Genomic DNA, 44350 nt, shown 5'->3' with positions numbered 1-44350 from the left:
CATCGGGGTTGGCCGTAGTGCTACCACCCTTCGGCCGCTATACCCGCGCGCCGGTTTGGAAAAAACCCCTGCGGCGGCGTACATGGGGGGGGGGTCGGGACCAGTTGGTCCCGACCCCCCGGCAATGCGAACGGGCCGCCACCCCGAAGCGGGGATGGCGGCCCGTCAGGGACCTATCAGGTCAGTCCTCCGACTCGACCTTCATGCGTTCGGCGACCAGGTTCAGCAGCTCGTCGTTCTCGGTCAGCAGGTCGAGCAGGTTGTCGACCAGCTCCCGGCGCTGGATCTTCTTGGTGCGCCCGGACAGCTCCATCAGCTTCTCGGTGCGCTTCTCCAGGCGTTCGTTGCGGGGCCTCGGTGCCGGGGGGCGCCGCTCGATCGACTTCCGGGAGCGCGGCGCCTCGCCTTCCTGCTTGCCGTAGCCGAGTTCGTCACGGATCTCGGTGAGCAGCACCGCGGTGACCTTGCCGTCGCCGCGCTTCTCGGCCTCGTCCCACACCTCGCGGACGGCGTCTTCGCCGTTGACCTCCAGGACGTCGCCGAGCGGCCGGGCATGCGACTCGATCAATGAGTACTCCTTGCCCTCCTCGATGGGCCCTTCCAGGACCTCGGCGACGTCGAGGCCGACGATGTACCTGTTGATGGTGCGCAGGGAGATCCCGAGGTGGCCGAGGTGGGCCGGGACGTACTCCTCCCAGCTCAGCTTCTCGACGAGATTGAGGTTGCCCCCCTTGATCGCGCGGGCGGAGGCGGCGATCACCCAGAACGCGCGGCGTCCGAGGTTGGAGCCCTCGCGGATGTTCCGCTCGCAGGTGCGCAGCGCCTCGACGGCTTCCTTGGTGATCTTGCCGTCCTTGCCGACGCTCGCGGTCGGGATGGCGGAGAGCTGTGGCAGTACGTCGACCTTGAACGTCTCGGGAGCCGCGGGGGCGCCGTTGTGCTGCGCCGGCACCGGGGCGCCGTTCATGAGTGCGCCGAGAACGGGCCCGGTTCCTGCCGGGGCGACGCTGCTCTGGACGACGGGACGCGGGTTCTTGGTCATCGGCGGCTCTTCTGGCGCGGGAGGTTGGCGAGGAGGATCTGGGCGAGCTGGTCGAAGTCGGAGGCGGTCTGCCCCTCCGGGTCGTACACCCGGGTGGGGGTGTTGGTGAGGGGGGCTTCGGCGGTGCGGACGCTCTTGCGCGCGGGGAGGATCACGGCGTCCGGGTAGTCCAGGGAGAGCTGCTCTCCTATGTCGCGGGCAAGCTTGTTCTTCTCCCAGGCGGTGAGCACGATGCCGCGCACGCGCAGGTCCGGGTTGTGGATGGTCTGGACCAGGGAAATGGTGCGGTTCAGGCTCGCCATGGCCTTGCTGTCCAGGCCGCCGATCGACAGCGGGACGATGGCCGTGTTCGCGGCGGTGAGGCCGGCGATCAGGAGGTTCCCGAGGGCCGGCGGGGTGTCGATGATGTTGACGTGGACGGGCAGCTTGGACTGCTTGGTGGCCATCGCTAGGACGGTCTCGCGGCCGACGAGGGTGTTGTCCGTCTCGACCATGCCCAGGTTGAGCAGCGACGGGACGATGTACAGGCCCTGGACGCTGGTCGGGTAGGTGGCCTCGTCGAGGGTGGCGGTGCGCTTAAAGACGTCGAAGAGGCTCTTCATCGTCTCCAGGGTGGTTCCCTCGGGCAGCACCGGGTTCATCCAGTCGCCGAGCGACCCTTCGAGCTGCGGGTCGCCGTCGATGATGCGCACCGTCAGGCCTGCGGCGACGAAGGCGGCGGCCAGCTCGACGACGGTCGTCGTCTTCCCCGCACCGCCCTTCTGATTCGCCACCACGATGACGATCTGCTCGGTACCCGGCGTCGGGATGGGCAGGAACGTCCGGGGCAGCCGGATGGTGGGACGCCAGTCCTGAAATACGATCTCTGTGTCCAACTCCCCTACGATTTCGAGGAGTTGACGATTGGTCGGCAGTGGGCCGAGAAGGGTCGCGGTCATCGGTTACTCTTCCTGTGTCGCGGCCCCGGGCGTCTATCTCACGTTCGGGGCCGCCAGCACGTTACCGCGACTGGCCGATTTTGATCACGACTTCGGACATACCACGCCGGATGATCATCAAATTCGCTTACGCGCCCACGCCTCGCACGTCACCGCGGCCTCGGGTACCAGACCGTTGCCGGATCCTCACCGGCACGCAGGTAGCGCCCCAGCCGAGGAAGATAGGCAACCGGCTGCCCAGGCTGCGCCACGGCCGAGTAGGTGATCTTCCTGCCCTCGATCCGGTCCGCCACGTAACCGAGCAGCCCGCACCCGGCCACCCACGGCGCACGGTCGCCCGGGTGGAACACCACCTCGATGTCCTTCTCCCGTGTACGCATCCGGGCATTGACGACGGCTTCCAAGACGGCCTTGCCCAGCCGCCCGTACGCCTGGTAGACGGCCTGCTGCTCGTCGCTCCACACCACGGGGACCCGCTTCTCCCTGGTGGCCCGCCTGCCCGGCCCGTTAACCAGCGGCTCGGCGGGGCGCCCCCGAGGGACGCTGTACCGGATGCTAGCAGCGAAGACCGCTGCGAGAGACCTAAGCGCCCCGATGGGGGCTCAGGAGGCTTCGCAGCTCGATCTGGCGCTCCCGCTTCGGGCGTCGCCCCGCAGGCGCCACACGGGCCCCTCCAGGGTCCTGCTGCCACTGCTGTGCGGCGAGGACACCGGCCAGATCGACACGATCCGCGCGCACGGGTTCCGCCGGGGCCTGCGGCAGGGCCGGCTCCTGGGCGTCGTCGTGGCCTGCGGCACCCGGCCTCGGCGTCTTCGGGTCCAGCAGTGCCGTCAGGCGCCGCATCGGGTCGAAGGTCTGCTGGCGCGTCGGGGGAGCCCAGGCCGACGTGATGCCCCGCAGCCGGTTCCACTCGCTCAGCCCCGACTCGTACACCTCCAGCACCCGGGCCGTGTACGCACCGGCCGGCACCACCCGGGCGTCGGCCACGTCGAAGAACTCGGCGCGCAGCGCCGCCGGGATCTGGTAGGCGCCGTCCCGGTCGGCGTCGCGCCACAGCGCGGCGAACACCGACAGTGTCCCGAGCGGTGCGGGGAGCTGGTCGAGCTGGAACAGCTCCACGACGTCGGTCGGCTCGACGGTGGTGAGCGCGGCGTCGCCGACGACGCGCACCGCGGCCTGGAGGACGCTCTCGTGGCCGAAGACCCTGCTGGCGTGCACCGCCCAGCGCCGCGCGGAGTTCCCGGCGCGCACGGGCTCGTGCAGGAGCACCTGGCCGGCGCGGTTGGTGACGATGACCGCGACCCCGTGAGCCAGGGGCGGCGGCGTGGGTCGCTTCATGTCCATGCTGTTCAGAGTAGGTCGCCGGTCGGTACGTCGTCGGTCGGCACGGCGAAGCGGTACCGCCGCTCGGGCGCGCGCTCTTCGAGGACGCGGCGCGAATGCCGGGCCCGGTCCACCATGGTGCGCAGGACGGCGAGCTGCCGGGAGCAGCAGGCGGTGGCCTGGGGTGAGGGGTCGTCGGCGAGGCGGACGGCGACCTGGTAGAAGCGGGTGGCGCTCAGGCCGGTGCGGCGCCGGATCAGGCGGTCGCGGTCGGCGGCCGGGGTCGTGGCCACGGTGTTGGCGCAGGAGATCACCGCGCGGTCTACCTGGGGGAGCTGGCTGAACGCTTCGTAGTCTTCGCCGTCGTCCATCAGTCGTCATCCTCTTCCTCGCCCGCGGCCTGCATGCGGGCCATCTGGGCGGCGAAGTCGTCCACGGACATCATCGGGGCGGCCTGTGTTCCCCGGGCGGAGGCCGGCGGGGTGAAGATCTTCGCCTCCATGCGTGACCAGTCCTCCTTCTGCTCGCAGGTGTCGGCCAGCCAGGCGAGGACGGAGGCGCAGATCATGGTGGCGCTGGAGTTCTCTGGGCCGAACGCCTTGGCGGTGCACCAGGGGGCGTAGGCCCTCCAATGGCTGACGGCGGTCGAGCAGAGCCTGACGGCCGCCCACCAGGGCACGCCGTAGATCTCTTCGGCCAGGCCGACTGCGATGCGGTGGCACTGGGCGAGGTTGAACGGGTCGTCGGGGTCGGACAGCCACTGCGAGACGGCGTCGAGGGAGTCGGGGTCGAGGGCCTTGGGGATGATCTCGGCCCACGCTCCGGAGGACGCCCAGCCCACCGCCTGCCAGCCAGTGAACGGTTCCAGGCACAGCAACACGTCGTCGACGGTGAAGCACAGCCCGGAGCCGTCCACTGGCCGGCCGAACATCAGCGGGTCCTGCGGGTTCCGGCGACGGCCTTGCGCGGGGTGCCGCGGCCGGTGGTGGGGATGCTGGTGGTGCCGGCCTGCTGCTGGTCGCGGCGCTGGCGCCGGTTGAGGCTCGGGCCGTCGAGGGCGGCGAAGTGCTGGCTGATGATGTCGCCGTAGCGCTGGCCGATCAGGGTGGTCGCGCGGATGACCTTGAAGACGTCGACAGCGGCGTCCTCGGGGTCCTTGACGCGCTCGCGCAGCTCGGCGAAGTCGGCGTGGCTCATGGTCGCCTGGAGGAACGTCAGGGCGGTTTCCTCCGACGCCTCGTCCTCCATGCCGACCACGGCCGCCCACACGGACGGCTCGGGGGAGGAGAGCTTGTAGGTGCGGCCTCCGATGGTGAGGTTCGCGTCGGGGATGTCCGGGGCGACGTAGCCTTCGTCGGCGTCGATCGAGAAGTGGTCCATGCTGGCGACGGTAGGAAGGCCCGGGGACAGGTGCGGGGTGGTGTGATCACGTCCCGGTTGGCTGTCCCCCGGGTGGCCCATTCCCCTGGTGACCGTTCGGTCCTGCTCGGGAGGGTGGTGCCCTGGCCATGGCGTGGTCACCCCCTGGACCGGGCACCGTCCGGTTCGAGATGCGGAGGCGGCTCGTCCCAGCCACGTGCCGGCCTTCGCCCCGGTTGCCGTTCCCGTCGTCAAGGAGCGCCCCCGGGCGCGACTGGCTGAATGCCGCCAGCGCCCCCCGGGCGCGTCCGGCGGCGTTCAGGGCGAACGGGCGCCAGGGGTCTGGGGACTGCTGTCCCCAGCGCGCTCCCGGGCGCGGTCCCGGGCGGGGATGTCGGGGCTGGCCCCGGCTGCGGCGCTCGCGCCGCTGGGCCTGGCACCCTGGTGGTGCACGCTGCGCCGGGCGCCCGGCGCAGCAGCCTGCCGTGCCGAGCTTGCTCGGCGGTCGTGACCTGTGCTATCACGCGTGCGCGTTCTTAAATACTTTGATTCATGCCCCTGACCAGCGCTTTTGCTGGCGTAAGGGTGCGCTTGCGCACCCGTATCGGTGCGGAAGCGCACCCTTAGCCCCAAAGTCACCATGGCCATGCCAAATGTGGCGGGCGTCCTGTTGCCTTCGCATGCTCAAGCGAGGGTAGTGTTGGCGATACGGCAACCACGGAATTTGCCGCCGTAAGGGTGTGTAGTCAGATAAGAAGGGTGCGGAAACGCACCCTAAAGGCGACGGAGGGGAGTGCATGCCGCGCAAGGCGCAGCAGGGCCAGCTCGCACTGGTGGACATGGGCACCGGCGAGCAGGTCAAACAGGTCAAGGTGATGCCCAGGACGCCGCCGAGCTTCGACGGCAAGGCGTTCACCATGCAGTCGAAGGGCGCCGACACCCCGCTCTACTCGCTCGGGCTGACGGCCAACGAGTGGGCGATCCTCGACTGGTTGAAGGAACACGGCGCGTCCTCGGGGCCGATCGCGGTGAAGAACGCGGTCATCGCCACCGAGATCGGGTGCTCCGAGCACAACGTGAAGATCTCCCTCGCCCGCCTGGTGAAGATGGCGATCGTCCTGCGCACCGCTCCGCGCAGCGCCACCTACTGCCTCACGCCGCGGCGGTTCTGGGAGGGGGAGGGGGCGCAGCAGGTGCGCACGGTGGCCCGGCTCGATCCGCCGTCCGTGAGCGCGGCTCCCACTCCGCCGGCCAAGTCCCGGCGTACGTCCAAGCGCACCGCGAACCCGAGCACCACGGGAGGAGAAGACCGATGACCATTCAGTTCGATCCCGCCATGGTCAGCGCGCCGCCGCTGTACAGCCTGAACCTCTCCGCCGCTGAGCGCAGCCTGCTCGACTGGATGGAGCGCAACGGCTTCCTGCTGGACGTGAAGCACCTGGATGCGAAGGTCGCCGCCGAGGCGATCGGTGTCGTACCGAACACGGTGTACGTTGCGGCGCGCCGGTTGGCCGGGCTCAAACTGCTGCTCGGCGGCGGTGGCGCCTACCAGATCAACGCGCGGTACTTCTTCGCGACGAATCCCCTGGTCCGGGACCTGCTGGCCAAGGCGATAGAGGCTCCGGAGATCCAGCCGGACGCGCGGGCCGCAGGACCGCGCAAGATGGGCAACATCGCGGCGCGTCGTCGCCGTCTCATCCGGCCCGTGAAGGACACGGCCTGACACCCGGCGTTCAAGCCGACGAACATGGCGAGGGGCCCCGGCTGGTGCCGGGGTCCCTCGTCATGAACGCGCCTGTCCAGCGGGCGGACAGCCGTGTCGCTAGGCGCGGACGGCCCAGAAACGATCGGCGGCCTTGTCCTGGGCAACGGTGCGCGACATGCTCTGTGGTTCCTCACGCCACAACAACATCCACTTGCCGCTTCCGGCATCTTTGTCGACGACGATGGCCAGGCCGCTCGTGGTGTTGACCCAGGCCGAAGTCTGCTTACGGAAGCCGTAGTCGTTGAAATCGACCGGCTTGTCCTCGTGGGCGAAATTGAACTGGAGGCGCCGGCCGCCCCAGTCCTTTTCGGAGTAGAAGCAGTAGTACGAAGGCTCACTGCCGCTGGGTGTCGGGCAGTTGTGCCAGTCAGGATCCGTGGTGATGCGCAGGTCACGGTGGTCGCCACTCCAACGGGGCGCCACATCGGAGCCGGGCAGCGGCAGCACCACGACTGCGCCGTCCGGATAGGTGATCTCGTTCTGCGCGGTCTGCCGGCCGCCCTTACCTGCCGCGAGCTGCGCGTTGACGGCCTGCTGGAGGTCGTCTCGGTCTCGGCCGCTGAGGGAGCTGATGGCTGCCTGTGTCCGGGCCGCGGCGTGATCGGTCGTGGCTTCGACCGTCAGCGGCGCGACGACGAGTGCGAGGGCGATGCCCGCGCGGACGACGCGGGATCGGAAGGTCGGGATCTGTGCCATGGGCGACACCGTAGCGGTGCGCACACGGTGAGTGATGCGAGGTTCACGAACGGGGGACAACTCCCGTGCCGTACAAGGCGCACAGCACCGTTTCGGGGGATCCCCGAGAGATCCGATTCGTGGGAGGAGCGTCCTGGTCAGTGGTTGTGGTGTGCGCCCCTCGCTGGGTGCGGCGCAGGCGCACTGGGGGCTCTGGCAGCAGCCAGAGCCCCGCTTCGAGATTCCCGCGCGCTGCGGGCTCGTTGAGGCGCGACTCCTCGAACAGGCCGAGGAGCTGGTCCACTTGAGGCGATCCCGGTACTGCCGGGGGTCGGGACCAGTTGGTCCCGGGCGCTTGGCCCGGAACCGGTGCGTCTCCGGAGGAGGATCCGGCGTCCAGGACGGGACCAGGGTGCCGGCGGCGGTAGCCGGACGTCGGAGTCCGGGTGATCGCGTGCGATGCCCGCGAGGTGCGGGCCGGCCGGTAGTCCACCGGCGTGGATGGTGCCCGAGATCGGACGATGCCGCTCTGCGGCGCCTCAACGATCACCGAGGTGCACGCTCACTCGTGATGGACGTGCGATGCCCGCGCGGTGCGAGGCTCCGGTACCCCGACGAGGGCCACCGTTCCTGGTGATGGACGTGCGATGCCCGCGCTGTGCGGGCCGGCTCCCTGCCGAAGCCTGGTTGGTGTGCCATCAGGGCCGATTCCCGCGCGTGCGGGCCGTGGTGCTGTCTCGTGACTCCAGCTAGTCGAGGACGAGACGATCACCCGGGTGACGGGTGAGGCACCACGGTAGCGGTGGCCCCTTCGTCAACGGTGCGGTACGGACGATTCCGGCGCGGTGCCGGTCACTTGACCGTTCCGGGGACGAGTTCCCGAAGACGGCTCAACGTACGTTCGGCGACCCGGCGGTGGGGGATCTTCCCGACCCAGATCCCGATGGGGAAGTCGACACCGTCGCTGGTCGGGAAGCGCGTCCAGCGGTGGATCTCGGCGCCGGGGTACTTGGCCAGGTAGCGGCCGATGGCGTCGAGGGCCTGCTCGTCCTCGCTCGGCCGCGACTTCGGGATCGCGATCGTCCACTCCCACCACGGGCCCAGGCCCTCGAACGCCCGCACCACCCGGCGGTCCAGGCGCCCCGACGCATGCTGGCGGCGCAGGGACCGCAGCCGCTGGCCGATCTGGAAGCCGCCGAAGGTCTGGGTGGCACGCGGGTGGACGTGGCCGTGCTGCCGGAAGAACTCGCGGGTCTTCGCGAGCAGGGTGAACCAGCTGCTGGTGGTGCGCTCGACCACGTGCGTCGTGATGTGCCGGGCCATCATGGCGGGAATCGAATCCGGCAGCATGATCCGCACCAGCCCGCCGCTGGCCTCCTCCATGTCCTGCGGCGACATCGGTCCCATCTGCCGCATCCGCGCCAGGCACTCGTACATCAGGTCGTCGGACTCGGCGAGCGCGGTGAGCACCTGGTAGACCGGCGCGAACGCGGACGCCGTGATCGCCGTCTCCGCGCTGACCATGCTGGTCTCCGGATCCGGCACGACCACCGCCAGCAGGATGTACGCCTTGCGGCCGTTGGGGCGCATCACCCGGCCGGCCGCCTGGGTGATGGGCCCGTGGCCGCTGCGGTGCTGCACGAACATCGCCGCGTCGATCGCCGGGCTGTCGATTCCCTCGTTGAACACCTGGCAGTTCGACACCACCACCCACTTCCCCTCAGGGGGGTTGCCCAGCAGCGACAGCGCCGCCGACCGCTGCTCGTGGCTCTTCGTCCCGTCGACGTGCAGGCACAGCACGTCCTCCTCGGGGCGTTGCGACGGGTCGAGGAGGTCCATCACCCGGCTGAACTGCGCTGTGAACTCGACGGACTGCTCGATCCGGTTGTGGAACGCGAGGACCGAGCGAATGCCCTTCTCCCGGGCGGCGCGGGCGAGCGCGATCTGAGCCGCGGCCATCTCCACGTCCAGGTACGTGCCGTCCTCCAGCTCACCCTGCGGCGTCTGCTCGATGAAGGCCTGAACCTCGCTGCTCGTCACCGCGTACACCAGCACCTCGTACGGCGACAGGTAGCCGTCACGAATCGCGTCACGCCAGGAGTACTCGCTGATCGACGGCCCGTACGCCTCATGGCTGTCCATGGAGAACACCGGTACCGGGTCGCCGCCGTTGGGGTCGGCCTGGACCATCTTCGGCGTCGCGGTCGCGCTGATCCGGAAGTCGGCCGGGATGCGCTCCTGGTCGAGCGCCATCGACCACGCCTTGTCCTTCACGCCGGCCGTGCCGTGGGCCTCGTCCAGCACGAACACGTTCAGCCTGCCGACGAGGACCAGGACCTCCTCAAGGACCGGCAGGCTCGCGTACGTCGTGAGCACGAGCACCGGGCCGCGGGCCTGCCCGGCACAGATCGCCTCCGCGGCCTCCTCGGGATCGGTCGTCACCGTGACCTGGTCGGCCAGCTCGGCCAGCGCGTCCGGAACGTCGTCGTCGCTGATCCTCTTGTCCGAGCAGATCGCCACCGCCGTGAACGGCCGCCGCGTCTCGCGCCGCCACGCCTTCAACGTCTGCGCGATCAGCTGGATCCTCGGCTCCGCGACGCACCACAGCGGCGCCTCGACCAGCTCGGTGACCTCCTCGGTCAGGCGCTGCGTGGTGAACGTCTTGCCGGTCCCGCAGGGCAGCGGAAGGAGCACGCGGGAATGGCCGGTGCGGTGCGCCGCGACCCCGTTCCCGACAGCAGTCTCCTGGTAGTGGCGCAGCTGTGCCACGGGCTTCTCCCCGGGTCGATCATCGAGGCGCCCTCGCGGCGCCGGGCGGACAGGAGTAGTTGACGGAAAGTGTCCCCCCGAGGGACCGCACGCGCACGGCTGGCGCCTGGCGCGGGCCGTGCGGGACGCGTCCAGGCACGGCGTGAACACGGTGCCCGGACGCGGGAGATGCCCGCGACTGCGGGAGAGTGGGTTCTACCGAACGGAAAGACGAATGATCTCCGCCGCTGCGGAACCGACGCTCGATTTCCCCTGATGAGTAGGGGAATCGGCGTTGTCGGTGACCATCGCCGTAACGCTGAGGCCAGATCACGCTACGCACGATAGCAGTCCGCTCGTGAAAGTTTTTAACTCATTCCGTTCTTTTGATACCACAGCCCAAAAGGCTGTATGGTTCCGGTCACTGGCAGTAGCCAATGTGCTCAACAGGACAGGATGTGAGGGGACTTGAGCGCCAATCTGGCCACGGATCCGTGGCTCAGGACGATCGACACCGAGGGGCGCCGCCAGGTGCTCTCACTGGCCGACGCCTTCGAACACGCCCACCGCGTCGGCGCCCTGGGCGACCCGCACCCGCTCCAGCGCGGCGCCACCCTGCGCCTGATGCTCGCCATCGCCTACACCGCGCTCGGATCGCCCGCCGGCCACGGGGCCTACGTGCAGCAGCACGCCGCCGGCCTCGACGGCCCCAAGGTCGCCGAGTGGCTGCGCCTGAACGCCGACCGTTTCGACCTGCACCACCCCAGCCACCCCTTCGCGCAGAACGCCGCGATGCGCGGTGTCGTCGACGAGCCCGGCGTCGTCAAGCCCGCGACGATCCTGCTGCCGCACGCCGCCGGCGAGGGCCCCACGCTCTTCGACCACCGCCACTCCCACAGCGGCGTCGCCCTCACCTGGCAGGAAGCCGCCGTCGCGCTCCTCGCGCGCCAGATGTACAGCGTCGGCGGAATCCAGCCCTTCACGGCCAAGCCCTTCGGCGCCGTCGCCCGCACCGGCAAGCTCGCCGTCTGCACCCGGCGCCCGCTGTGCTACGCCGAAGGCCGCACCCTCGCCGAGACGATCGCGCTGAACCTGGTGCCCGTGCCGAACCTCGGCGCGTTCAACTACAGCTGGACGAGCCGCGAGAAGCGCACGATCGGCGCGCAGCGCACCCCGGACGGCACCGTGGACGCCCTGACGTTCCTGTGCCGCTCGATGATCCTGCTGCCCGATGAGGACGGCCTGATCCGCCGCGCCATGATGTGCGAAGGCGAGCGGTACGGCGCCGGCGGCGGCGACGACGCGGCCACCAAGGAGCCGACCGACCCCGCGCTCGTGCCCCACACCCTCCTCGACGACAGCGACATCCCGCTCAACGTCTCCACCAAGCGCCCCGTGTGGCGGATGGTCCTCTCCGCCGCCGCGACCCCCGAACGCAAGGGCCTCCTCGGCGCACTCGAGGACCTCCCCGAGGCGCAGCGCGGCCACGTCCGGCTCACCGTCATCGGGCAGGCCACCCAGAAGTCGCGCATCGACGGCCACGTGGTCGGCACCGTCCCGCTGCCCGTCAAGGCGTTCTACGGCGAGCAGGCCACGGCCGTGGACAAGGCGATCCTCGACCAGCGCTCCACGATCTACAAGGGCGCCCTCGCCGTGGGCGCGGCCGTCCACGCCTCGACGAACTCCGCTGGCGACGTCGCCAAGCGCGTCAGCGAGACCACCGGCGTCGCGTTCACCCGGGTCCTCGCCCGCGACGTGCCCCAGCTGTTCACCGGCACGCTCACCATCGACGCGTTCTGCAAGAACCTCGCCGACGAAGGCGACGCCGCCCTGGAGGTCGGGGCGGCCCCGTGGGAACCGGCCGCCCGCTACCAGGCCGGCGCCTCCGCCGCGGCCGCCGTCACCGGCACCCGCGACCGCGCCGAGAAGCGCCGCCAGCGCGAGGCCACGAAGGCCGAGAAGGCCACCCCCGCCCCCGAATCCGAGGAAGCAGCGTGACCACCACAGCGCCCACCCCCCTCGTCACCCTCGAAGACCGCGCAGCCGCCTTCGCCCGTGACCTGGCCCGTGTCGTCCACTCCCGCGACATCTCGACCCTCAACGCCCTCACCCAGTGGGGCCGCATCCCGACGTGGACCCCCCGAACGGTCAACGTCGTGCGCCACGCCACCGCGGACGAGTTCGAGGCGTTCTCCCTCGCCGCGATGTGCTTCGCCCAGTTCCACCGCAGCGCCGACAGCATGCACCCCGGGCGCCCCGGAACCTCGATCGGGCGCGCCGCGCGCCAGATCGGCAGCAAGAAGACCGGCTACGGGCCCCAGTTCGGACCCGCCGTCGACGCGTTCACCCGCTGCCTCACCGCGCCCACGCTCACCGACCTCGTCGAGCCGCTGCGCGCCCTGATGGCGCGGATCCCCTCCGACGGCCACCCGCCGCACTGGATCACCCTCGCGATCGACCTCACCAACCTCGGGGGCGCCGGCGCCGACACCGTTCGGCTCGCCTGGTCCCGCGACTTCCACACCAACCGCTCCACTCAGGACAAGGACACCCAGTCGTGAAGTTCTCCCTGCACGCCCTGCACGCCCTGCCCGCCAACCTCCTCAACCGCGGCGACGACGGCGAGCCCAAGACCATCAAGATCGGTGGCACCCTGCGGCTGCGCAACTCCTCCCAGTCGTGGAAGCGCGACATGCGCAGCTACAACCGCGCGAACGGCGCCGGCGACCTGACCCACGCCATGCGCACCCAGGAGCTGCCCAAGCTCATCATCGACGCCCTGGTGGAGCTCGGCCACGACCGTGACGAAGCCGTCGCCAAGGTCTACGAGGTCATGAAGTCCCGCGGCCTCAAGGTCAACGACAGCGGCAAGACCGCCGTCATGCTGTTCCTCCCCGAAGGCGCCGAGGAGCGCGTCGCCAAGGTCATCTCCGAGGACTGGGACGAGATCCAGATCGGCAAGGGCGCCCCCGAGGCCACCGTCGAGCGCGTCACCAACCAGTTCGACGAGAACCGCAACCTCGACCTCGCGCTCTACGGCCGCTTCCTCGCCGAGGTCTCCGGCAGCACCATCGACGGCGCGCTGTGCCTGGCCCACCCGATGGGCGTCGACGAACTGAACGTCGTCTCGGACTTCTTCACCGCCGTCGAGGACCGCGGCGACAGCGAGCGCACCACCAGCGGCATGATGGGCAGCGTCCCCCTCACCAGCGGAATCTTCTACCGCTACGCCGCCCTCGACCTCGACATGCTCGCCAAGCGCTACGAAGGCGACATGGACGCCGTGCGCACGACCGTCCAGGCCGTCACCGACGCGTTCACGAACGCCATGCCGCAGGCCAAGCGCACCAGCACCGCCGCGTTCACCTCCCCCTCCATCGTCATGTCCGTCCTCGGCCGGCGCCCCGTCTACCTCGCCGACGCCTTCACCAAGGCCGTGCGCTACAACCCGGCCGAGCCCGAGCGCGACACCATGACCATCGCCATCGAGCGCCTCCTGCACGCCCACGACCGCTCGGTGCGCCGCAACCCCCGCGTCTACGAGGGCAACGGCCTGCTGCTGCCCCTCGGTGTCGACGAGACCTCCCTGCCGAGCACCGTCGCCGACGTCGTGGAGACCGTCGAAGACCTCGCCGGGAGCGTGAAGTGACCTCGTCCCTCCTGCTGAGCCTTACAGGCCCCATGCAGAGCTGGGGCGTGTACGGGCGCGGCCACGCCTGGCGGGACACCCATACCCACCCCACCAAGAGCGGCGTCACCGGCATGTGCGCCGCCGCGCTCGGCATCGAACGCGGCGACGACATCAGCCACCTCGCCGCACTGGACTTCGCCGTCCGCGTCGACCGCCCCGGCGGCCTGCTGCGCGACTACCAGACCGCCGGAAGCGGCGAGATGCCCCTGCTGGCCGGCGACATGTTCGCCGACCCGCAGCTGGCCAAGGCCACCCCCAAGGGCGAGACCGTCCCGACGAACTGGTCCTACGGCGCGCCGCGCCAGATCCAGGACAAGGGCACCCACCTGAGCGCCGCGTACCCGCCCAAGGGGCGCCAGGTCGTCCCGATCGAGCGGTTCTACCTCTCCGATGCCGTGTTCACCGTGGCGCTCGGCGGCGACCGCGAACTCCTCCAGACGATCGCCGACGCCTTCGACGAGCCGGTCTACGTTCCCGTCCTCGGCCGGCGAAACTGCCCGCCGACCGGGGACGTGGTGATCGGCATCGTGGACAGCACCCCGGTGGACGCCCTCGCGGACGCCGAACGCCACCCGCGCGCCGACCGCGGCCTCCTGACAGTCTGGACCACCTGCGCGCCCGGCGAGCCCGGCGCGCAGGCCGTCGCGGACGACCCGGAGGTGTTCCGCTCCGGCTACGTGGACCACCTCCTGCGCTACGAGAACCAGCGTCCCGTCGACCCGCCGGCCTCGACCGACGAGTACGAGATCGACGAAGCGCAGCCGACCACCGAGGCCGACCCCATCGACAGCCTGTGGGAGGCACCGTGAACACCCCGCTCCTGCGGCGCAACATCGTCACCCTCGACATGTGGGATCCCGGCGTCCGGGCCGCGTACGCCGACATTGACCTTCTCCACAAGGCCGTCGTCGCGCCGTTCACCGCCGACGTCGAAGGACTTCACCCGGCCGAGATCCCCGACCTGTGGGGAGTCGGAGCCACCGAGCTGCGGACGCTGCCGGTGCGTGCCAACAACCGGGTGCTGTTCATCGCCCGCGTCTACAACCGCACCATGCAGGTGATGGTCCAGCAGTACTTCCCGGCCGGCACCGAGGTGACCGATGCCGACTGGGACCGCTTCCCGCTGCCGGTCGTCTCGAACCAGGTGATCAACCTGAGCGGCGACCAGGTGCAGCTGGAGAAGGGCACCCGGGTGGCCTTCGAAGTCCTGCTGAACCCGGTCAGCAACGTCCTGTCGCGAGAGAAGCGGGACGACGGCCGCTTCAAGCGCGGCGCCAAGCAGATCGCACGGCACCGCGAGGTACCCGGATGGCTCGCCTCACGCGCGGACCGTACCGGTCTCGACATCGACATGGACAGGCTCATCGTCGGGAACCCGTCCCGGATGGAGTCCCAGTCGAAGGCGCAGCCCTCCACGGAGCAGGACGGCAAGAAGCAGGTATTCCGGGCGACGGTCTACCGGGTGAAGGGCTACGCGACGGTCACCGACCCCGATGCCCTCGTCGCCGTCCAGGGAACGGGCCTGGGCAGCTCCCGCACCTGGGGGTGCGGTCTCCTGCTGGTCAAGCCTTTCTGACCTGCGGGGAGACACAGCACGGTGGCGCACCGCTCGTCAGCGGTGCGCCACCGCTGTCTTCTGGCCGCACAGCGCGGCGATCGGCAGCTCCGTAACGTCATCGCCCACGACGTGGGCCTGACGCCCCGGCACGCGCCGGGATCTCAGCCGTTCGGGAGGCTCGTCCCGAGCTCGGGCGGCAGCCCCCTCGCCGTGTTCCACTGCCGAAGGCCCATGCGGTAGCGCCACACCACCGGCGCCAGGTGCTCCGTGAACCGCAGCACCGTCGCGTCGTTCGGCGTGACGAACCGGGCCTCCACCGCTCCGGGGAACTCGGGGCGCTCCAGGCTGTCGTCCCAGTAGGCCCCGAAGACGTCGAGCCGCGCCACGGGCGCGCCGGCCGGGCAGTCCACGCTGAACAGCTGCATCACGTCGGAGAGCGCCGCCGACGAAAGCCGCGCCTCCTGGACGAGCCGCACCGCGGCCTGCAAGCCGTTCTCGGCGCCGCGCGGCGGGCTCCACAGCACCGACCACGGATGCAGCTGCCCGCGAGGGGGAGCCGTGGCGCGGCTCTTGTGCACCAGCAGACGCCCGTGCCGGTCCGTCACCAGCACCGCGGTCCCGGCGCTCATGAGGCACGCTCGATGCGCCGCGGCCCCTGCCAGGCCGGCGCGGCGCCCAGGTGCGCCCCCAGGCGGCGCAGTGGTGCCCGAGCGGGCGCCGCCGAGGCCGCCGCCGGGGCGGTGGCCTCGGCAGCGGGCGGGGGAGTCTCGAGGACGGGGTCGCTCCACGGCGTCGTGATGCCGCGCACCCGGTCCCACTGCGGGAGGCCTTCGCGGTAGCGGACCAGGACCGCCGCCGCGGTGAAGCTGGCCACCAGGTGCAGGGCGGCGTTCGGCCCGACCCACTTCGTCTCGGTGCTGCCCGACATCCGTACGGCCGCGTGCGGTGCACCGCTCCACCCGGCCGCGAAGACGGCCAGGCGCCGGGAGGGCTCCTCCAGCCCTTCGAGGTCGAAGAGGTAGACGAGGTCGGACGGGTCGACACCGGCGTTCAGGCGCAGCTCGGCCAGGAGCCGGACGGCACCCTGGAGGGGATTCTCGCGGCCGTGCAGCGGCGCGCACGGCACGCGCCACAGGTGGACCTGCTGGCCGGGGGCGTGGAAGTCCTTGTGGACCAGGATCTGGCCCAGCCTGTTGGTGACGACCAGAGCGACGCCCTGGTCGGCGAGGATCCGGGGCGGTGCCTTCGGCGTGCTGCTGGGGGTCACACAACCAGCGTAGGCCGCGCGGGGGCGGCTCAGGGGGACGGCACGGCGTCGCGCGCCCGGGTCGGGAGCGTCCAGATCCGGGCGCGGGGGAACGTGCCGCCGTACGGCAGCAGGAGGATCCCGTGGATACGCCACTGGCTGACCACGGTGTACACGGTCGGATCGTCATCGTCGTCCGCGACCGGCACGATGGCACGGGCCGTCACGACGTCGTCGAGCTGGAGCGCGGCGGGCACGCCGCCGTGCGCGTGCAGCCAGGCCGTCTCGGCGAGGAAGCGGCCATGGCCGGTGTCGTGGAAGTGGCCGGCGGCGTGGATCGTCGTCTGCTGGAGGGTGATCTCGGTGACGGCGCCGGCCTCGACGAGTCCGCCTTCGTCCGGGTCGAACGCCATCAGCGGCAGCGGCAGCGGGCGCGCGAGCAGCGATCCGCTCGGCGTGAGGAGGACCGTGCGGGAGCGGTCGGTGGACGGGGTGTCGGTCTGGCCGACGATGCCGGCCCAGGCCGAGCCGGGCGCCGGGGCGGTGAAGGTGTCGGTGCTCACGCCCGGAAGCTACCAACGGGGGGCATCGGGGTGGGGTTGCGCCGGACGATGAAGCGGCCCTGGAGCGGCAGCAGCGACCTGAACGCCCAGTCCTGCGCGTGCTGGCCCCGCACGTACTTCTTTCGGAGGAGCTTGCCGTCGCGCTTGCCCCGGAATACCAGGTGGCTCGCCCGCTTGGGCCGGATCAGGTCGTGCCGCGGCCCGTACAGACCGGTGCCCTGATCCGTCCACCAGGCCCGCAGCCGGTCCGAACCGACCGACATCCGCACCTCCCGGCCCGGGATGATCTCCTCCGACACGTCGATCGACGCGACGAGCTGCCCCGTCGACTTCGGCGCGAGGGCGTGCATGTTCGCGAACACCTCGGCCGCCGCTGCCGCGACGTACCGGTAGACGGGCCCGTCGCGGCCCGTCAGAAGACGGTCGATCTCGACCTCGTTGAGCTGCAACCGGAACGTGCTCACCATCCCAGTGTCCGCTACCCGAAGGCGCCTGTCCCGCAGGTCAGGCCGCCGCGGCCGAGGCCACCAGACAGGTCATCACCAGGTCGCGGTCCTGCTCGCCGATGGCGTCGATGAGCAGGTCGACGGCGGCAAGGTCCTCCCTGTACAGCTCGTAGGAGATCCGGGTGCACACGTCGAGGGCGGCCTGCGCGGCCGCGGGGTCCGCACCAGGGGGGAAGGAGACCGCGTGCAGGGAACGCAGCTCGCGGACGGTCGTCCGGCGCGTGCCGTAGTTGCCGCCGATCCGTTCTTCGGCGAGGCCGGCCAGGTGCACGATCTGGGCGCTCCACCAGTACGCTTCGCTGCCTCCGGGGGGAACGGCGAGGGCCTGGAGCGCCTGCTGGTGGTCGCCCTCGCGTGCGTGCTCCATCGCGGCGAGCGCGGCGGCTTCGATGACATCATCGGTCGGGAACTGGCTCATGGCGCGCACACTCTCATGCCCCCGGCGCGGACGGCCAGTTGCTGCGCCAGGACGTCCAGCACAGCCCTCGCACCGCGCGAGGATCCGCCGGTGGACACCCCCAGCGCGGTGTCCTTCCGTCACCGGGCCGCAGCAGCGGCATCCCCCTTCCGAGGAGAACCCCTCGATCTCCGGGCGTTCCCCCGACCCGCACCGCGCGGGCCCGCACGACCGAGGGCCGGCGCTGGAAGACAGCGTCGGCCCCGGCGCGGCCCCGGAACCGGAGGACACCACATCCACATCGGGGGCGCCAGAACCGCGTCCCCGATGGTAGAGCACCGACGTACCGCCCTGCGGGGAGTGCGCCAACTCTCGCCACCGGAAACACAGTTGGCTGTATGAACTGGAGGGTGACCATGGACACCACATCGCAGCGCGACACCCGCGCCATCACCACCACCCCCACCCCGGCAGACCTCGACCTCCTGCGCCGCATCTGCGCCCACACCGGCCTCGACGCCGACGCCGCGCAGCCGATCCGCCTGGCCGCCAACCACCTCTGGTCCGCCGGCGACGTCGTCATCCGGATCGGGCGCCCCGGCCTACAGGAGGTCGCCGCCAAGGAAATCGCCGTCGCCCGCTGGCTCACCGCCAACCGGATCCGCACCGCACGCCCCTACCCCGGCCTCCCGCAGGCCGTCGCCATCGAAGACCGCGCGGTCACCTTCTGGCACAAGATCGACGCCCAGCGCCCCGGCACCCCCGCCGAACTCGCCGCGGCCCTCGCCCAGATCCACGCCCTGCCCGTCCCGCACTTCCTCCACCAGCACCACTTCAACCCCCTCGACCGGCACCTGCGGCGCCTGGAGCGCCTCACGATCCTCGGCCCCTCCGATCACGCCTGGATCAGCCGCCACCTCCACCGCCTCCACGCCGCCTGGAACGCCGTCCCCGCCCACCTCTCCCACGTCCCCCTCCACGGCGACGCCAGCACCAGCAACCTCGTCGTCGACACCGCCGGGCGCCCCCACCTCATCGACTTCGAGAGCAGCACCAGCGGCCACATCGGATGGGACCTCATCCCCCTCCTGTCCTCCCTCCTCACCTACAACGACAGCCGCCGCGCCGACTACGACGCCTTCACCACCGCCTACGGCCTGGACATCACCACGCTGCCCCACTGGGAACTCATGCTCGACGTCTACGACTCCAAGGCCGCCACCTGGGCACTCGACATCGCCTCACGCAATCCCGCGCTCGCGCCGCTCGCCCTCCACCGGCTCCACTGCCTCCAGGGCCACTACGGACTGCGCCCGTGGAACTGGGAACCGGTCCGCTGACCCCCCGTTGTCAGACCCCTCTGAGAGGATCCGCCCCATGACCGACAGCCCCGACTTCGCCCCGTCCCGGGGATCCATCACCTGGGAGACCGCCGTGTCACCCGAGACGGACACCGACGTGCCGGCCCTCATCAGCTGGTGGCACCACCCCGACCCGGACGACCCGGCCGTCCAGGAGCAGATCGACTTCGGACGCCGCTTCATCCGCGCCACGCGCATGCACCAGCAGATGCAGCACTTCCTGACCGACCGCGACGGCAACGAAACCGTCCTCGAACTGGCCGGCACCACCGCACGCGTCCTCAACCACCCCATGGTCGACGCCATGGAGGGCAACCCCGAGATCCCGGTGCACGACCCGTTCCCCCACCGCCTCGGCCACGCCCTCGTCCACTCGGACATGGCCATGTTCGTGTTCGTCGCGCGCCCGCTGCCCCACGCCCCCACCCTGGAGAGCCTGTACGGGATGCCGGACCTCGGCATGGCCCGCATCCGCACCCGCCACGACCAGGCCGCCCGCGACCACTACGCCGAACCCGCCGTCGACATCGAGCAGATGCTGCTCGACGAGCCGGACACCGCCAAGCGCAACGCCCTCAGCTTCCTGCTCGGCTACAGCCCCTTCTGAACCCGGCGCTCAGCTCGCCCGGCGCACGGCCACCTGCTGCGCCGTTCGATGGGTGTGCGAGCGGCTGCGGAAGATCGCCTCCCGGGCCTCCCGGATCGCAGCCGCCGCCACCGGCGACATCTGCCGCACGACACCCGGCAGCGGCACGCTCAGCCGCTCCATCCACTGCTCCTCGCACCGGCCGGTGCAGCGCCACACCCGGAACGTCGCGTTCTCCTCCACCGCGCGGGCCTCCACCCGGCACCGCGGGCACTTCGGAGCCCCGGCCGCGCTCACCGCGGCTCTCCCGGATCCGCCGGCACCCCCGCGAACCGCGCGTGTGCCTCCCCGAACTCGGCCAACGCCGCCGAGGCAGCCGCGCACGCCGCCGTCAGCGCCGGCACCACGGTCTCGTGGAACGCGCGCAGCACCGCGAGCGCGTGCCCGAAGGAGTCCATCGCCGCCTGGTACTCCTGCGGGGTCAGCGACCGCGCCCCGGTGCCCCGTGGCACGAGGCTGTCCGGGCCGCACGGCACCTCGCAGTCCGCAGGCGTGATCGTCGTATCGGTCATGGCCACATGGTGGACCGCGCCGTTACTCCCCGTCGTCGTCCTTCACCCGTACGGCGCAGCAAATGCGCTCACCTGGGCCGCGATTCACCGCATGTCGAGGCCGGCCGGCCACCCGAGCCAGCCGGTGTCCGGGCTGGCGCACAGGAACGTCAGCACGTCCACGCCGCCGGGCGTCGCGGTGAGCACCGGCGCGACGCCGCGCGGCCACGCCAGCGCGGGCGGCCACGTCACCGCGCGGGCACCCTGCTGGTCCTGGCGCAGCACCAGCGTGAACGCGCCGCCCATCACCGGGGCCGGGAGCGTCAGCGCGCAGTCGGCGGTGAGGGTGAGGTCGTGCAGGGTCGCCGAGCGCAGCGACACCAGGCGCCGCGAGGCGCCAGCCGACGACACGGTGCTGACGGACTGGACGGTGGAGGCGGTCTTCGGGGGGTCCCAGTGGGCGCGGCCGTCGCCCTGGTGGTAGGTCAGGACGGTGCCGTCCGCCGGGGTCGCCGGATCGACGGTGATGCCGTTGATCCGGCGTACGGACGGGTTCGGGTACTGGTCGTCGAGGTCGCCGCTGGCAGCGGAGCCCTTGGCGATGTAGGAGGCGTCCGCGCGTGCCCGCTCCACGGCGAGGCCCTGGTCGGTATAGACCTTCGCGTCCGAGGCCAGGTTCGCGGCGGTGCCGGCCGGGTCCGCGCCGACGTTGAAGGCCGTCAGGTTGATGACCGGGCCGGGGATGCCGTTGACGACGACGTTCGCGGCGTCGCCGCGGTCGCCCTTCGGCCCGGGGGGTCCGGCGGGACCAACTGGTCCCGGCGGCCCGGCAGGGCCCGGGACGAGGACGTAGTTCCCCGCCGAGGGGTCGACGGGTGCGATATCCGTCAGGTCCACGACGGGCGTGAGCTGGGAGAGCTTGACGCCGTAGGAGCGCTTCACCCCGCAGATGTTCTCGGTGAACGTGTAGGTCCAGTCCGAGGGGTTCATGCCGGCCAGGTCGTTGGGGACGAGCTTGACCGCGAACTCGCCGCACGGCCCGAGCGGCACCGTCAGCGTGCAGGCGAGGAACACCTTCTTACCCGCGATCGACACCCGCGGCGGCATGCAGATCGTGATCGAGTCGCCCCGGTCCCGGGCGCCGAGGTCCGCTCCCCGGAAGCGTCCGGTGACCGTGACCATCGGGATGTCCGGGACATCGCACACCACGGCGGCCATCAGACGATCTCCTCCCAGTAGGGGATTCCCTCGTCGGTGGTGCGCATCTTCCAGCCCGGCGCGGCCTGGCTCTGCCCCGGCTCCGGCGGCAGCGGCGTGAAGTTCGCCGCGAACTGCAGCACCGACGCCACGCAGCCGCCCATGGGCCCGATCGGCTGCCCGGTCGCCAGCTCGATCTGCTGCGACGCCAGGACGGGGCAGCACACGAGCACGCGGCGCAGGATCGCGTCGTCGTACATCTTCGAGATCGCGTCGGCGTTGCGGTCCGGACAGGTCAGGATACCGTCGCCGACCGAGCGGATGCACCGCCAGATCCCCACCTCCCAGGTGATGCGCCACTGCGGGACCAGCGAGCACGCGTTGCGGCGCCGCGCGGCGGCGGTCCCCGACACGACCAGGTCGTAGCGCACGACCCGCGCCCACGCCCGGCCCACGCCCTCGCTGCCGTCCGGCATCGTGCAGGTGCAATCGCAGCCGTCCGCCGGCAGCGTCCGGTCCCCGTAGTGCAGGCAGCAGTCGCACACCGGCCGCCCGGCCTCCGTCGCGTACCGGCACACGCACGCAATCAGCCGGTCCGCGACGCGCCGCACCTCGTCTACCCGCGGCGCGCCCTCCGCCGGAGCCTGCTGCGCTGCCATCTCCTCCACGGCATCCAGCCCTTCACCGAGAAGACGGGTAGGGAGGCCACAGCATGCGCCGGGACCTGGTGTGCGGGAAGTCGGGACTCCACACCCCGGGCGCGGTGCGCAGCGCCCGGGGATTGACGATCTTGAGCCACCGGTCCACCTCGTCGACCCCCGTCAGGCCCATGTCGAGCCAGCCGCGGGGGTCGAGCATGTCGTAGGTGATTCCCTCGCGGGTGATCTGCTGGACGGGCCCCGGCAGGCGGCACTTCTGGCCGGAGCACTTCTTGAACAGCTCGTTCGCGAGGACGCTGTGCGCCGTGACCCCCAGCGGCGGGATCGCCCGGCCGATCAGGTACCGGACGCTGAACGTTCCGACCTCGGTGTCGGCCTTGGCCATCTCCTGGCACCACGGCCAGCATTCGCCCTCGGTGCGCACGAGGAACCGGTTGTCGTCGACCCGGTAGGAGCTCGGGACGACCACCTTCCCGTCGATCTTCACCTCGAGGATCTGCGCGACCGGCGACGGCAGCTCGACCTCGCACAGCGGCGAGCACCCGCAGTCCGTCGCGCAGCCGTTTCCGCAGACCATGTTGACCCACTCGCCGCCGCCCAGGTTCAGCGGCGAGACGACCGACCCCGTCCCGTACGGGCCGATCCCGTTGTAGCCGTACGGCGATCCGTACGGCCCGGCGTAGGCCCCGGCACACGCCCGGCGGCAGGGACGCACGTAGCGGTGGCACAGCCCGAACCGGCCGCCGGTCAGGGCCCGCAGGATGTCGGACGCCTGCTCGGCGGCGACCTGGTGCTGCGGCGTCCAGCACGACGGGTCGGCAGGCCAGTCCACGCAGCGCGTGTCGATCGGCCAGGTGCAGCAGGTGCTCTGCGACGGGCCGCACGGCACCCCGGGGGCGGGTACGGTCACGTCATCCCGCCGATCCGCCGGACGCCCCGGCCGTGATGCCGCTGGCCGGCGTCGTCCAGTCACCCGTGGTGGAGCCGGAGTACGCACGCACCCGCAGGTCGTAGCCCGTGTTCGGCTTGAGGCTGCCGATCTTCGCGGTGAACGGCTGCGGGAGCGCCCACATGACGTCGGGGGCGTCGATCCACGTCCCGGACCCGGTCTCGCGGTACTGGACCTTGAACCCGTCCGGCTTGAGGCCGCTGGTCGGGTGGTACCAGGTGAACGTGAGGCTCGTGGTCGTGGTCTGGTTCTCGTCGTTCCTGAGGTTGCGGGGGTAGTCGACCTTCGTCGAGGTGGTCGTCAGCGTCACCCAGTCCGTCCACGTCGACCACTGGGAGCCGAGCTTCGAGCGCACCCGGCCGCGGTAGACCGCTCCGGACGAGGCGTTGGTGAGGCCGAAGTACCGGTTGCCGGCGGAGGTGTTCTCGATGCTGCTGCTGAACGAGCTGCCGCCCCATGCCTCGCCCCACTCCAGCTGGTACCCGTCCGGCGTCGGACCGGCGGCCGGCGGATCCCACGTCCAGTGGATCTCGTGGGAGGGGGTGTCCGGCGTCCCGGCTTCGGTGATCTTGAGGTTCGTGGGGACCTGGGGCCCCTGCGCGCTGGGCGTGCGGTCGATGATCGAGGCCCCGTTGCCGCGGCCGGGCGACGGCGTCGAGGTACGCACCGCGACGACACGGATCTCGTACTCGGTGTCAGGGTTGAGGCCGGTCACGGTGTAGGCGCGGGCGGTGGCGTCGCTGGTGGTCACCGGCGTCGACCAGGGGCCGCTGCCGGCCGGGGTGCGGTACGTGATCTCGAAGTTGTCGATCGGAAGCCCGGTGCCCTGGTCCCAGTTCCAGGAGACGGCGATGCTGGTGGTGGTGTGCGTCGTCTCCTGGAGGTTGTAGATCGACTGGACGGTCCCGGTGTTGGTCTGGGTGACGGCCGGGATCGACACGGCGGTGGACTCGGTGCGGTCGCCGCTGGTGATGTTGACCGCGACGACGCGGATCTCGTACGCGGTGCCGGCCGTGAGCCCGCTGACCGTGTAGCTGCGATCGGTGGGGGGCCGCTGCGCCGCCGTGCTCCAGGAGCCTCCCGACACGCGCCACTGGACCTCGAACCGGGTCGCGTCCAGGTTCGTGCCCTTGTCCCACACCCACTGCACGGTGATCGAGTTCGTGGTCGAGGTGCGGACCTGGAGTCCGGTGACGGGGTTGACCGTGGGGGCGGGCACGACGTTGTCGGTCGTGCCGGTGACGGTGACCGATGTCGACTTCACCACCGGCGGTCCGGCGTTCACGGCGACGACTTCGACCTCGTACGTCGTACCGGGCTTGAGGCCGGTCAGCGTGTACTCGCGCGCGGTCTCGTCGTTCTCCGTCTGCACGGCGGACCAGGTGCCGCTGCCGGCCGGGGTCCGGTAGCGGATCTCCCAGCTCGTGACGGGCTTGCCGCCGCCCTGCTCCCACGTCCACGTGACGTGCATGGTGTCGTTCGTGGTGTTGGCCACGGTCAGGTCGCCGACCGCGCTGACGTCGGTGGGGGGCGTGATGGACTTGCCGGCCACGGTAGCGGTCGTCGTGGCCTTCGCCCCGGCGCTGGTGGCCGTCACGGTGTACGTCTTCGTTGCCATGGTCCCCGTCTCGCCCTTCGCGGTCGGCGGACCCGGGCGGCCTCGCGCACCCCTGCGGTGGCCACCCGGGAGATTTCACCGGCTCACCGGCTCTTCGTCGCCCTGGCCCGCGTACGCGGCTTGGGCGTCGGGTCCTCGGTGGTGCCCCCGGCGGCGTCCTCCACAACGCCGCCAGGGGAGTCCTGCTGTTCTCTGGCCGGCACCGTCACTTCGATGGCGTCGGCCTGGGCGCCGCTGGTGACCTTGACGGTCACCAGCGGGAAGGCGTCATCAGGCACGGCTCACTCCCGGTTGTAGACGTGCTGGGTAGTGGCCGTCTTGTCCGGCAGGGTGTTCACGGTGACCGGCGCGGTCCCGTCACCGAAGTCGAACACCACCGTCTTGCCCTCCGCCCCAGAGGCGGTGAACTCGTACGTCACGGTGTCCGCGGTGCGGGACTGCTCCGCGCCGGTCACGCTAAAACCCGAGGCGGGGACCTGCTGCTGCGAGATGCCCTTGATGGTGTTGTCGTCGTCGCGGGTCGCGATGACGTTGTAGTACCCGGCGTTGCGGTAGCAGTGCGTCACGGTGCCCGTCCCGGTGGACGGGTCCAGGCGCACCGGCACGGGCTTCGTGCGGTCGCCGAAGTCGAGCCACACGTCCGGCCGGTCGGTCTTGACGCCCCCGCTCTGGCAGGCATCGACGTTGGCAGCCTCCGCCGCGCTGCGGATCGCCCACTTCCCGAGCGTGACCGTCGCGGTGACGCAGTTCTGGTTGTTCGGGTCGTTCGGGTCGCTGGCCTTCGCGAAGGTCACCGCGGGCTGGTCCGAACCCGGCGTCAGCGGGAGCGTGATCTTGCGGCTCACCTTTCCGGTGACGGGGAACGCCTTGTCGGTGACCGTGATCGTCTGGTCACCGGAGGCCGCGTACTTGTGCTGCGCGGCCTGCCCGTCCTGCACGGTCGTCGTCGGGGTCTGGTCGCCCCAGTCGATGACCGCCGGCCCGGAGCCGTGGTTGTTGACCCGGACCTGGACGAGCTGCTGATCGGCGGTCGGCCGGGTGATGACGAGCTCGGCCGGGTCGGCCGGCAGCGGGTTGACCGTCTGGCAGCCGCACGCCGGCGTCGGAGGCGGCGCGGTGGTGACGAACTGCCGGAAGTCCGTGCGGCGCCCGATCGGCTTGTTCAGCTTCGACGGCACGCCGCCCTTCATCTGCACCGGGTACGGGCCGCGGCCCCAGCCGGCACCGCGCTTGCTCGTGCCGTTGAACGTGAAGGTGATCGCGTCACCCCCGATTTCAAGATCGCCAACAGCGCCACCTACCAGCCAGGGAAGTAGGAGGTACCCGAAGGACCCTGCTGCGCCTTCGCCTGTGCAGGCGTCAACCTGCGTCGCGGTGCCCATCCACAGCTCCAGGGCGTACCCGGTGCTGCAGTCCAGGTCGCCGATCGCGTCGAAGCCGACGATCGCCCCGGACTCGTCGCAGACGCTCTCCCAGGTCGGGTTGAGGATCTGCACGAGCGACGGGTCCACCTCACAGAGCTGGATCTCGATCTGGTAGTTCTTGATCTGCGGACAGGGGGTGATCGACAGGCAGAGCTTGCCGTTGGCCTTGGCCTGGGTGATCTCGTTCCCGTTGTCCACCTGGGGGCTCAGCTTGACGCTGATGAACCCATCGGTCACGACCTGGTTGCACGGGCCGTAGACGGGCTTACCGCAGGCGTCGAGCCTCGTGAACCTCGCGACTTGCCCCTGGTAGTAGCTAGGACACACGACTGCCATCGCGGTTGTCCCTTCAATTCGTAGGCTTCATCCGGTTTTCCGCCCTTAGAAGCACCGAGGAATCAGGGGCAGTCGCACCCTCCGCACTGGCTGATCACGCCCGACTTGAGGCAGCAGTCCCACGTGACCGCGTACACGCGCTCGGCCACCGCGAGGTACTTGTTGGTCCACTGGTCCAGCACCTCGTGCTGGATGACGGGGCTTCGGCGGATCACCACCGGTCCGGTCGCGTAGACCGCCATCTGGCCCGCCGGCACCGGCACGCCCTCCGGCCCGAGCGACTCCGCGTAGCCGAGCCCGAAGGAGATCGGGGTGTCCAGGGGGGACACGTACCGGCCGCCGTCCTTCTCGATCGCCCGAGCGCACTTGAGGCACCAGGCCAGCGAGCGCGGCACGTGCAGCGTGCCGACGCCCCCGAGACAGTCCGTCATCAGCGCTTCGAGGCGACGCAGGCCGTCCATGACGGTGGCGTTCGCCGGAACGTCCTGCTGGGCCTTGCGGCCGGCGAGCTTGCCCCACACCTCCCACAGGCGCCGCTCGATGGCTTGCCCTTCGAGGCTGTCCAGGCGCGAGAGGGCGAGGTCGGCCGCCACGTCCTTGAACCCGGCGCCGGGCTGGCACTCCGCGGTGCCGTAGATCGTGAAGACGTCCGCCTCGACCCACACGGGGCCGCCGTCGCGGGTCTTGCTGCCCCCGGTGTCGCTGACGACGAACACCGCGCTGGCGCTGCTCGTGCCGCCCGGCGGCGCCGGGAGGTCCGTGGCCGCGACGGTGCCGGCGGGGATGCCGGCCCCCGACAGCCGCAGCCGCATCGTGATGGGGAAGTCCCGGTCACCGGCGATGTCGCCGACACGCACCGGGTCCTTGCTGTTGACGGGGATCTGCGCCCACGGCACGCCGGGGATGAGGCCTTCGGCCACCAGCGTCGAAGGGACGCCAGTGGCCGGGTTGGTGACGACCTTCGCGAGGACCGGGTAGCGGGTCGAGCCTCCGAAGGTGTAGGCGGGCCCGTAGGACCAGGTGACCGTCACGGTGACCGACAGCGGCGGGTCGTGCGGTTCGCCGAGGCTGTTGCACGGACCGGGCCAGACGTAGGAGTTCCCCGCACAGCCCTGCGTCGGGTAGTGCAGACCCTGCATCCAGGGACCGGCCGGGAGGTCGATGACCTCGGCGACGGAGAGGATGCCGTACGGCATCTTCTTCACCGTTGGGCCGGTGACTTCCAGGCTCGGGTGGTTGGGCAGGGAGGGGAAGGCCACGGCGTTCTCCTGGCGCAGCACAGGGGGGTGGTGGAGGAGTGACGCGGCGGGTGCCTCGCAGGGGCGGAAGGACTGCGGGCACCCGCCGCGCGTTCAGGGGGCGGTGCCGCGCTACTTCTTGGAGGCGGCGAGCTGCGGCGTGTCGGCGGAGGCGCCCGAGCCGCTGGGCGGCGGCGGGGTCGGAGCGACGCAGCTGCTGTAGCCCGTCCCACCGGAGAGGCCACCGGGGCACAGACCGCTGATTTCGATCAAAAGCGGGTCATAGCACCGATGACAGACATTTACCCCTTCCTCGGTGAAAAGGGATGTCATCTTGTTCTCCATCAACGACGCGTGGTCGTAGATGCCGTCGAGGGTGATCACGTCCTGCTGGAGGCGGAACACCGAACCCGCCGGGTAGAGCAGCAGCTTGACGGTGTCGGGCCACTCCTTGAGGCCGGCCGGGTTGCCGAACCCCTTGCCGATCTTCGCCGGGTCGAGGGTGAGCGGGATCTCGACGTCGGAGCCCGGGACGCACCACTCGTGGGAGCCGGTGGCGGAGAACGCGTCCTGCCAGTCGTAGACGAACTGGACCCGGACTCCGCGCTGGGACAGGAAGTTCGTGATCATCTGGTCCGTGACGGACAGTCGGCTCGGCGAGTTTCCGAGCTTTTTACTCAGGTCGGCCCGCATGAAGCCCAGCAGCCAGTACGGCGCGATGAGTTCGAGCGTCTTGTTGCGGGGGAGCCGGTAGCGGTACCGGTAGTTTTCGACCAGCAGCTCGATGATGCTGAGGATGCTCTCGGTGGCGCCGGGGCCGTGGGTGCCGGGGGTGACGTTGAGGCTGCCGCCGGTGGCGGGGCCGACGACGAAGCTCTGCTTGGTGCCGGCGATCGCCTCGATCTTCGCGATCAGCCAGGCGTTGATCTTGCGGCGGTGGGCCTTGAGGACGCGCTTGGTGAACTCCCGCGTCCACTCCGGCCAGGCGCGCTCCATGAGGATCTTGTTCCGGATGCACAGGCCGATCAGCTCGACCTCACAATCCGTCCAATCCGGGCACGGAATCTCCACACAGCACTTTTTGTCCGTGCCGAGCTTGCCCACCCCGTTGACCGGGGGTGGAGTCGGGAGATTGCTCTTGCCGTCGACGGTCTGGTAGAAGCCCAGGCCGCCCCACAGGCCGGAGAAGTCAAAGCCTTGCGGAAACCTCACGCCGGCCCGCTTGGTGGTCACGGTCGGCAGGTCGATGAACCCGTCGTCACCGGACTCGTCCGGGCACAGGTCCCAGAGCGTTTCGAACGGCGCGCACCAGACACTGCCCCGGGGCAGGCCACCCGTACCGCCGGCCGCGGCCACCAGCGAGCCGCCCGACAGCTGCGCCTCGTCGGTGACGTGCTCGATGATCCGGTCGAGGTCCATCTCCGTGTTGACCGTGTACCGGGGGCTCGCGTGCCGCGTGATCGTCGCGATGCCGGCCCGCGCGGAGTTCGCGGAGCGCACCATCCCCTGGACGCGCTGCTTGACCAGCATCCCCAGCTGGTCCATGTCCGTGATGGTCTGGCGGCTGGAGAACCCCGGCACGTCGGCGGCGCTGACGGTGTAGCGCATCGACCGCTCGTCGGGCGAGCCGAAGGCCAGGCCGCGGCGCGCCGCCGGGGTCGCCTTCGTGCTGCGCATCATGTTGAGCGGGATCGCCGCCTTGCGGCTGGGCATCGCCACGGTGCCGGAGGACGCGGCCTTGGACGGCGCCTTCTTGCCCTTGGGCTCCTCCGCGGCGTCCTCGGCCTCGTCGTCCGCCTCGTCCATCGGCGGCCGGCGCTTGGCCAGTTCCTCGCCCTCTTCGGCGGCCAGCTCGCCGCCGTCGTCCTCGTCGCCGTCCTCGGCCAGCTCCTCGCCGGGCTCCTCCTCCTGGAAGCGCGCCTCGACGCGCCCGCTCAGAAGGGCCAGGCGCTCGCGGGCGGCCTCGGCGGCGGCCAGGGCCGCGAGGTTGTACGACCGCAGGGCCTCCACGACGTCGACCAGGACCTCGAGGGCGGTCAGCTGCTCCTGGGAGAGGGAGCCGCCCTCCTCGATCTGCGCCTGGAGGGTGCGGAAGCGCATCACCGCGTCGGACTCCAGCGCCATCATGTCCGCGCCGTTGTCGGCGGCGGAGCGGACGGCGTTCTGGATCGCGGCGGACATTTCGTCAGCGGTCGCGATGCTGATGACTTCGAGAATGTCGTCAAGCTCCATTGCTGGGCCTTTCGAGCACGAGAAGATTCGCGCTCGGCCCACCAGCCAGCAGCACCTCACAGACTAAGACGCAAAACGCCCACACCTGGACATTCCAGGCGTGGGCGTTGCGCCGTTCGGTGCGCGGGCGACACCGAAGGCCGTCAGCCTGTCCCTCCGCGCGGGTCCGGCCCCTCCCCGGTCCACCTCAGCTCGCCACCGACGATCTTCTGGAAGTACTCGGCCTGGTCCTGGTACTGGTACCGGTCGATCGACCCGTCATCACCCCGGGTCAGCTCCCACGGCCAGCCGGGCGTCGGGATCGAACCCCCCGAACGCCCGCTGCACCCGCACATCAGGACCCCACACCGACGAAGCGCACCTCGCCGCCGCCGGGGAAGTTCAGCTTCGCCCGGTCAGCGTCTGCCTCCGACCAGTACATCTGCTTCGGCGCGCCGTTGGCCGGCGTGAACTCCCACTGCGGGCGCGCCGACCCGTTCCACGGCTCCGCAGGGTTGCTGCGGCCACCACATCCGCACATGGCTACCGTCCCTTCCTGGCCCGCTTGCCGGCCGTCTGCGCGTGCGACTGCGCACGCTTGGCCTCCCACTCCGTCACCGCGGCGCACGCCTCCGCGATCGACTTCGCGTTGACCTTCGTCTGGATGCCGGGGAAGTTCAGGCGGTCCCCCGGAGAGCTGTTGTGGCCGGCGCCGGAGCACATCCGCTTGACGACGTTCACCGCGACGGCGATCGCGTGGCTCTCCGTCATCCCCTTCGCCCGCAGGTGCTTCTCCACCCGCTTGATGTACTGCGGCAGATGGCCGGTGCCGGTGTTCTGCACCCAGTTGCGCCGGAACTGCGCCCAGTCCTGGGACAGGACCGCGCGCATCCCCGTGTCGTCCTCGTCCTGGTCCTCCTCGTCGGGCTCGCCTTCCAGGTACTCGATGACCTGCTCGATCTGCTCCAGGTACGGGGCCCCGTCCGGACTGGCCAGCCACGCGATGACGGCCTCTGCCAGCTCGTCGCCCCAGGAGTCGCCGTCGCCGTCCGGGTCCTGGAGGTTGTCCCAGTCCAGGTCGAGGGGGCCGGTATCGTCGCCCTCCGCATCGGAGCTGTCGGACGGCGCGTCACCGGCGACCCCCACCGGGGCCGACGCCGCCTGCGCGACGGGCTCGGCCGGGCGTACCAGCGCGACGTTGAACGCGGTCGTGCTCGGGGCGCTGATCATGGCCTTCGTCATCCGGTCGTTCAGCTGCGCCAGACGCTGCTGGGCGGTGATTGGGTCGATGCGGCCGGGGGTGACGGTCGCGAAGGACGGCTCGACCGCCGGGGGGCCGGCCGGCGGCAGGGATCCGGCGCTGAGCAGGGCGTAGGGGCTGCCGGAGGCTCCGGACTTGGCGAAGGTGCGTCCCTTGGGGAAGCCCTCGGAGACCACCGCGAGGGCGGCGATCAGCTCCATCTCGCCGCGGATCGCCCGCCAGTCGCCGGACAGGCCCGACAGGCTCAGGCGCAGCCGCTCGTCAGGAGTGAGGTGGGGGAGGACCTGGCCGGCCACCCAGATGCCGTGCTGGTCCTCGCCGCAGGTGACGACGGCGGCCATGGTGCCGGTGTTGTCGTAGTGCGCGGCGGCGGAGTTGGAGCCGTGGTGCAGCGCGGCGTGGCCGGTGTCCATCGTGACCAGGCCGACGTGGACGACGCCCTCGTCCGTCTGGAGCGGCCGGGAGCGGTAGTACTGGTAGTCGGTGGTGGAGCGCGGCGCCATGACGCACTGGTTGTCGAAGCCGACGTGGCAGATGCCCCAGGCCGCGAGGTGGCCGACGATGCGGCCGGCCGGGGTGACCATGAACGAGGTGGGGCTGTCCAGCAGCGGCTGCTCGAACCAGGCGCCGCGTGGGCGCCAGTTGGACGGCGCGAACTGGCCGGCCGCCATCTCCGTGACGGTGAAGGTCGCCGATGCCTTGGTGACGGGCGCCCACGGGACCTGGATGCCGGGGTCCTTGAAGGCGTCGCGGGCCTTGGCGTAGAGCGCGGAGATCGTGGAGCGCACCCCCGACAGGGCGTCCTTGGGGAGGTCGACGCCGCCGCGGGAGCCCTGGAGCGCGGCTGCTGCCGCGGCGACGCCCTTCCACACGGCCATCAGCCTGCCGTTGATCAGCGTCGCGAAGGGGAGCGAGAAGTCGCCCTCCTTCGGCCCCTTGGGGCCCGCCGGGGCCTGGTAGGCGAACCCCTCCCCGTACTTGTCCCAGTTGACGCCGTTGGCGCCCGTGGCGTACTTGAGCAGCGCCGCGCGGGCCGCCGCGCCGTCCCACGGAGTGTTGCGCGGTGCCATCGGCAGTCCGGTGTTGCCGGAGGACGCGACGAGCGCGCCGGTGGCGCCTTCGGGGGCCTCCACCATCGTGATGAACGCGTTCTGGTACGCCGGGTGGCCGACGATGGTGGCGCCCATCAGCCGCCAGTCGGCGAAGACGATGCCCTCGCGGCCCTCCGCGTCGACTCCGAGCTCGGCGCAGTCGCGCAGGGTGTTGTCCTCGGCGAGGCAGCCCAGCTCCTGGGTGTCATCATCCAAGTCCACGCTGACGAACCGCAAATATCCGCCGGAGACCTTGCGGGCCACAGTGGCGCCCTCGGGGTCGGCCAGGTCGAACTCCCCCTCGCCCATGAGGTTGTTGCCCTCGATCCACACCCGGTTGATCTTGCCGATGCCGAGCTTGGCACCCTGGTGGCCGGACTCCATCGTGTACTGGACGTACAGCGGCAGCGGCAGCGGGCGCACGCGCAGCATGCCGTCCGCCGGGGGCTTGAGCAGGCGCCGGTCGCGGGAGGACGCGAACTCGCCGAGGGGGGCCAGGACGCCGGACCAGTGCCCGGACAGCGGCAGCTCCTCGTCCAGCTCGGCTTCGGCGATCTCGTCGTCCTGGTCGGCGTCGGGGCCCGGGACGTCCTCGGCGGCCGGCGCCCGGTCGGGCCGCGGCGGCGCGTCGATGACCTCGTTGTCGGCGACGATGTTCGTCGCCAGTTCCAGTTCGGCGGACGCCCCGGTGTCGAGGGCCGGGGCGTCCGGGTCGGTGCCATCGGCGGCGGGGGAGTCGAGGGGGGTGTCGATCGTGATGGTCATCAGCGTGTTCCTTTGCGGCAGGCGGGCCCGCAGCCCACCAGAACAAAGATGGCATTTACAGACAACTAGGACATTTGGTGTATGTCCATCACCTAGGCCGCGGCCATCACCCCACTCGGCGAGCACCCGGACTGCTGCATCGCCGCCTGGAGGTAGCGCACGTCGTGCGGGTGGCCGGCGATCAACAGCGCCCTGACGTAGCGGTCCACGGCCTCGTGCGCGCACGTCGCCCCCGGCAGCGCGCGCCGGAACTCCTCGTAGGCGCCGTCGAGCATCGCGTCGAGTTGGTGCTCCCGCGCCGGCACGTGCAGGTAGATGTCGGACAGCGGGATGGCGGAGAACTGGCCGCGCAGGCTCCGGCCGCCGCGGTTGAGGAGCCACTGCCCGCACCGGGTGAGCGCCCGGAACACCGCCATCTCGTACGCCGCGTACACCCCGGTGCCCTGCGGCAGTTCCAGCGGCGCGCCGCCGGCCTGCGGCGGCAGCCCGCGGTCGTCGTTCGGCTGCGCGGCCGGGGCCTGCGGCATCCCGGCGCCGCCGGTGCCGCCCGTCGCCTCGCCGGTCTCCACGCCGAGCTCCGGCAGCAGCACCGGCGCGAGGTTCGTGTTGGTCAGCACGACCTTCTCGATCAGCCTGCGGCGCCGCTCGTCCTCGGACGGGGCGTCGTCCTTGGAGAAGCCGAGTTCGCGCCGGGTGGCGTCGTCGGAGATGAGGCCGGTGTCGTGGGCCTGGAGCGCGTCCGGGCCGCGGTTCGGGCGCTGGACGAGCGAGGACGCGTCGTACCAGATCACCCAGTCGTCGGCGTCCTTGCGCCCGAGGGCCTCCAGCGCCGGCCGGTAGAAGTCCGTCGTCAGCGCGCTGCACATGAGGCCCAACATGGGCTCCACGTGCAGTTTGATCGCGGACTCCTCGATGGCCCAGGCGGAGTTGCCCGTGTAGTAGGCGGTCCCGGCCCGGCGCGCGCACCACGTCGTCGTGTCCGTCGTCGGACACCACACCGTGCCGGTGAACCGCTCGGTGCTCACCCGGGCCGGGTCGAAGGCGACCTCGCCGCCCGGCGTCAGCAGCACGTCGCCTATGGCCAGCGTCTCGCTGGTGGCGTAGGTCGGGACACCGTCGCGGCGCACCGGCCAGCGGTGGTTGGCCGTGGTGAAGGCGTTGAGCTCTGGCAGGTCGAACCGGTACATCAGCTCGTCGGCGACCTCGAAGACGTTGATCTTCTCGACCGGCACCCACCTCTCGCGGGTGGCGATCTGGTCCCAGGTCAGCACCAGCTCCCCGACCGTGAGCTGCGCGCGGTCCTTCCAGCCGTCGGACGTCAGGATCTCGGTTGCTTCGTCAACGCACCAGTGGTTGCTGTCGCCCAGGCCCGTCAGGATCTCGCTGGGCATGTCCAAGCCAACGGCGAGGCGGCGCACCGCGGCGTCGCGCAGATCCGAGGCGTTGGCGTCCAGCGGTGTCGAGAACGTCATCCACTTGATCGCGTCGGCGGCCTCGGCGGGCCCGCTGATGATGATCGGCACCATCGCGCTCGGGTGCTCCCGGTCGCGGATCGGCGCGCTCATCGCCTCCATGAGGATGTTCTTGAAGACGTCGCTGTGGGCCGGGTTGACGCCGCCTTCGGCCTGGTCCGGGTTGGGAAAGTCGATCGAGTCCGGCAGGAAAAGGAGGCCGGCGCCGGCCAGGCGAGACTTCGCGGAGGCGCTGATGTGGCCGGACAGGTCCAGGATCTCCTGGGCGGTCTGGCGCAGGGACAGCAGCGGGGAGTCCGGGAGCCAGGCGATCCGCGGGTGGGGCTTCCACATGCGCAGGAGCTGGCTGGAGCCGTCCGCGAGGTTCAGCTCCACCCAGCAGTCCTGGTCGGCGCGGCGCACCTTGACGGTCTCGTAGCCGGTGGGGGTGACCTCGTCGGAGCTGGCGACCTGCCAGACGCGCTCGCCCGTGTCGGGGTCGTCGTAGCCGACCATGTAGGTCTCGCCCGGGACGCTGAGGTGGACCGCGAAGCGGTTCAGCATCTCGCTCTGGCCGAGCTGGCCGCCGAACAGCTCGTTGAGCGGCGTCATCAGGGACTCGTCCGGGTTGTCCTCCTCCTCGATGGGGATGGGTCCGGACGAGCCGTCCTTGTCGATCTTCCCCACGTACAGGCGGGCCCGGCCGCAGGCGTTGCCGATCCAGTTGGAGCCGAAGCGGATCTCCGTCACCAGGTCGTACAGCTCCCAGACCTGGCGCTGCCACTCGCTGGCGCTGGACAGCTTCCCGAGGCGGTTGTTGGTGTGGATGATCACCGCCGAGGCGATCGTCGCCGTGCCGGCCTTCTGCACGTGCCCGGCGGGCGTGACGAACGCCCGGGGCTGGCGGTGGATGCGGAACAGCGGCCTGCGTGCCACGTCGGCCTCCCGCTACTGGTGGGTGGGGCCGCCGGGGGGCACCTGGTTGTGGTGGACCAGATGGACGGTGCGGTCCGGAGGCGGCGCATCCAGCCACTGCTGGGCGATCCCGACGAGCCAGGAGAGCGTCAGGACGTAGGCGGGGAGCCGGAACGCGAGCAGGTGATCGTGGTCGTAGTACGACCAGGCGACCACGAACAGGGAGATCCAGAAGCCCGAGCACCAGGAGCAGGAGACGAGCTTCCCGAGGTACTTCACCGTGGCGGCCCTGGCCCGCAGCGGGGCGGTGATCGAGTCCTCGACGACCAGGCGGGTGAGCCGGAGAATCGATCCCAGAACAAGGGCGAAATTCAGGAAAGTGAACACATTTTGGAGGGTACGTCTGGTTATGTCCGTTTGGGTTCAACGTGGCCCGGACGGGCGAGTTGCCAAATCCCTTCGGAGCAAAGCGAGTTGATAAAGAGAAACGCCGATCCTGGGCATGCCGGATAGGCCCATCGCGCAATGCGCAAACGGGTGAGAGGGGGAATGCGATAAAGGGTTCGGTCAGGTCAAGGTTGTTTTCATGCGTACCTTCCTCCGTGCCGTCACCGGCACCACCGCCGCCCTCGTCCTCGCCCTCACCGCCGCCCCGGCCGCATTCGCCGGCGACGTCAACACCAACCAGTCCGGCACCGGCAACACCCAGGTCACCTACGTCGTCAACACCGACAACGTGTACGCCGTCCCGGTGCCGGTCCTCCTGCCCTGGCCGCCGCTGCGCGTCCTCTGAGCACCCCGCATCCACCGAGCGCCCGAACTCCCGGCCAACCGGCGAAGCGGGCGCTCCCTCACGCGCCGCTCTTGCGTGCCTTCGAGCCGCCCTTCGCCCGCATCGGCCCCAGCCCGGCCACCAGCCGGTGCACGAACCCGTACGACCGCCCCGACTCCTTGGACAGGGCCCGCACCGTCGCCCCGGCGTCGTACCTCGACCGCAGCTCCCGCGCCAGCTTGTCCCGCTTCTCTCCCAAGATCCGCACATGCGGCGTGCACTTCTCCATGCGCCCGATCATGTGGGCGCCCCGTGACACCCCCGGCGACGGAAGATCAGGAACCTGCCGAACCACCCGTTCAGACCCTCACCTACCTCGTGCCGCCGCGCTACACGTACGGGCCCCGCGGCCCCGCCGGCCCCGGGATGCCCGGCTGCCCCGGACCGCCCGAGGGATCGACACCGGCCGCCGACACCGACGCCCCCGATCCGGGCATCCGCAGCAGCGCGTGCGCGAGCTGCACCGTGGCGTCGATGCGGCCCGGCGACTCCGTGCCGTCCGGCTGCCACGTCGCCCACTGCTCCTCGCAGTCCGGCATGTAGGTGGCGAAGCGGATCCGGTCCTCGATGAACTGCTGCGCCACCGGCTCCGCGCGCACGAGCTTGCCCTTGTGGGCGTTCACCATCTCGAGTCTCGGCGGCAGCCGGTCGTACGGGTTCTTCTCCACCTCGCCGTCGCCGGCCAGCGCTTCCAGAGCCTCCTGCGTCTCGCGCTTGAGCGCCTCCCACGCGGTGCGGATCACCACCGCGACCATCCCGCCGCCGTAGTTCTTCTCCAGGATCAGCCGGTCCGCGTCCACCTGCGCCGCCAGCGCGCACGCCACCCGGGGCCACTGGTCGGCCGGCATCCGCTTCGACATGTCGTGCGTCAGGTACACCCGGCCGTCCTGGTCCCGGTATCCGGCGATCACACCGGCCTCGTCCTTGCCGCCGCCGGAGGGGTCGACCGACACCGCGGTGACCACCGGCCGCGCCTCGTGCTTGAAGTCCCGCTGCCGGGCCAACACCTGCCGCGACAGCAGCGCACCCTCCACGGGCTTCGGGTCGCCCATGTACAGCGCCGCCCAGTCCCGGACCGACGAGGACTCCTTCTTGTCCATCCAGTACGCGAGCAGGCGCTCCAGGTCCTCGTCCTCGATGCCGGGATGCGTCATCGGGGCACCGATCTCGCGCCCCAGCGGGTCCTCTTCGCTGCTGGCCAGCGCCGGCAGGTTGATGACCCGCCACTTGCCGCCCTCCTCGACCGTCCCGTCCTGCTCGGTCAGCCGGTACACGAGGTCGTCGTCGTGCCACCGGGTGGTCGTCACCAGGTACAGGGCCTCCGGGTGCATGCGGGAGACCACCGTCCCCGACCACCAGTCCCACACCTTGTCCCGGTAGCGGCGCGAGTCCGCCTGAGCACGGTCCTTGAACGGGTCGTCCACGCAACCGAGCACGCCCGGGAAGCCCGTCAGGCCACCACCGACGCCAACGGACCGCATGCCGCCGCCGGAGCGCATCGTCCAGTCGTTGGCGGCCTGGTCACCGGGCTGCAGGGACAGCCCGAAGTTCAGCCCGTACGCCTTGATCAGCTCCCGGACCGCACGGCCCTTCTTGATGGCCAGGCTCGCGGCGTAGGAGGCGACGAACACCTTGCCGCGCGGGTTCCTGATCAGCCACCAGAACGGGAAGTACTCGGAGGCCAGCACGCTCTTCCCGGTCTGCGGCGGCTGGGAGAGGATCAGCCGGTTGCAGCCGTTGCCGAGGTTGGCCAGCTCCCGGGCGACGAGCCGGGTGTGGGCGCGGATCTTGAAGTGGTGCGGGTCGCAGTACTTCCCCAGCGTCGCCGGATCGCGCATCGCCGCGAGCTTGCGCGCCTGGGCGATCTCTCGCATCAGGGCGGCCTCCATCTGGGAGCCCGGCCGCCGGCTCACGCCCCCTCACCCCTGCGGCCGGCCGGGCGCGTCACGACGCGTCCTCCAGCTCGAAGAGGTCGACGTCCCCGAGGATCCCCTCCTCGTCGCCGGCCATCCGCTGGATGCGCTCCAGGGCGCCGCGCAGCATCTCCACGCGCTCGGCCTCGTCGGCCGGCACCGCGGTGATCTGGATCGGGGGCGTCCCGAAACCGCCGCCCTGCACCGCCACGGTGCGCTCCGGCTCGCCGAGCGCCGCGCGTTCCAGCTTGGCCAGCGTCTCGACCATCCGGACGATCTCCGTCGCCGTCAGCTTCGTGGCGTCCAGGGCGTTCAAGCCCTGCGCGGCCTTGACCAGCATCGCCCGAGCGATCTTGATGTGGTCGTCCACCATGCGGTCGCGCTCGGCCTCCAGCCGAAGCCCCCGCAGACGCCGCTGCTCCGCGTCGTACGCCGCCGCCCGCGCGTGCCAGTGGTTGCGGTAGGCCACCTGCTGCATGTACTGGGTGGACTTCCCGGCGGCCTCCGCGATCGCGCGCACGGAGCGCTTGAGGCCGGCGTCGCGGTACTGGGTGAACCGCTCGAACATCGTTCGACTCTCGCCCGGCTGGGCATCCCACGGATCACGGCCGGGCTCCAGCTCCAGCCGCTTCTTAGAAGCTGCGTCCTTGGGCATTCCAGGCTCCGGGCACGGTCGCGTCCGCGTCCGGCCCACCAGCCAGCGACACGCCAAGAATAGAACGCGAAATGCCCCGTCCGGTTGATAAGGACGGGGCTTTCCGGACCTGCTATTCGGTTATCGGGAAGGCGGGGAATCCTATGCGCGGTCGGGGATTCCCATCTCCCGGGACATGCCCAGCCCCGAGCCCACCGCGCTCATCGTAGACCTGCTCCCTCCGGTCAGCTGGAGCTGCACGGCCTCGCGGTTGGCCTCAAGGAGCCTCCGCAGCACGACCACCAGGCCCTCGCTGTCCCCGAGCTCGGCCAGCACACCGGCCGCCGCGTCGTGGAAGATCCGCGCCACCGCACGCCGGCCCGGATCCCGGTGGTGGTCGTAGGAGAACAGGACGGCCACGTCCTGGACCGCGCCGCTGCGCCCTTCAAGATCCATCGTCGTCTCCGGCGTGTCGCATCTCGTCCTTGGTGATCTGGAAGCCCTCGGCCACCGCGGCGTCCACGATCCGCTGGGTACGGGCGCGGTCGGCCTTGGTCGTCGCCACGGATGCTGCCCGCTGCGCCTGGGGTTCCACCCACACCAGCTCGGGCCGGATCTCGTGCGCGGCGACGAACACCGCGGTGTCCCACACGTCGAACAGGTCCTTCGCGTAGATCAGGAAGTGCGCCCGGCCGCCGCGCGCCAGGCGCTTGAAGGTGGGGATCGCCTCCATCTTCAACCGGCGGCCGGCCACGTCCTCGACGGCGGCGGTCGGCCCGATCGCCGGGCGGATCATGAACTGGCTGATCGACCGCTCGATCTCGGAGCTGGCGTCGATGTCCTCGCGCAGCCCGGTCTCGACGTGGACCCGGCACTCCAGCTCTCCCAGGTGCGCGACCAGGTCGACGAACGCGGGCGCGGACTGCCACATCAGGACGCTCTCCCCGAGCAGCAGCACGTCCTTCACGCCCTGGTCGGACGCCTTGAGCGCGATGTCCTCGGCCGGTGTCAGCGGCACCAGGACATGGCTGCGCTCGAAGCTGCTCGCCCGGGTGCAGCCCGCGCAGCCTCCGGGGCACGGCAGGAACCGCACCGCCGCGCACTCCGTGCCGCCGTACGGACCGCTGATGATCTCGCTGTGGAAGGGGGCTGACACCGGCAGCCCCCGGGTGCCCAACCGATACACGATGGCGTTCTCCCGTCGCCACGGCGACGAATATCCCGGCCCACCAGCCAGCAGAGACCCAGCGCCTTCGACCCCCTCATACTGTGACGAGTAGGGCGGAAACATCTGAAAAGAGGTCAACCGTGTTGGACCCCCGACGCGGCATCTCGGCTGCCCAGGCCGTCATCGCCGTGGGCGTAGCCTCCCGCGGCCACACGTTCACCACCCCGCCCGAAGAGACCCACGGAGCCGTGCACGTCGTCCTGTGGGTCGCGATCATCCTCGTGCTCCTCCTCGCGATCACCTTCGCCGCGCACTCCGTGGGCACCATCGACGTCGGCCCGAGCCTCTACGAGGTCAGCGCCGCGATCTACCTCGGCATCACCCTCATGTTCGGTCTCGACCAGCACCACGCCCCCGTGGACCGCCAGGTCGCGAACTGGTGCGTCATCGGCGGACTCGTCCTGCTCAACCTCGCCCTGTGGAACCGGGCCCGCACCGAGACGGAGATCCCCCGATGAACCTCTCCACCGAAGTGATCGCCGGGTTCTCCTCCCTGCTGCTCCTCGTCGCCACCCGGCTCGTGGAGCGGTACTTCCCGGCCAAGCCCGAGCAGCCGAAGGACGGGGGAGCCCGCGATGAGTGAGCTGATCATCCCGGACGTCAGCGAGCACCAGGAGAACGTCAACTGGAACGCCTTCGTCCAGGGCGGGAACCCCGTCGCGATCGTCCGCGTCCACAACGGACGGCGCGCGGACAACTTCTGGCCGGCCAACCGCGACCGCTTCTGGGCGGCCGGCGGGCGGCTCCTGGGCCTGTACGCCTACACCATCCCCGGCCGCGACATGGTCGACCAGGCCAACGAGTTCATCGCCCTCGTCGGCACCCTGCGCGCCGGCGAGTTCGCGATCCTCGACATCGAGGAGGGCACCGGAGACCTCAGCAGCCGTGCCTCCGCATGGCGCGAGCGCGTCGCCCAGGCTCTCGGCAAGCAGCCCTGGCTGTACACCGGCCAGTACTTCTTCCGTGAGCACAACCTGGCCGCCGCCGGGTTCACCACCCCGCGCACCTGGGTGGCGGCCTACCGCAGCAGCCGACCCACCTGGCCCGACCACAACCTCTGGCAGTTCTCCGAGAGCTTCGGCCCGATGCCGGGCATCGCCCGGCCGCACGACGCCTCGCGGTTCTACGGCTCCGTCGACGACCTCGCCGACGTCGTCGGCTCCGCCGGCGACGCCCAGCGCCGCGATCCCGTTCCGTTCCCCGGCGCCGACAAGTTCGGCCCCGGCCGCGTCAACGACTTCGTGACGATGCTCGGGACCTGGCTCATCGCCAAGGGCTACGGCCGCTTCTACAAGGTGGGACCGTCCCCGCAGTGGGGCGACGCCGACAAGCGCGCCACCGAGGCCTTCCAGAAGGACCAGGGGTGGAGCGGCGGCAACGCGGACGGCCTCCCTGGCCAGGAGACCTGGTCAAGACTCCAGCGCTGACCCGGCTACGATGACGCCGCGAGCCCCGGATCCGACACCGGCGGCCCGCGGCGTACTCGCGCTCCGAGTCCCGCACGTGCGGACATCTCCCGTTCGGCAACCGCCTCGACGGGGCAGTGATCTTGCAGTCGTCCCGCACCGCGCGGGAATCAGCCCTCCATGCGCTCCGGCGTACCGCCGTACCGTACGGCGATCACCTCCCGGAGGAGGAACTGCCGTGGGACTTCAACGGCGCCCCCGCAGGAGCGGGAATCGGCCCTGCGACAGCCCGCTTGGCGCGAGGGCGCCCAGCACGCACCGCACGCGCGGGATCTGCCCTCGGACGTCCGCTGACGCAACCCCCGGCCCAGAACCGACCCGCAGGCGCGGGGATCACGCCTGGGCACTCGCGCTGCGCCAGCCCATCACCGGCCGAGCTCCGCACCGCGCGGAGATCGGCGAAGCGGCGGTCACATGCGGGTGAGGGCGAACAGCTCCGCCCGTGCCGCCGCGTCGTCGCGGAACGCCCCGAGGAGCGAGCTGGTCGTCATCTCCGCCTCCGGCTTGCGCACGCCGCGGTGGCCCATGCAGGAGTGCCCCGAGCGGATCACGCACGCCGCGTGCGGCGACAGGTACTCGGCGATCGCGTCCGTGATCTGCGTCGTCAGCCGCTCCTGCACCTGCGGCCGGCGAGCCATGTACTCCACCAGCCTGGGCAGCTTCGACAGCCCCACCACCGGCCCGGTCGGGATGTACGCCACCCACGCACGCCCGGTGAACGCCAGAAGGTGGTGCTCGCACAGGCTCGTGAACGGGACCGGCCCGACCGCCACCATCTCGTCGGACGCCTTCACGTCGTCGAACACCGTCGCCAGGAGATCGGCCGGACCGCGCTCGTCCGGCGGCGTCCCGAGCTCCAGCAGCGCGTCGACCGCGCGCTTCGGCGTCCGCAGCAGTCCGGGCTCGCGCGGGTCACGGCCCAGCAGCCGCAGGATCGCCTCGATGCCCTTCTCGGCGGCGTCCAGGTCGGCCATCATGTCCAGGTCGGCGCCGTCACGGATGCAGGTACTCAACGGGTACTCCCTTCGGTCAGCGCATGTCGGCGATGAGGTGCAGACGCGTCGTGGCGTTGAAGCCGTGCCGCATGGCGGCCTGGGTGACCACCGGCTGCCGGGCGGCGACTTCGCCGGGGCTCTCCCCGTACGGCATCACCCACACCGTCTGCGGGTGCAGGTAGTGGTCTCGGGCGAACTCGGCCACGGCATCGACGTCCTCGGCCGTCGCGCACACGAGCTTGAAGCACGCCCGGCCGGCCGCGGCCAGGTGCACGAACTCGGCCAGGACCTTCGGCCGGATCCGGCGCTTGGCCGGGTCGCGGGGGGACGCGAGCGGCCCGATCTTCGGCGACACCGTGAAGTGCGCCACCGCGGCCGCCGTCGCCTCGCCGGGGGCGATCGTGCCGTTCGTCTCCACGTGGATCACGCCCAGGCGCCCGAGGCCGCGCAGCAACGCGTCGAACGCCAGGGTCTTCTGCCACATCAGCGGCTCGCCGCCGCTGATCACCGTCAGCACCGTCCCGTACCGGGCGACGGCGCCCAGGATGTCCTCCACCGGCGTGAGCGGGTTCTCGGCGTCCAGGTCGAACCGGGCGCGGTCCCAGGTACGCGCCGTGTCGCAGCCCGGACAGGACAGGTTGCAGTGCCCGAGCCGCACGAAGCTGCACCGGCGCCCGAGGTAGGGGCCCTCGCCCTGGGGCACCGGGCCGAAGGTCTCGTTGAGCGGCAGATGGCCGTCGTAGCGGCGCGGCGTGATCGGTGTGTCCGTCATGGCCGGGTTGATACCCGCCCACGTGGCGAGCGCAGCAGTCGACATCACGGCCGGTACACCGCCGAGTTCACGTGGGTCTCGTTCACCCGGACGCTGGAGACCTTGAACGGGGTGTCCTGGCCGGGGCACAGCAGCACCGTCGCCGCCCGGTACAGCAGCCGCGCGGTGTTCTCGACGGTCGGCCAGTCCAGGCCCTCGGCCAGCGGGTCACCGCCGCCGAACACGAAGATCTTCTGCTCGAAGCCGTCGAACGCGTCCAGCAGCGGATCGGCCTTGCCGAGCATCAGGCCGTGGTCGAGCGTCGCGTCCACCCACCCGCGCAGGGCCTTCTTCACGAAGCCGAACTCGGCGACGGTGCCGGCCAGCGACGTGGAGTCCGCGGTGATCGTCCACTCCGCCCACCAGGAGTGGCCGTGGAGGTTGCGGCACTTGCCGCCGGAGTCGATGTGCGGCAGCCGGTGACCGGTCTCGAAGTTGTGCCGCACGAGCACGTCGGTAGCCACGGCTCAGACCTCCTGGGGAGCGGTGACGGACCGCCAGAAGTCGGGGTCCTCGTAGACGGTCGGGTCCGTGACGCCAGCCAGCGTGAACGCCTCGGCGCGTTCGGTGCACGTCCCGCACCGGCCGCAGTGGGCCTCGCCCGCGTTGTAGCAGGACCGCGTCAGGTGCCACGGCACGTCGAGCTGGTGGCCGGTGGTGACGATGTCGGCCTTGCTGTAGGTCAGGAACGGCGCGCCCAGCGACACGGCGTTGTCGGAGGACGCCTCGACGACCTGCCGGGCGTGGTGGATGAACCCGGGCCGGCAGTCCGCGTAGACCGGGTGGTCACCGGAGTGGACACCGAGGACGACACGGCCGGCGCCGATGGACTGCGCGAGCGCGGCCGCGGCCGACAGGAACAGCAGGTTGCGCCCCGGCACGACGGTTGAGGCCATGTTGTCGGCCGCGTAGTGCCCCTCGGGGACGTCCTCGCCGTGCAGCAGCGCGCCGCCGCGCCCCATGTGCCGGGTGACGCCGGACAGGTCCAGGCGCACATGGCTGACACCGAAGTGCTCCACCAGCGCATCGACGCTGTCCAGCTCCCGC

General features: G+C 70.7%; 49 protein-coding genes (1 of these 49 running past the window's edge). 13 read left to right on the top strand and 36 right to left on the bottom strand.

Translation table 11 applies throughout. The features are described 5' to 3' along the window. Nucleotides 1-181 precede the first annotated feature (181 nt). The 7 genes from ACFC1T_RS09730 to ACFC1T_RS09700 all read right to left on the bottom strand — a co-directional run bounded on the left by ACFC1T_RS09730 (nt 182) and on the right by ACFC1T_RS09700 (nt 4683). Entirely contained in the window at nt 182-1042 is an 861-nt protein-coding gene (locus ACFC1T_RS09730) for a hypothetical protein (RefSeq protein WP_375885818.1), read from the bottom strand. Next, on the bottom strand, nt 1039-1917 hold the full coding sequence (locus ACFC1T_RS09725; RefSeq protein ID WP_375885816.1) for a ParA family protein: 879 nt from the start codon (nt 1915-1917) through the stop codon (nt 1039-1041). The genes ACFC1T_RS09730 and ACFC1T_RS09725 overlap by 4 nt, the downstream gene beginning before the upstream one ends. Before the next feature lie 212 nt (nt 1918-2129). Next, nucleotides 2130-2447: a hypothetical protein gene (locus ACFC1T_RS09720; RefSeq protein WP_375885813.1), complete on the bottom strand. Its 318-nt coding sequence runs from the start codon at nt 2445-2447 to the stop codon at nt 2130-2132. 115 nt (nt 2448-2562) lie between these two features. Then, nucleotides 2563-3324 (bottom strand): hypothetical protein, encoded by a 762-nt coding sequence (locus ACFC1T_RS09715; protein ID WP_375885810.1) that lies wholly within the window; start codon nt 3322-3324, stop codon nt 2563-2565. 5 nt (nt 3325-3329) lie between these two features. Next, nucleotides 3330-3674: a DUF3263 domain-containing protein gene (locus ACFC1T_RS09710; RefSeq protein ID WP_375885809.1), complete on the bottom strand. Its 345-nt coding sequence runs from the start codon at nt 3672-3674 to the stop codon at nt 3330-3332. Continuing rightward, complete coding sequence (locus ACFC1T_RS09705) at nt 3674-4234, bottom strand: hypothetical protein (RefSeq protein WP_375885808.1); 561 nt, start codon at nt 4232-4234, stop codon at nt 3674-3676. Before ACFC1T_RS09705 ends, ACFC1T_RS09710 begins: the two co-directional genes overlap by 1 nt. Further along, entirely contained in the window at nt 4234-4683 is a 450-nt protein-coding gene (locus tag ACFC1T_RS09700; RefSeq protein WP_375885807.1) for a hypothetical protein, read from the bottom strand. Before ACFC1T_RS09700 ends, ACFC1T_RS09705 begins: the two co-directional genes overlap by 1 nt. A gap of 776 nt (nt 4684-5459) precedes the next feature. On the opposite strand from ACFC1T_RS09700, the gene ACFC1T_RS09695 reads away from it, so the two are divergent. Both ACFC1T_RS09695 and ACFC1T_RS09690 read left to right on the top strand, forming a co-directional pair. Further along, entirely contained in the window at nt 5460-5978 is a 519-nt protein-coding gene (locus ACFC1T_RS09695; RefSeq protein ID WP_375885805.1) for a MarR family transcriptional regulator, read from the top strand. Beyond that, a complete protein-coding gene (locus tag ACFC1T_RS09690) occupies nt 5975-6385 on the top strand; it encodes a MarR family transcriptional regulator (RefSeq protein WP_375885803.1) in 411 nt (136 codons plus the stop codon). Before ACFC1T_RS09695 ends, ACFC1T_RS09690 begins: the two co-directional genes overlap by 4 nt. 99 nt (nt 6386-6484) lie before the next feature. On the opposite strand, the gene ACFC1T_RS09685 is transcribed toward ACFC1T_RS09690, so the two are convergent. Both ACFC1T_RS09685 and ACFC1T_RS09680 read right to left on the bottom strand, forming a co-directional pair. Beyond that, nucleotides 6485-7123, bottom strand: a complete 639-nt coding sequence (locus ACFC1T_RS09685) for a peptidase inhibitor family I36 protein (protein WP_375885800.1) — start codon at nt 7121-7123, stop codon at nt 6485-6487. 831 nt (nt 7124-7954) lie between these two features. Further along, nucleotides 7955-9871: a DEAD/DEAH box helicase family protein gene (locus ACFC1T_RS09680; RefSeq protein WP_375885798.1), complete on the bottom strand. Its 1917-nt coding sequence runs from the start codon at nt 9869-9871 to the stop codon at nt 7955-7957. A gap of 447 nt (nt 9872-10318) precedes the next feature. On the opposite strand from ACFC1T_RS09680, the gene casA reads away from it, so the two are divergent. Genes casA through cas6e form a run of 5 tightly spaced genes read left to right on the top strand, consistent with a single transcriptional unit; the run spans nt 10319 to nt 15117 of the window. Then, on the top strand, nt 10319-11848 hold the full coding sequence (gene casA / locus ACFC1T_RS09675; RefSeq protein WP_375885795.1) for a type I-E CRISPR-associated protein Cse1/CasA: 1530 nt from the start codon (nt 10319-10321) through the stop codon (nt 11846-11848). Next, nucleotides 11845-12411, top strand: coding sequence for a type I-E CRISPR-associated protein Cse2/CasB (casB, locus tag ACFC1T_RS09670; protein ID WP_375885792.1), 567 nt, complete (start codon nt 11845-11847; stop codon nt 12409-12411). Before casA ends, casB begins: the two co-directional genes overlap by 4 nt. Next, complete coding sequence (gene cas7e, locus ACFC1T_RS09665; RefSeq protein ID WP_375885791.1) at nt 12408-13499, top strand: type I-E CRISPR-associated protein Cas7/Cse4/CasC; 1092 nt, start codon at nt 12408-12410, stop codon at nt 13497-13499. The genes casB and cas7e overlap by 4 nt, the downstream gene beginning before the upstream one ends. Continuing rightward, a complete protein-coding gene (gene cas5e / locus ACFC1T_RS09660; protein ID WP_375885789.1) occupies nt 13496-14350 on the top strand; it encodes a type I-E CRISPR-associated protein Cas5/CasD in 855 nt (284 codons plus the stop codon). Before cas7e ends, cas5e begins: the two co-directional genes overlap by 4 nt. Then, nucleotides 14347-15117, top strand: a complete 771-nt coding sequence (gene cas6e, locus ACFC1T_RS09655; RefSeq protein WP_375885787.1) for a type I-E CRISPR-associated protein Cas6/Cse3/CasE — start codon at nt 14347-14349, stop codon at nt 15115-15117. The genes cas5e and cas6e overlap by 4 nt, the downstream gene beginning before the upstream one ends. A gap of 143 nt (nt 15118-15260) precedes the next feature. Here the strand turns inward: cas6e and ACFC1T_RS09650 are convergent, their stop codons facing one another. The 5 genes from ACFC1T_RS09650 to ACFC1T_RS09630 are packed head-to-tail and all read right to left on the bottom strand — an operon-like array spanning nt 15261 to nt 17832. Then, nucleotides 15261-15728 carry an NUDIX hydrolase gene (locus ACFC1T_RS09650; protein ID WP_375885785.1) on the bottom strand — a complete coding sequence of 156 codons (468 nt, stop codon included), beginning with the start codon at nt 15726-15728 and terminating at the stop codon, nt 15261-15263. After that, nucleotides 15725-16366 carry a hypothetical protein gene (locus ACFC1T_RS09645; RefSeq protein ID WP_375885783.1) on the bottom strand — a complete coding sequence of 214 codons (642 nt, stop codon included), beginning with the start codon at nt 16364-16366 and terminating at the stop codon, nt 15725-15727. Before ACFC1T_RS09645 ends, ACFC1T_RS09650 begins: the two co-directional genes overlap by 4 nt. 29 nt (nt 16367-16395) lie before the next feature. Continuing rightward, nucleotides 16396-16908 carry a hypothetical protein gene (locus tag ACFC1T_RS09640; protein ID WP_375885781.1) on the bottom strand — a complete coding sequence of 171 codons (513 nt, stop codon included), beginning with the start codon at nt 16906-16908 and terminating at the stop codon, nt 16396-16398. Further along, a complete protein-coding gene (locus ACFC1T_RS09635) occupies nt 16905-17375 on the bottom strand; it encodes a hypothetical protein (protein WP_375885779.1) in 471 nt (156 codons plus the stop codon). The genes ACFC1T_RS09640 and ACFC1T_RS09635 overlap by 4 nt, the downstream gene beginning before the upstream one ends. Nucleotides 17376-17412: 37 nt before the next feature. Further along, complete coding sequence (locus tag ACFC1T_RS09630) at nt 17413-17832, bottom strand: hypothetical protein (RefSeq protein ID WP_375885777.1); 420 nt, start codon at nt 17830-17832, stop codon at nt 17413-17415. 395 nt (nt 17833-18227) lie between these two features. On the opposite strand from ACFC1T_RS09630, the gene ACFC1T_RS09625 reads away from it, so the two are divergent. Further along, a complete protein-coding gene (locus ACFC1T_RS09625) occupies nt 18228-19151 on the top strand; it encodes a phosphotransferase (protein WP_375885774.1) in 924 nt (307 codons plus the stop codon). A 37-nt stretch (nt 19152-19188) separates the two neighbouring features. Next, a complete protein-coding gene (locus tag ACFC1T_RS09620) occupies nt 19189-19779 on the top strand; it encodes a hypothetical protein (RefSeq protein WP_375885772.1) in 591 nt (196 codons plus the stop codon). Between the two features lie 9 nt (nt 19780-19788). Here the strand turns inward: ACFC1T_RS09620 and ACFC1T_RS09615 are convergent, their stop codons facing one another. The 13 genes from ACFC1T_RS09615 to ACFC1T_RS09555 all read right to left on the bottom strand — a co-directional run bounded on the left by ACFC1T_RS09615 (nt 19789) and on the right by ACFC1T_RS09555 (nt 35811). Then, the gene (locus ACFC1T_RS09615; RefSeq protein ID WP_375885769.1) at nt 19789-20001 is read right to left on the bottom strand and encodes a hypothetical protein; all 213 of its coding nucleotides are present in this window, start codon (nt 19999-20001) and stop codon (nt 19789-19791) included. A gap of 50 nt (nt 20002-20051) precedes the next feature. Further along, nucleotides 20052-20330 carry a hypothetical protein gene (locus tag ACFC1T_RS09610; protein ID WP_375885766.1) on the bottom strand — a complete coding sequence of 93 codons (279 nt, stop codon included), beginning with the start codon at nt 20328-20330 and terminating at the stop codon, nt 20052-20054. 84 nt (nt 20331-20414) lie between these two features. Then, nucleotides 20415-21527, bottom strand: coding sequence for a hypothetical protein (locus tag ACFC1T_RS09605; protein ID WP_375885763.1), 1113 nt, complete (start codon nt 21525-21527; stop codon nt 20415-20417). Continuing rightward, entirely contained in the window at nt 21527-22165 is a 639-nt protein-coding gene (locus ACFC1T_RS09600; protein WP_375885761.1) for a hypothetical protein, read from the bottom strand. Before ACFC1T_RS09600 ends, ACFC1T_RS09605 begins: the two co-directional genes overlap by 1 nt. Nucleotides 22166-22187: 22 nt before the next feature. After that, nucleotides 22188-22997, bottom strand: a complete 810-nt coding sequence (locus tag ACFC1T_RS09595; RefSeq protein WP_375885758.1) for a hypothetical protein — start codon at nt 22995-22997, stop codon at nt 22188-22190. Nucleotides 22998-23076: 79 nt separating this feature from the next. Continuing rightward, entirely contained in the window at nt 23077-24732 is a 1656-nt protein-coding gene (locus ACFC1T_RS09590; RefSeq protein WP_375885755.1) for a fibronectin type III domain-containing protein, read from the bottom strand. 83 nt (nt 24733-24815) lie between these two features. Next, nucleotides 24816-25010, bottom strand: a complete 195-nt coding sequence (locus tag ACFC1T_RS09585) for a hypothetical protein (protein ID WP_375885752.1) — start codon at nt 25008-25010, stop codon at nt 24816-24818. Between the two features lie 3 nt (nt 25011-25013). Next, nucleotides 25014-26393 (bottom strand): hypothetical protein, encoded by a 1380-nt coding sequence (locus ACFC1T_RS09580; protein ID WP_375885749.1) that lies wholly within the window; start codon nt 26391-26393, stop codon nt 25014-25016. A 161-nt stretch (nt 26394-26554) separates the two neighbouring features. Further along, entirely contained in the window at nt 26555-27751 is a 1197-nt protein-coding gene (locus ACFC1T_RS09575; RefSeq protein ID WP_375885746.1) for a hypothetical protein, read from the bottom strand. A 111-nt stretch (nt 27752-27862) separates the two neighbouring features. Further along, the gene (locus tag ACFC1T_RS09570) at nt 27863-29962 is read right to left on the bottom strand and encodes a major capsid protein (RefSeq protein WP_375885744.1); all 2100 of its coding nucleotides are present in this window, start codon (nt 29960-29962) and stop codon (nt 27863-27865) included. Nucleotides 29963-30484: 522 nt separating this feature from the next. Next, nucleotides 30485-33058 (bottom strand): hypothetical protein, encoded by a 2574-nt coding sequence (locus ACFC1T_RS09565; RefSeq protein ID WP_375885741.1) that lies wholly within the window; start codon nt 33056-33058, stop codon nt 30485-30487. A 92-nt stretch (nt 33059-33150) separates the two neighbouring features. After that, complete coding sequence (locus tag ACFC1T_RS09560; RefSeq protein ID WP_375885738.1) at nt 33151-35445, bottom strand: Hint domain-containing protein; 2295 nt, start codon at nt 35443-35445, stop codon at nt 33151-33153. 12 nt (nt 35446-35457) lie between these two features. Further along, a complete protein-coding gene (locus ACFC1T_RS09555) occupies nt 35458-35811 on the bottom strand; it encodes a hypothetical protein (protein WP_375885735.1) in 354 nt (117 codons plus the stop codon). Between the two features lie 199 nt (nt 35812-36010). Between ACFC1T_RS09555 and ACFC1T_RS09550 the strand changes: the two genes are divergently transcribed. After that, the gene (locus ACFC1T_RS09550; RefSeq protein WP_375885732.1) at nt 36011-36217 is read left to right on the top strand and encodes a hypothetical protein; all 207 of its coding nucleotides are present in this window, start codon (nt 36011-36013) and stop codon (nt 36215-36217) included. A gap of 58 nt (nt 36218-36275) precedes the next feature. Here ACFC1T_RS09550 and ACFC1T_RS09545 read toward each other — a convergent pair whose 3' ends face one another. From ACFC1T_RS09545 to ACFC1T_RS09525, 5 genes are all read right to left on the bottom strand, one after another. Beyond that, on the bottom strand, nt 36276-36485 hold the full coding sequence (locus ACFC1T_RS09545) for a helix-turn-helix domain-containing protein (RefSeq protein ID WP_375885729.1): 210 nt from the start codon (nt 36483-36485) through the stop codon (nt 36276-36278). A 100-nt stretch (nt 36486-36585) separates the two neighbouring features. Further along, nucleotides 36586-38130 carry a terminase large subunit domain-containing protein gene (locus ACFC1T_RS09540; protein ID WP_375885726.1) on the bottom strand — a complete coding sequence of 515 codons (1545 nt, stop codon included), beginning with the start codon at nt 38128-38130 and terminating at the stop codon, nt 36586-36588. Nucleotides 38131-38200: 70 nt separating this feature from the next. Continuing rightward, on the bottom strand, nt 38201-38824 hold the full coding sequence (locus tag ACFC1T_RS09535) for a hypothetical protein (protein ID WP_375885723.1): 624 nt from the start codon (nt 38822-38824) through the stop codon (nt 38201-38203). Nucleotides 38825-38965: 141 nt separating this feature from the next. Beyond that, complete coding sequence (locus tag ACFC1T_RS09530; protein WP_375885720.1) at nt 38966-39259, bottom strand: hypothetical protein; 294 nt, start codon at nt 39257-39259, stop codon at nt 38966-38968. Beyond that, nucleotides 39249-39959, bottom strand: coding sequence for a hypothetical protein (locus ACFC1T_RS09525; RefSeq protein ID WP_375885717.1), 711 nt, complete (start codon nt 39957-39959; stop codon nt 39249-39251). The genes ACFC1T_RS09530 and ACFC1T_RS09525 overlap by 11 nt, the downstream gene beginning before the upstream one ends. 152 nt (nt 39960-40111) lie before the next feature. Between ACFC1T_RS09525 and ACFC1T_RS09520 the strand changes: the two genes are divergently transcribed. The 3 genes from ACFC1T_RS09520 to ACFC1T_RS09510 are packed head-to-tail and all read left to right on the top strand — an operon-like array spanning nt 40112 to nt 41458. Beyond that, a complete protein-coding gene (locus ACFC1T_RS09520) occupies nt 40112-40489 on the top strand; it encodes a hypothetical protein (protein ID WP_375885715.1) in 378 nt (125 codons plus the stop codon). Then, nucleotides 40486-40614, top strand: coding sequence for a hypothetical protein (locus ACFC1T_RS09515; protein WP_375885712.1), 129 nt, complete (start codon nt 40486-40488; stop codon nt 40612-40614). The genes ACFC1T_RS09520 and ACFC1T_RS09515 overlap by 4 nt, the downstream gene beginning before the upstream one ends. Continuing rightward, entirely contained in the window at nt 40607-41458 is an 852-nt protein-coding gene (locus ACFC1T_RS09510; protein WP_375885710.1) for a peptidoglycan-binding protein, read from the top strand. Before ACFC1T_RS09515 ends, ACFC1T_RS09510 begins: the two co-directional genes overlap by 8 nt. A gap of 449 nt (nt 41459-41907) precedes the next feature. Here the strand turns inward: ACFC1T_RS09510 and folE are convergent, their stop codons facing one another. The 4 genes in view from folE to queC are tightly spaced (at most 44 nt apart) and all read right to left on the bottom strand, a layout consistent with a single transcriptional unit that may run on beyond the window. Continuing rightward, nucleotides 41908-42510, bottom strand: coding sequence for a GTP cyclohydrolase I (folE, locus tag ACFC1T_RS09505; protein WP_375885708.1), 603 nt, complete (start codon nt 42508-42510; stop codon nt 41908-41910). Between the two features lie 16 nt (nt 42511-42526). Beyond that, nucleotides 42527-43264: a 7-carboxy-7-deazaguanine synthase QueE gene (locus ACFC1T_RS09500; RefSeq protein ID WP_375885705.1), complete on the bottom strand. Its 738-nt coding sequence runs from the start codon at nt 43262-43264 to the stop codon at nt 42527-42529. A 44-nt stretch (nt 43265-43308) separates the two neighbouring features. Beyond that, the gene (locus tag ACFC1T_RS09495) at nt 43309-43767 is read right to left on the bottom strand and encodes a 6-pyruvoyl tetrahydropterin synthase family protein (protein ID WP_375885702.1); all 459 of its coding nucleotides are present in this window, start codon (nt 43765-43767) and stop codon (nt 43309-43311) included. A 3-nt stretch (nt 43768-43770) separates the two neighbouring features. Then, nucleotides 43771-44350, bottom strand: partial view of a 7-cyano-7-deazaguanine synthase QueC gene (gene queC / locus ACFC1T_RS09490; protein WP_375885700.1) — the 3' portion only. Its footprint extends 134 nt past the window's final position; only the last 580 of its 714 coding nucleotides appear in the window; the start codon falls outside the window, past its right edge — the gene reads right to left on this strand; the stop codon is at nt 43771-43773.

The sequence above is a fragment of the Kitasatospora sp. NPDC056076 genome (assembly GCF_042266305.1).
GTDB lineage: Bacteria > Actinomycetota > Actinomycetes > Streptomycetales > Streptomycetaceae > Kitasatospora.
This window is presented reverse-complemented; position numbering and strand designations above follow the sequence as displayed.

Coding starts and splice junctions, on each gene's coding strand:
- ACFC1T_RS09730 (WP_375885818.1), bottom strand. CDS start 1,042: ATGACCAAGAACCCGCGTCCCGTCGTCCAGAGCAGCGTCGCCCCGGCA.
- ACFC1T_RS09715 (WP_375885810.1), bottom strand. CDS start 3,324: ATGGACATGAAGCGACCCACGCCGCCGCCCCTGGCTCACGGGGTCGCG.
- ACFC1T_RS09710 (WP_375885809.1), bottom strand. CDS start 3,674: ATGGACGACGGCGAAGACTACGAAGCGTTCAGCCAGCTCCCCCAGGTA.
- ACFC1T_RS09705 (WP_375885808.1), bottom strand. CDS start 4,234: ATGTTCGGCCGGCCAGTGGACGGCTCCGGGCTGTGCTTCACCGTCGAC.
- ACFC1T_RS09700 (WP_375885807.1), bottom strand. CDS start 4,683: ATGGACCACTTCTCGATCGACGCCGACGAAGGCTACGTCGCCCCGGAC.
- ACFC1T_RS09695 (WP_375885805.1), top strand. CDS start 5,460: ATGCCGCGCAAGGCGCAGCAGGGCCAGCTCGCACTGGTGGACATGGGC.
- ACFC1T_RS09690 (WP_375885803.1), top strand. CDS start 5,975: ATGACCATTCAGTTCGATCCCGCCATGGTCAGCGCGCCGCCGCTGTAC.
- ACFC1T_RS09685 (WP_375885800.1), bottom strand. CDS start 7,123: ATGGCACAGATCCCGACCTTCCGATCCCGCGTCGTCCGCGCGGGCATC.
- ACFC1T_RS09650 (WP_375885785.1), bottom strand. CDS start 15,728: ATGAGCGCCGGGACCGCGGTGCTGGTGACGGACCGGCACGGGCGTCTG.
- ACFC1T_RS09635 (WP_375885779.1), bottom strand. CDS start 17,375: ATGGTGAGCACGTTCCGGTTGCAGCTCAACGAGGTCGAGATCGACCGT.
- ACFC1T_RS09630 (WP_375885777.1), bottom strand. CDS start 17,832: ATGAGCCAGTTCCCGACCGATGATGTCATCGAAGCCGCCGCGCTCGCC.
- ACFC1T_RS09625 (WP_375885774.1), top strand. CDS start 18,228: ATGGACACCACATCGCAGCGCGACACCCGCGCCATCACCACCACCCCC.
- ACFC1T_RS09620 (WP_375885772.1), top strand. CDS start 19,189: ATGACCGACAGCCCCGACTTCGCCCCGTCCCGGGGATCCATCACCTGG.
- ACFC1T_RS09610 (WP_375885766.1), bottom strand. CDS start 20,330: ATGACCGATACGACGATCACGCCTGCGGACTGCGAGGTGCCGTGCGGC.
- ACFC1T_RS09605 (WP_375885763.1), bottom strand. CDS start 21,527: ATGGCCGCCGTGGTGTGCGATGTCCCGGACATCCCGATGGTCACGGTC.
- ACFC1T_RS09600 (WP_375885761.1), bottom strand. CDS start 22,165: ATGGCAGCGCAGCAGGCTCCGGCGGAGGGCGCGCCGCGGGTAGACGAG.
- ACFC1T_RS09590 (WP_375885755.1), bottom strand. CDS start 24,732: ATGGCAACGAAGACGTACACCGTGACGGCCACCAGCGCCGGGGCGAAG.
- ACFC1T_RS09570 (WP_375885744.1), bottom strand. CDS start 29,962: ATGGAGCTTGACGACATTCTCGAAGTCATCAGCATCGCGACCGCTGAC.
- ACFC1T_RS09565 (WP_375885741.1), bottom strand. CDS start 33,058: ATGACCATCACGATCGACACCCCCCTCGACTCCCCCGCCGCCGATGGC.
- ACFC1T_RS09550 (WP_375885732.1), top strand. CDS start 36,011: ATGCGTACCTTCCTCCGTGCCGTCACCGGCACCACCGCCGCCCTCGTC.
- ACFC1T_RS09545 (WP_375885729.1), bottom strand. CDS start 36,485: ATGGAGAAGTGCACGCCGCATGTGCGGATCTTGGGAGAGAAGCGGGAC.
- ACFC1T_RS09540 (WP_375885726.1), bottom strand. CDS start 38,130: ATGCGAGAGATCGCCCAGGCGCGCAAGCTCGCGGCGATGCGCGATCCG.
- ACFC1T_RS09535 (WP_375885723.1), bottom strand. CDS start 38,824: ATGCCCAAGGACGCAGCTTCTAAGAAGCGGCTGGAGCTGGAGCCCGGC.
- ACFC1T_RS09530 (WP_375885720.1), bottom strand. CDS start 39,259: ATGGATCTTGAAGGGCGCAGCGGCGCGGTCCAGGACGTGGCCGTCCTG.
- ACFC1T_RS09515 (WP_375885712.1), top strand. CDS start 40,486: ATGAACCTCTCCACCGAAGTGATCGCCGGGTTCTCCTCCCTGCTGCTC.
- ACFC1T_RS09510 (WP_375885710.1), top strand. CDS start 40,607: ATGAGTGAGCTGATCATCCCGGACGTCAGCGAGCACCAGGAGAACGTC.
- ACFC1T_RS09500 (WP_375885705.1), bottom strand. CDS start 43,264: ATGACGGACACACCGATCACGCCGCGCCGCTACGACGGCCATCTGCCG.